The 57,671-nt window shown below is 68.1% G+C and carries 50 protein-coding genes, 2 tRNA genes and 1 pseudogene (2 of these 53 cut by a window edge); 32 read left to right on the forward strand and 21 right to left on the reverse strand.

Features of this window, described 5'->3' with window-relative positions; translation table 11 throughout:
• Together BJ964_RS10210 and BJ964_RS10215 are read right to left on the reverse strand one after the other, a co-directional pair.
• A protein-coding gene (locus BJ964_RS10210; protein ID WP_229807300.1) for a transglycosylase domain-containing protein crosses the window boundary here: on the reverse strand, nt 1-1,548 show its 5' portion. The gene continues 900 nt to the left of window position 1, outside the view; only the first 1,548 of its 2,448 coding nucleotides appear in the window; the start codon lies at nt 1,546-1,548; the stop codon falls past the left edge of the window.
• Between the two features lie 343 nt (nt 1,549-1,891).
• Complete coding sequence (locus BJ964_RS10215) at nt 1,892-2,359, reverse strand: DUF5318 domain-containing protein (RefSeq protein ID WP_188120458.1); 468 nt, start codon at nt 2,357-2,359, stop codon at nt 1,892-1,894.
• A 159-nt stretch (nt 2,360-2,518) separates the two neighbouring features.
• Here BJ964_RS10215 and BJ964_RS10220 point away from each other — a divergent pair, with 159 nt between their 5' ends.
• Both BJ964_RS10220 and BJ964_RS10225 read left to right on the forward strand, forming a co-directional pair.
• Complete coding sequence (locus tag BJ964_RS10220; protein WP_188120459.1) at nt 2,519-3,145, forward strand: PadR family transcriptional regulator; 627 nt, start codon at nt 2,519-2,521, stop codon at nt 3,143-3,145.
• 23 nt (nt 3,146-3,168) lie between these two features.
• The gene (locus BJ964_RS10225; RefSeq protein ID WP_188120460.1) at nt 3,169-4,248 is read left to right on the forward strand and encodes an inositol-3-phosphate synthase; all 1,080 of its coding nucleotides are present in this window, start codon (nt 3,169-3,171) and stop codon (nt 4,246-4,248) included.
• A gap of 90 nt (nt 4,249-4,338) precedes the next feature.
• Here BJ964_RS10225 and BJ964_RS10230 read toward each other — a convergent pair whose 3' ends face one another.
• The 3 genes from BJ964_RS10230 to BJ964_RS10240 all read right to left on the reverse strand — a co-directional run bounded on the left by BJ964_RS10230 (nt 4,339) and on the right by BJ964_RS10240 (nt 7,199).
• Nucleotides 4,339-4,794, reverse strand: a complete 456-nt coding sequence (locus BJ964_RS10230; protein WP_188120461.1) for a methylated-DNA--[protein]-cysteine S-methyltransferase — start codon at nt 4,792-4,794, stop codon at nt 4,339-4,341.
• Nucleotides 4,795-4,825: 31 nt separating this feature from the next.
• The gene (locus tag BJ964_RS10235; protein WP_188120462.1) at nt 4,826-5,566 is read right to left on the reverse strand and encodes a hypothetical protein; all 741 of its coding nucleotides are present in this window, start codon (nt 5,564-5,566) and stop codon (nt 4,826-4,828) included.
• Nucleotides 5,567-5,768: 202 nt separating this feature from the next.
• Nucleotides 5,769-7,199 carry a CCA tRNA nucleotidyltransferase gene (locus BJ964_RS10240; protein ID WP_188120463.1) on the reverse strand — a complete coding sequence of 477 codons (1,431 nt, stop codon included), beginning with the start codon at nt 7,197-7,199 and terminating at the stop codon, nt 5,769-5,771.
• Nucleotides 7,200-7,302: 103 nt separating this feature from the next.
• Here BJ964_RS10240 and BJ964_RS10245 point away from each other — a divergent pair, with 103 nt between their 5' ends.
• From BJ964_RS10245 to BJ964_RS10280, 8 genes are all read left to right on the forward strand, one after another.
• Entirely contained in the window at nt 7,303-8,196 is an 894-nt protein-coding gene (locus BJ964_RS10245) for a hypothetical protein (protein WP_188120464.1), read from the forward strand.
• Between the two features lie 49 nt (nt 8,197-8,245).
• The gene (murJ, locus tag BJ964_RS10250) at nt 8,246-9,979 is read left to right on the forward strand and encodes a murein biosynthesis integral membrane protein MurJ (protein WP_188120465.1); all 1,734 of its coding nucleotides are present in this window, start codon (nt 8,246-8,248) and stop codon (nt 9,977-9,979) included.
• 140 nt (nt 9,980-10,119) lie between these two features.
• Nucleotides 10,120-11,763, forward strand: a complete 1,644-nt coding sequence (locus BJ964_RS10255) for a protein kinase family protein (protein WP_188120466.1) — start codon at nt 10,120-10,122, stop codon at nt 11,761-11,763.
• A 37-nt stretch (nt 11,764-11,800) separates the two neighbouring features.
• Nucleotides 11,801-12,460 carry an RNA polymerase sigma factor SigM gene (sigM, locus tag BJ964_RS10260; RefSeq protein WP_229807298.1) on the forward strand — a complete coding sequence of 220 codons (660 nt, stop codon included), beginning with the start codon at nt 11,801-11,803 and terminating at the stop codon, nt 12,458-12,460.
• On the forward strand, nt 12,457-13,308 hold the full coding sequence (locus BJ964_RS10265; RefSeq protein ID WP_188120467.1) for a hypothetical protein: 852 nt from the start codon (nt 12,457-12,459) through the stop codon (nt 13,306-13,308). Before sigM ends, BJ964_RS10265 begins: the two co-directional genes overlap by 4 nt.
• A gap of 128 nt (nt 13,309-13,436) precedes the next feature.
• Nucleotides 13,437-14,396, forward strand: a complete 960-nt coding sequence (gene trxB / locus BJ964_RS10270) for a thioredoxin-disulfide reductase (RefSeq protein ID WP_188120468.1) — start codon at nt 13,437-13,439, stop codon at nt 14,394-14,396.
• A 16-nt stretch (nt 14,397-14,412) separates the two neighbouring features.
• Nucleotides 14,413-14,736: a thioredoxin gene (trxA, locus tag BJ964_RS10275; RefSeq protein WP_183226537.1), complete on the forward strand. Its 324-nt coding sequence runs from the start codon at nt 14,413-14,415 to the stop codon at nt 14,734-14,736.
• Between the two features lie 87 nt (nt 14,737-14,823).
• Entirely contained in the window at nt 14,824-15,975 is a 1,152-nt protein-coding gene (locus BJ964_RS10280; protein WP_188120469.1) for an N-acetylmuramoyl-L-alanine amidase, read from the forward strand.
• Here BJ964_RS10280 and BJ964_RS10285 read toward each other — a convergent pair.
• Nucleotides 15,972-16,628: a GNAT family protein gene (locus BJ964_RS10285; RefSeq protein ID WP_183226539.1), complete on the reverse strand. Its 657-nt coding sequence runs from the start codon at nt 16,626-16,628 to the stop codon at nt 15,972-15,974. The genes BJ964_RS10280 and BJ964_RS10285 overlap by 4 nt on opposite strands.
• A 155-nt stretch (nt 16,629-16,783) precedes the next feature.
• On the opposite strand from BJ964_RS10285, the gene BJ964_RS10290 reads away from it, so the two are divergent.
• Together BJ964_RS10290 and BJ964_RS10295 are read left to right on the forward strand one after the other, a co-directional pair.
• Nucleotides 16,784-18,097 (forward strand): aminotransferase-like domain-containing protein, encoded by a 1,314-nt coding sequence (locus tag BJ964_RS10290; RefSeq protein WP_188120470.1) that lies wholly within the window; start codon nt 16,784-16,786, stop codon nt 18,095-18,097.
• Nucleotides 18,094-19,053 (forward strand): D-alanine--D-alanine ligase family protein, encoded by a 960-nt coding sequence (locus BJ964_RS10295; protein WP_188120471.1) that lies wholly within the window; start codon nt 18,094-18,096, stop codon nt 19,051-19,053. The genes BJ964_RS10290 and BJ964_RS10295 overlap by 4 nt, the downstream gene beginning before the upstream one ends.
• A 397-nt stretch (nt 19,054-19,450) precedes the next feature.
• On the opposite strand, the pseudogene BJ964_RS10300 reads toward BJ964_RS10295, so the two are convergent.
• Nucleotides 19,451-20,101, reverse strand: a pseudogene (locus BJ964_RS10300) (hypothetical protein); the annotation flags it as partial.
• A 2,115-nt stretch (nt 20,102-22,216) separates the two neighbouring features.
• On the opposite strand from BJ964_RS10300, the gene BJ964_RS10305 reads away from it, so the two are divergent.
• The gene (locus BJ964_RS10305) at nt 22,217-23,461 is read left to right on the forward strand and encodes an IS256 family transposase (protein WP_188120472.1); all 1,245 of its coding nucleotides are present in this window, start codon (nt 22,217-22,219) and stop codon (nt 23,459-23,461) included.
• A gap of 5,168 nt (nt 23,462-28,629) precedes the next feature.
• Here the strand turns inward: BJ964_RS10305 and BJ964_RS10310 are convergent.
• From BJ964_RS10310 to rpmH, 8 genes are all read right to left on the reverse strand, one after another.
• Nucleotides 28,630-29,679 carry a ParB/RepB/Spo0J family partition protein gene (locus BJ964_RS10310; protein ID WP_188120473.1) on the reverse strand — a complete coding sequence of 350 codons (1,050 nt, stop codon included), beginning with the start codon at nt 29,677-29,679 and terminating at the stop codon, nt 28,630-28,632.
• Complete coding sequence (locus BJ964_RS10315) at nt 29,676-30,779, reverse strand: ParA family protein (protein ID WP_407650840.1); 1,104 nt, start codon at nt 30,777-30,779, stop codon at nt 29,676-29,678. Before BJ964_RS10315 ends, BJ964_RS10310 begins: the two co-directional genes overlap by 4 nt.
• Nucleotides 30,780-31,887: 1,108 nt before the next feature.
• Complete coding sequence (gene rsmG, locus BJ964_RS10320; protein WP_229807128.1) at nt 31,888-32,598, reverse strand: 16S rRNA (guanine(527)-N(7))-methyltransferase RsmG; 711 nt, start codon at nt 32,596-32,598, stop codon at nt 31,888-31,890.
• Between the two features lie 74 nt (nt 32,599-32,672).
• Nucleotides 32,673-33,239: a Jag family protein gene (locus BJ964_RS10325; RefSeq protein ID WP_407650799.1), complete on the reverse strand. Its 567-nt coding sequence runs from the start codon at nt 33,237-33,239 to the stop codon at nt 32,673-32,675.
• Between the two features lie 119 nt (nt 33,240-33,358).
• Entirely contained in the window at nt 33,359-34,381 is a 1,023-nt protein-coding gene (gene yidC / locus BJ964_RS10330; RefSeq protein WP_188120476.1) for a membrane protein insertase YidC, read from the reverse strand.
• A 1-nt stretch (nt 34,382) separates the two neighbouring features.
• Entirely contained in the window at nt 34,383-34,640 is a 258-nt protein-coding gene (gene yidD / locus BJ964_RS10335; RefSeq protein ID WP_188120477.1) for a membrane protein insertion efficiency factor YidD, read from the reverse strand.
• Nucleotides 34,637-34,993 (reverse strand): ribonuclease P protein component, encoded by a 357-nt coding sequence (gene rnpA, locus BJ964_RS10340; RefSeq protein ID WP_188120478.1) that lies wholly within the window; start codon nt 34,991-34,993, stop codon nt 34,637-34,639. Before rnpA ends, yidD begins: the two co-directional genes overlap by 4 nt.
• Before the next feature lie 36 nt (nt 34,994-35,029).
• Complete coding sequence (rpmH, locus tag BJ964_RS10345) at nt 35,030-35,167, reverse strand: 50S ribosomal protein L34 (RefSeq protein ID WP_093620811.1); 138 nt, start codon at nt 35,165-35,167, stop codon at nt 35,030-35,032.
• A gap of 594 nt (nt 35,168-35,761) precedes the next feature.
• Between rpmH and dnaA the strand changes: the two genes are divergently transcribed.
• The 6 genes from dnaA to BJ964_RS10375 all read left to right on the forward strand — a co-directional run bounded on the left by dnaA (nt 35,762) and on the right by BJ964_RS10375 (nt 43,066).
• Entirely contained in the window at nt 35,762-37,600 is a 1,839-nt protein-coding gene (gene dnaA, locus BJ964_RS10350) for a chromosomal replication initiator protein DnaA (RefSeq protein WP_188120479.1), read from the forward strand.
• A 1,076-nt stretch (nt 37,601-38,676) separates the two neighbouring features.
• Nucleotides 38,677-39,810: a DNA polymerase III subunit beta gene (gene dnaN / locus BJ964_RS10355; RefSeq protein ID WP_188120480.1), complete on the forward strand. Its 1,134-nt coding sequence runs from the start codon at nt 38,677-38,679 to the stop codon at nt 39,808-39,810.
• A 39-nt stretch (nt 39,811-39,849) separates the two neighbouring features.
• Nucleotides 39,850-40,722: a phosphogluconate dehydrogenase (NAD(+)-dependent, decarboxylating) gene (gene gnd, locus BJ964_RS10360; protein WP_188120481.1), complete on the forward strand. Its 873-nt coding sequence runs from the start codon at nt 39,850-39,852 to the stop codon at nt 40,720-40,722.
• A gap of 3 nt (nt 40,723-40,725) precedes the next feature.
• A complete protein-coding gene (gene recF, locus BJ964_RS10365) occupies nt 40,726-41,856 on the forward strand; it encodes a DNA replication/repair protein RecF (RefSeq protein ID WP_188120482.1) in 1,131 nt (376 codons plus the stop codon).
• Nucleotides 41,857-42,040: 184 nt separating this feature from the next.
• Entirely contained in the window at nt 42,041-42,556 is a 516-nt protein-coding gene (locus BJ964_RS10370) for a DciA family protein (protein WP_188120483.1), read from the forward strand.
• A 45-nt stretch (nt 42,557-42,601) separates the two neighbouring features.
• Nucleotides 42,602-43,066 (forward strand): hypothetical protein, encoded by a 465-nt coding sequence (locus BJ964_RS10375; protein WP_188120484.1) that lies wholly within the window; start codon nt 42,602-42,604, stop codon nt 43,064-43,066.
• A gap of 53 nt (nt 43,067-43,119) precedes the next feature.
• Here BJ964_RS10375 and BJ964_RS10380 read toward each other — a convergent pair whose 3' ends face one another.
• A complete protein-coding gene (locus BJ964_RS10380) occupies nt 43,120-43,686 on the reverse strand; it encodes a hypothetical protein (RefSeq protein ID WP_183225828.1) in 567 nt (188 codons plus the stop codon).
• 543 nt (nt 43,687-44,229) lie between these two features.
• Between BJ964_RS10380 and gyrB the strand changes: the two genes are divergently transcribed.
• From gyrB to BJ964_RS10425, 10 genes are all read left to right on the forward strand, one after another.
• Nucleotides 44,230-46,182, forward strand: coding sequence for a DNA topoisomerase (ATP-hydrolyzing) subunit B (gyrB, locus tag BJ964_RS10385; RefSeq protein WP_188120485.1), 1,953 nt, complete (start codon nt 44,230-44,232; stop codon nt 46,180-46,182).
• A gap of 109 nt (nt 46,183-46,291) precedes the next feature.
• The gene (gene gyrA, locus BJ964_RS10390) at nt 46,292-48,805 is read left to right on the forward strand and encodes a DNA gyrase subunit A (protein ID WP_188120486.1); all 2,514 of its coding nucleotides are present in this window, start codon (nt 46,292-46,294) and stop codon (nt 48,803-48,805) included.
• A gap of 3 nt (nt 48,806-48,808) precedes the next feature.
• Entirely contained in the window at nt 48,809-49,723 is a 915-nt protein-coding gene (locus BJ964_RS10395) for a DUF3566 domain-containing protein (protein ID WP_188120487.1), read from the forward strand.
• Between the two features lie 74 nt (nt 49,724-49,797).
• A tRNA-Ile gene (locus BJ964_RS10400) sits at nt 49,798-49,871 on the forward strand.
• 97 nt (nt 49,872-49,968) lie between these two features.
• A complete protein-coding gene (locus tag BJ964_RS47320; protein ID WP_211304171.1) occupies nt 49,969-50,097 on the forward strand; it encodes a DLW-39 family protein in 129 nt (42 codons plus the stop codon).
• 8 nt (nt 50,098-50,105) lie between these two features.
• Nucleotides 50,106-50,178 (forward strand) — tRNA-Ala (locus tag BJ964_RS10405).
• A 113-nt stretch (nt 50,179-50,291) separates the two neighbouring features.
• Nucleotides 50,292-50,801, forward strand: a complete 510-nt coding sequence (locus BJ964_RS10410; protein ID WP_188120488.1) for an RNA polymerase sigma factor — start codon at nt 50,292-50,294, stop codon at nt 50,799-50,801.
• The gene (locus tag BJ964_RS10415) at nt 50,801-51,613 is read left to right on the forward strand and encodes a hypothetical protein (RefSeq protein WP_188120489.1); all 813 of its coding nucleotides are present in this window, start codon (nt 50,801-50,803) and stop codon (nt 51,611-51,613) included. The genes BJ964_RS10410 and BJ964_RS10415 overlap by 1 nt, the downstream gene beginning before the upstream one ends.
• Nucleotides 51,614-51,660: 47 nt before the next feature.
• Complete coding sequence (locus BJ964_RS10420) at nt 51,661-52,332, forward strand: DUF6461 domain-containing protein (protein ID WP_188120490.1); 672 nt, start codon at nt 51,661-51,663, stop codon at nt 52,330-52,332.
• Nucleotides 52,333-52,425: 93 nt separating this feature from the next.
• Nucleotides 52,426-52,938 carry an NUDIX domain-containing protein gene (locus BJ964_RS10425; protein WP_229807122.1) on the forward strand — a complete coding sequence of 171 codons (513 nt, stop codon included), beginning with the start codon at nt 52,426-52,428 and terminating at the stop codon, nt 52,936-52,938.
• Here the strand turns inward: BJ964_RS10425 and BJ964_RS10430 are convergent.
• Nucleotides 52,827-53,255, reverse strand: coding sequence for a hypothetical protein (locus BJ964_RS10430; protein WP_229807121.1), 429 nt, complete (start codon nt 53,253-53,255; stop codon nt 52,827-52,829). The genes BJ964_RS10425 and BJ964_RS10430 overlap by 112 nt on opposite strands.
• Nucleotides 53,256-53,455: 200 nt before the next feature.
• On the opposite strand from BJ964_RS10430, the gene BJ964_RS10435 reads away from it, so the two are divergent.
• Genes BJ964_RS10435 through BJ964_RS10445 form a run of 3 tightly spaced genes read left to right on the forward strand, consistent with a single transcriptional unit; the run spans nt 53,456 to nt 55,286 of the window.
• A complete protein-coding gene (locus BJ964_RS10435) occupies nt 53,456-54,229 on the forward strand; it encodes an SDR family oxidoreductase (protein ID WP_188120492.1) in 774 nt (257 codons plus the stop codon).
• A 1-nt stretch (nt 54,230) separates the two neighbouring features.
• On the forward strand, nt 54,231-54,683 hold the full coding sequence (locus BJ964_RS10440; protein WP_188120493.1) for a hypothetical protein: 453 nt from the start codon (nt 54,231-54,233) through the stop codon (nt 54,681-54,683).
• Nucleotides 54,684-54,734: 51 nt separating this feature from the next.
• The gene (locus BJ964_RS10445) at nt 54,735-55,286 is read left to right on the forward strand and encodes a YbaK/EbsC family protein (protein WP_188126882.1); all 552 of its coding nucleotides are present in this window, start codon (nt 54,735-54,737) and stop codon (nt 55,284-55,286) included.
• Between the two features lie 29 nt (nt 55,287-55,315).
• On the opposite strand, the gene BJ964_RS10450 is transcribed toward BJ964_RS10445, so the two are convergent.
• The 4 genes from BJ964_RS10450 to BJ964_RS10465 form a co-directional block, all read right to left on the reverse strand.
• Complete coding sequence (locus BJ964_RS10450; protein WP_188120494.1) at nt 55,316-55,957, reverse strand: DsbA family oxidoreductase; 642 nt, start codon at nt 55,955-55,957, stop codon at nt 55,316-55,318.
• A gap of 1 nt (nt 55,958) precedes the next feature.
• Nucleotides 55,959-56,402 (reverse strand): SufE family protein, encoded by a 444-nt coding sequence (locus BJ964_RS10455; RefSeq protein WP_188120495.1) that lies wholly within the window; start codon nt 56,400-56,402, stop codon nt 55,959-55,961.
• A 116-nt stretch (nt 56,403-56,518) separates the two neighbouring features.
• Entirely contained in the window at nt 56,519-56,908 is a 390-nt protein-coding gene (locus BJ964_RS10460; RefSeq protein WP_188120496.1) for a CBS domain-containing protein, read from the reverse strand.
• Nucleotides 56,909-56,940: 32 nt separating this feature from the next.
• Nucleotides 56,941-57,671, reverse strand: partial view of a proline--tRNA ligase gene (locus BJ964_RS10465; protein WP_188120497.1) — the final stretch only. Its footprint extends 1,003 nt past the window's final position; 731 of the gene's 1,734 nt are visible here — the last part of the coding sequence; its start codon lies off the right edge, out of view — the gene reads right to left on this strand; it ends in the stop codon at nt 56,941-56,943.

Consider the following 57,671-nt stretch of genomic DNA (forward strand, 5'->3'; position numbering starts at 1 on the left):
CTCCAGGTCACAGTGCGTGATCTTGCCGCCACAGACACTGTTGTCGTCCGCACCGGCGTTGCTGATCTTGCCGCCGCCGACCTTCTCCTTGGTGCCGTCCCAGATCGTCTTGAAGGAGATGTCCTCCTTCAGGCCGGCCGCCAAGGTGTAGATCTTGAAGGTCGAGCCCGGGGACTGGCCACCGTTCGCCGGAACACCACTGCCGTCACCGGACATGTAGCCGGCGTAGTCGATGCCGTTCGGGTCGTCACCGCCGTAGTACCCGAGCACCTCGCCGTTCGTCGGGTCGATACCGATCACCGCGGCCTGGTACTTCCGCGAGCGCAGCGCGTACATCGGCGAGGTCTTGCTCAGCTTCGACCCGGCCTTCTCCGCCGCCGCCTGCACCTTCGGGTTGATCGTGGTGGTGATCGTGAAGCCGCCCTGCTTGAGCGCCTCCTCCGAGATGCCGAGCTGCTTCAGCTCGTACTGCACGTGCCGCAGAACCATGCCGACCGGCTTCTGATCGGGGCTCTTCTTGTTACTGGCCTTGGCGATCGGCTTGACCGCCGGGTACTTCCGGGCCTCGTACTCGGCCTTCGGGATCCAGCCCATCTCGTACATGTTCCGCATGGTGTACTCCCAGCGGTCCATGGCGTCTTTTTTGTTGTAGTTGGGGTCGTAGCCCGCGTGCGTGTCGGTCGGGTAGGGCTGCTTGATGATCGAAGCGAGCACCGCCGCCTCGTACGCGTTGATCGCGTTCTTGGCGTTCGTCTTCACCGACTTGCCGAAGTAACCCTGAGCCGCCGCCTCGACGCCGTAACGTCCCTCACCGAGGTCGATGTAGTTCAGGTACATGCCCATGATCTCGGGCTTCTCGTACTCCGACTCGAGCTTCCGGGCGATCACCGCCTCGCGCAGCTTGCGGCTGTAGCTGATCTCCTTCTCGTCAGCCACGTGCCGGGCGTACTGCTGGGTGATGGTCGAGGCGCCCTGCCGGTCGCCGCCGGTGAAGTTGTTCCACGCGGCGCGGGCGATGCCCTTCATGTCGATGCCGTTGTGCGTGTAGAAGTTCTTGTCCTCGGCGGCCGCGACAGCTTTCTGCATGACGTCGCTGATCTGCTGGTACGGCACGTTGATCCGGGGTTCGCCCTCTTTCGCGAGGACGTTCTTGCCGGTGGCGTCGTAGATGATGTTCATCTGCGCCTCCGCCTCCGGCGTGGGCAGCTTGACGTCGTCGAAGAAGTAGGTGCCACCGACGATGCCGACGCCGAGCATGATGACCAGCACGGCGGCGGCCGCGGTCAGGATGTTGGCGCGCCGGTACTTCTTGTCGGCCTTGCTACGGGGCCTCTTGCCGCCGGACCCACCGGAGCCGCCGGATCCACCACCGCCGCCGCCGGGAGGCCCACCGCCGCCCGGTGGCACGGAGGCGCGGCCACCGATGGACGCGCCGCCCACCGAGGCACGGCCGCCGACCGGGGCGGCGCCCACCGAGGCACGGCCGCCGACCGGGGCACGGCCGGGGGCGGAGCCGACGGATGCCCGGCCGGCACCGGCGGAGCCCACCGACGCCCGTCCCGGCTGACCGCCTACCGAGGCGGCACCGGATGGACGCCGGTAAGCGTCCGGGCCGGGCCTGGCCTCGTCGGCTGGCTGGTCGTCAGGCGTGGAAGCAGCGGACGGCCCGGGCACTCGTACCCGGGCTCGTGCGGACTGCGGATCGCCGTACGCGTTCATTCCCTCACACCTACCGGTCGCGGGGGCGCGGTCGGGAGGCCCGGACGAGCCGTCCCCACACTGCGCCTCGAGCGGGCGTTATGGGCTGCGGTCCCGGCAGCCCCCTTGTCATGTGCCTGCGCGGACCGTACGCCGGTCCCAAACCCGTACACGTTAACCAGTTCGGTCCGGTTCATCTCCGGACCTCCCCGTTGTGTGACGAGTCACCTGTCCGGTGGGATCCCCCACCACCGGACGAGACCATAGCGCCGGAGTGCAACGTCTCCTCAGCGGCGAGGCCGTCGCGACCGAGCACGAACCTCTCGACCAGGTGATTCCACGCACAAGCGCGGCACACCTCCACGACGAAGACCTGAAACTCACGCAGCGTCATCGCCATGACGGGCAGTTCGGCCAGTTTGCGGGCCTGCCCGGCGGACTGCTTGAGCTCGTCGCCATAGACGTAGTGCACGAGCGTCAGGTTTTCCCGGCGGCAGATCGGGCAACGCTCGTCGATGGGCTCACCATGGTACGTAGCCGCGTTTCTCAAGTAAGGAGACGCATCGCAGACTTCGAGCGTGCCGATTCGGCCGCTCCGTACGTCACGCAGGACTGCTCGCTTCTGTAGCGAGTAGTCGACGACCTGCCGCTGCGTGCGCATGGCGAAGAGAGTACGCGGTCGTCGCTTTCCCGGCGAACGCCATCACGCTGCGTGGCGCGGCGACTGCACACGATGCCCGAGTTGCGCCCTCGCCCGTCCCGATCTACGGTGACGATGTATCGGGCCGATACATCGGAGCACACTTGTGAGGAGGGGCCAATGCTGGACATGGCGATCCTCGGCCTCTTGCAGGAGGCTCCGATGCATGGGTACGAGCTCCGCAAGGAACTCGCCACCAAGCTCGGCACACTCCGCGCCGCGATCAGTTACGGCACTCTTTACCCCACGTTGAAGCGGCTGAAGCTCGCCGGCTGGATCGGTGAGGCAGAGGCCAACAACGACATCATCCCCCCGATGACCAGCAAGCGGGGGCGGGTTGTCTACAAGATCACGGCCGAGGGCAAGGAGCATTTCGCCGATCTCCTCACCCAGGCCGGCCCGGAGACGTACGACGACGCGGGTTTCGGGGTCCACTTCACCTTCTTCTCCAGGACCGATCGCGCCACCCGGCTGCGCATCCTGGAGGGCCGCCGGCGCCGCATCGAGGAGCGCCGCGAGGGGCTGCGCGAGGTGCTCGCCCGCGCCGCCGACCGCCTCGACGCGTACACGCTCGAGTTGCAGCGGCACGGGCTGGACGCGTGCGAGCGCGAGGTCCGCTGGCTGGAGGAGCTGATCACCAACGAGCGCTCCGGCCGTACCCCCGCTTTTCGAAATCGTGCCGGTCTCGCCGGCGCTCTCAACCCCGATCCCCCGGAAACACCGAGTCCGCAACCGGACCGGCCGTGATGAACAACAAGGAGGCAAACGCGATGGGTTCCGTCCGCGTCGCCATCGTCGGTGTGGGTAACTGCGCCTCGTCCCTCGTGCAGGGCGTGGAGTACTACAAGAACGCCGACCCCAACGACCGCGTCCCGGGTCTCATGCACGTGACCTTCGGCGACTATCACGTATCGGACGTGAAGTTCGTCGCGGCGTTCGATGTGGACGCCAAGAAGGTCGGCATGGACCTCAGCGAGGCGATCGTCGCCAGCGAGAACAACACCATCAAGCTGACCGACGTGCCGCCGAGCGGCGTGTCCGTTCAGCGTGGTCCGACCTTCGACGGTCTCGGCACCTACTACCGCGAGATCATCGAGGAGTCCTCGGCCGAGCCGGTCGACGTCGTGCAGGCGCTGCGCGACGCCGAGGTCGACGTCGTCGTCTCCTACCTGCCGGTGGGCTCCGAGGAGGCCGACAAGTTCTACGCGCAGGCCGCGATCGACGCCGGTTGCGCGTTCGTGAACGCTCTGCCCGTCTTCATCGCCTCCGACCCGGTCTGGGCGAAGAAGTTCGAGGACGCGGGCCTGCCGATCGTCGGTGACGACATCAAGAGCCAGGTCGGCGCCACCATCGTGCACCGCGCGCTGGCGAAGCTGTTCGAAGACCGCGGCGTCGAGCTGCTGCGCACGTACCAGCTCAACTTCGGCGGCAACATGGACTTCATGAACATGCTGGAGCGCAACCGCCTGGTCTCGAAGAAGATCTCGAAGACCCAGTCGGTGACCTCGCAGATCCCGCACGAGATGTCGAAGAGCGACGTGCACATCGGCCCGTCCGACCACGTGCCGTGGCTCGACGACCGGAAGTGGGCCTACATCCGCCTGGAGGGCCGCTCCTTCGGTGACACCCCGCTGAACGCCGAGCTCAAGCTCGAGGTGTGGGACTCGCCGAACTCGGCCGGTGTGATCATCGACGCGGTCCGCGCTGCGAAGATCGCCAAGGACCGCGGCGTCGGTGGCCCGATCCTCTCGGCGTCCTCCTACTTCATGAAGTCCCCGCCGGTGCAGTACAGCGACCACGACGCCCACGCGGCCGTCGAGGCCTTCATCAAGGGCGACATCGAGCGCTGAAAAGCATCACCTGAGCGAAGCGCAAGCTGAGCGGCAAAGGCCGGCCCACGTCGTGGGCCGGCCTTTCGCACATCCCGATCCGGTACGGCGTCAGCTCCAAGCCTTCTGCAGCGCGACCCGGGCCTCGATCTCGAGCAGGATCCGTTTGCGGTCGAGGCCGCCGCCGAAGCCGACCATCTTGCCGCCGGCGCCGACCACCCGGTGGCAGGGGACGATCACCGGGATCGGATTGCGGTTGCAGGCCGTGCCGACCGCGCGGGCCGCACCCGGATCGCCCAGCGCCGTGGCGATCGCCCCATAGGTGATCATCTCGCCGTAGGGGATCTTCGCGATCTCGCCCCAGACGGCCCGCTCGAACTCCGACCCGCCGCGCAACTCGAACGGCACGGTGAAGTCGGTGAGCGCGCCGGAGAAATAGTCCCGCAGCTGCTCGACCGCCGGATGCTCCGTGGACGGCCCCGGCCGGGCGGCGAAACGCACACCCACCACGGCCGGGCCGTCGACGGTCACACCGAGCGGGCCGATCGGCGTCTCGATGACGAACATGCCCCCAAGTCTGCCCCGGGGGTACGACAGGTTACTTGACCTTGACGCCGTCGACGGCCGTCGCGGCGTTGCGAGCGGCGCCACCGGCGTAGACGACCTGCCACACGCCGGTCTTGGTGGCGGTGAACTTCTTGCTGTAGACGCCCTTGCCGTTGGTGGTGGCGGTGCCCTTGTAGGTGAAGGTGGTAGCGCCGGCCGGCTTGAAGTAGACCTTGACCTTGGCGCCGCCGAGCACCTTGCCGTTGACCTTGAGGACGCCCTTGGCGGTCAGCTTCTTGCCCTTGACGACCGGCTCGGGAGCGGCGTTCAGGGTCAGCTTGGAGGGCCGCTTCAGGTAGATGCTCTTGCTCACGAGGTTGGTGAGCTCGGGCTCGTCGTCGCCCGCCGCCAACTGGGCGCCGTAGACCTCGATGGTCCAGCGGCCGGCCGTGTCCTTGCCGCACATCTTGAACGTGCCCTTGTAGGTGGCCGTCGAGCCGACCTGCGCGAACTGGCCGCCCTTGACGGTCTTGCCGCCCGGGGCGTTGATGTCGGCGCCCACGCCGGCGATCTCGTAACCGGCGGTCGGGATCGGCTCGCTGGTGACGGCGGTGATGGTGAAACTCTGGCAGCCGGCCTTGGAGCCGAGCACGAAGACGCTCTTGCTGACCGCGACCGACTTGACGGTGATGTCGAGGGTGGCGGCCTGCGCGGGTGACGCGACGGCCATCAGACCCGCGGTGGGGACGACGGCCAGCAGGGCGGCGAAGGCGCGGGAGCGTACGGAAGTCATGTTTTGTCCCTGGGGTTCGGAGGGGCCGTTCAGGGGGATGATCACTGCAGTTTAGAACGCTACCGTTTCGACGCAACCCGGTTTCCACAGGACATGCAAAGATTCCGATCCTTCCCGCGTCTGTCCTGGTGGAGGTGACCGGTGAAGCAGTCACTGGAAGACGAGTTCACCGGCCGGGACCTGAGCATCGGCGTGCCGTAGGTCAGGAGATGTGGCCCTGCTCCCGGGCCCACTTGAAGAGCTCCGCCTCGGCTTCGTCCCGGTCGAGCGGCCCGTGGTCGAGACGGAGCTCCTTCAGGAAGCGCCACGCCTGACCCACGATCGGGCCCGGCGGCACGCCGAGCAGCTCCATGATCGCGTTGCCGTCCAGGTCGGGGCGGACCTTGGCGAGGTCCTCCTCGGCCGCGATCCGGTCGATCCGCACCTCCAGCGCGTCGTAGTCCGCGGCCAGCTGGGCGGCCTTGCGCCGGTTTCGGGTGGTGACGTCGGAACGGGTCAGCTTGTGCAGCCGGGACAGCAGCGGGCCGGCGTCGGTCACATACCGCCGGACGGCCGAGTCGGTCCACTCGCCCCGCCCGTACCCGTAGAAACGAAGGTGGAGGGCGACCAGCCCGACCACCTCGCCGGTCACGTCCTTGGGGTATTTCATGGCTTTCATCCGCTGCTTGGTGAGCCGCGCGCCGACCACCTCGTGGTGGTGGAAGCTGACCCGGCCGTCGCGCCCGACCGCCTTGGTGGCGGGCTTGCCGATGTCGTGCATGAGCGCGGCCATCCGGAGCACGAAGTCCGGGCTCTCGTCGCCTTCGAGCCGCATCGCGTTGCTCACCACGATCAGCGTGTGCTCGTAGACGTCCTTGTGCTGTGCGTGCTCGTCGATCTCCAGTTTCAGGCCGGAGATCTCGGGCAGGAAGCGGTCGGCCAGCCCGGTGTCGACGAGCAGCCGCAGCCCGGCGAGCGGGTCGGCGCTGGACATCAGCTTGGTGAACTCGTCCCGGATCCGTTCCGCGGTGATCCGGTCGAGATCAGTGGCCATGTCCGACATGGTGGTCACCACCGCCGGGTCCACCGTGAACCGGAGCTTCGCCGCGAACCGCGCCGCCCGCAGCATCCGGAGTGGATCGTCGCCGAACGAGACCTGCGGCGCCGCCGGCGTACGGATCACCCGCGCCGCGAGGTCCCGCAGCCCACCGAACGGGTCGGTGAACTCGTGCCCCGGCACCGACACGGCCATCGCGTTGATCGTGAAGTCACGCCGCGACAGATCGTCCAGCAGCGACGTCCCGTAGGACACCACCGGATTGCGCGTCACCCCGTCGTAGGCCTCGGCCCGGAACGTGGTGATCTCGATCCGCAGCCCGTTCTTCTGGATGCCGATCGTGCCGAACTCGCGCCCGGTCTCCCAGATCGCGTCGGCCCACCCGTTCACCACGGTGAGGGTCTGCTCGGGATGGGCGTCGGTGCAGAAATCGAGGTCGTCGCCGAGGCTGCCGAGCAGCGCGTCGCGGACCGAACCGCCGACCAGATGCAGCTCGTGACCTGCGGCGGCGAACCGCCGCCCGAGCTCGTCGGCGACGGGGGACACGCGGAGCAGCTCGGCTACCGCTTTCTGCTGGGCGGAATTCAGAACAGACATGGGGGTACCAGGGTATCTGCCCGGAGGTCCGCTTCAGGGTGGTGGGTGGGGCGGTTGGATGGCGGCCGTGGCCGTGGGGAGTGTCGCCGGGCAGGATGACAGGATGCCCGTTTCCGAGGCGCTGCGACGCCTGGCCGTGACACCTGCCTTCTGGACGGGTGAGCCGTTCGACACCGAGGGTCTGCCCGCCGAGGTGCACCTCTCGTTCCCGGTGGTGGGCGGCTACGCGCTGGTGCTCGACATCGAGCTGCCCTCCGGCGACCGCGCGCTCGGGCTGCGCCGGCCGTCGGCCAGCGAGCCGGTGCAACTGGGCTGGGCGCCGCCGTCGGGTCCGTACCCGGCGGCTCTGCGCTGGTGGGAGCTGGAGCGCTTCGCCCGGGTGATCGCCCTGTCCGACCCGCTGCTGCCGCATCCTGGCCTGGTGGTGGCCTTGCTGTCGCCGTTCGCGCCGGCCGCCGACGGCGACGATCCGGCGGAGATCGCGGCGGTGCGCGAGGCCGCGTACCGGTCGCTGCACCGGGAGATCCCCTTCGACGAGCAACTGGCGGCCCTGACAGGCGGTCCGGAGCAGGCCCCGCTGCCGCTCTTCACGAGCGAGCGCTGGTGGCCGATGCCGCGGGTGCCGTCGCCGCAGGTCCTGGACGAGGCCGCGATCGCGTCCCTGAGCACCCCGGCCCAGGCGCGGCTCCAGGTCCGTGCCGGGCATCGCTTCCCGCACGAGGACCTTTCCGATCTGGTACGCCACGCGAGCGCTCTGCTGACCGAGTTGCCGAATCAGGACTGGTACGCCGCGACGCGCTCGCTGGCCGGGCGGATCGTCGGCTCGGGCGACCTGACGGCGGTGCCGGACCTGCTCGGCGCGCTGACCGGGGCGGGCTGCGACCACCCGACCGTGCTCGATGCGTTGAGTGAGCCTCTCGTTCCGCTGGAGGCGTGCTGGGTGGTGGAGACCTTGGCCGGGGCCGAGCCCGGCACCCTCCTCCGTCACCACGTGTGATGTCTGCCTTTATGGTGGCTCCATCATCGGTAGGGCTCGGGAGGCTCGGGTGAACGGCGGCCTGTACCGCAGCACGCATGCGACACCGGACGGACAACCGCCGGCGCAGGAGGGCGTCACCGTCGTCTCGGTGGACGCCCCGGACCCGGAGCAACAGCGGCCCGCCGCACCCGAGGGGGGCAGCACCACCGGGCAGAGCGCGATCATGGCGATCGGCAGCCTGGTGAGCCGTTTGATCGGCTTCGTCCGCAACGCGATGATCGGCATGGCCCTGGGCGGCTACGTGGGCAGCGCCTTCACCAGCGCCCAGTTCCTGCCCGGCCAGATCTACGAGCTGCTGCTCGGCGGGATCCTCTCCAGCGTGCTGATCCCGCTGCTGGTGCGGCGCCGCAAGGCGGATCCGGACGGCGGCCAGGAGTTCACCCAGAAGCTGCTGACCTTCGCGGTGGTCATGCTCGGCATCGCGACGCTCCTGGTGGTGGCCGGGGCGCCGTTGATCACCGCGATCCAGGCCAGCGCCAAGACCCCGGACGCCTACCGCGACCTGGTCACCAACTTCGCGTACCTGATCCTGCCGATCATCTTCTTCACCGGTGTGTCCGCGCTGATCGGCGCGGTGCTGAACGTACGCGGGCACTTCGCCGCGCCGATGTGGGCGCCGATCCTCAACAACATCGTGGTCATCGCGGTGTGCGGGGTCTTCCTCATGGCCTTCGGCTCGGAGCAGGAGCTGACGCCGGAGAACATCAGCCCCGGCGCGATCGCGCTGATGGGCGGCGGCATGCTGCTCGGCATGGTGGTGCAGGCGATCGGCCTGCTGCCGGCGCTGCGCAAGGTCGGCTTCCACTGGAAGTGGCGCTGGGACCCGCGGTCGCTCGGGATGCGCGAGATCGGCAACCTGGCCGGCTGGATGCTCTGCTACGTCGCGGCCAACCAGGTGGCGGTCTTCGCGGTGGCCCGCATCCTGAACGACGTCGCCGGCGAGAAGAGCCCCAGCACCATCGGCTACAACAACGTCTTCCTGCTCATCATGATGGCGCACGGCATCATCGGCGTCTCGGTGATGACCGCGCTGCTGCCGAAGATGAGCGCGGCCGCCGCCGACGGCCGGTACGCCGAGGTCAGCGCCGACCTGACCCGCGGCATCAAGCTGGTCTCCGCGGCTCTCGCCCCGATCGTGGTCGCCTACGCCGTGCTCGGCGCGCCGATCGCGGTCGTGCTCTTCGAGGGCGGGCGGATCACCAACGACGACGCGCTGGCCATGGGCACGGTCCTGACCGTGGCCGCGTTCGCCGTGCTGCCGCTGTCGATCAGCTTCCTCTGCACGAACGCCTTCTACGCGCTCCAGGCCAACAAGTCGGCCGCGCTGATCAACCTGCCGGTGGTGGCGGTCCGGATCCTCGGGTACTTCGTACTGGCCGGGCTCCTCGAGGCCTCGCTGGTCGCGGCGGGCATGACCGCCGCCAACGCGATCTCCTACCTGCTGTCGGCGCTGATCTCGCTGGCCGTCCTGCGGCGCCGGATCGGCCGGCTGGACCTGGGTTCGGTGGCCGGCTCGCTGCTGCGGGTGGTGCTCGCCGCCGGTGTCGCGGCGGCCGTGGGCCTGCTGGTGGTCAGCCTGCTGCCCGGCTCGGGCGAGCCGGACGGCCGGGTCGAGGCGATCGTGCAGATCGCCGTCGGCGGTGCGGTGATCCTGATCGCCTACCTGGGTACGGCCCTGCTGCTGCGTGTTCACGAGGTGAGCCAGGTGGTCGGGATGGTTCGCCGGAAGATCGGTCGCTGATCCCCCGATAAACGTCCTGAACAGGTGATTCTCGACTGATCAGACACTGATTCAGCCGATTCGTGTCGCCTGGCGCCGATGCCGCGCCGGGGGGACGACCTGCCAGACCATGGCCGAGTACGGGTATGGTCGGTGTCGGCATGTGCGCCGGAGCCTCGTGTTGTTCAGCGCCCGAGTCTGCAGCACCCGAGAAGCACACCGAGGAATGCACCACCGAGGGAGGACTGGTGACCCAGGTCGGCGAAGGCCACGAGACCGCGGCCGACGGAGCCGGGCCGGTCATGACCTTCGGTGCCCCCACCGTCGGTGAGATCCTGGCCGAGCGCTACCAGCTGGAACAGCACGTCAACAACGACAGTGCGGGCCGGCAGGTCTGGCGGGGCATCGACGTCATCCTGCGCCGGGCGGTCGCCGTCGTTCTCCGGCATCCGGGCGGTGACTCGGCCACCGAGATGCTCCAGGCCGCCGTCGCGGCGAGCCGGGTGATCCACCCCAACCTGGTCGGCGTCTATGACGCGATCGACGAGCAGCAGCGGGCCTACGTGGTCCGGGAGTGGGTGGACGGCGAGTCGCTGCGCGATCTGATCGGCGCCGAGGGTCCCCTGGACCCGGCGCGGGCGATCGCCATCGCGCACTCGGTGGCCGACGCGCTCACCGCGGTGCATGCCACCGGCATGGTGCACGGCAATGTGCATCCCGGCAGCACCCTGATCGCCGACGACGGCCGGGTCGTGCTGGCGGACGCGCGGGCCGACGCGGCCGGCAGCAACGAGACGGACGTCCGCGCGGTCGGCGGCATCCTGTATTTCGCTCTCACCGGTCACTGGCCGCACGCCGAGGTGGGCCAGTCCGGCCTGCCGGATGCGAATCGCGACAGTTCCGGCAACCCGGCGGCTCCGCGTCAGATCCGGGCCGGTGTCCCGGCGTACCTCGACGATCTGACCATGGACCTGCTGGACCGTCGCGTCGCCGCCCCGGCGTCCGACGCGCTCACCGCGGAGCTCGGCCGGCTGGACGCCGCCTCCGAGGACGACGAGTACGAGGACGTCGGTCCCCTGCGCTTCGTGCAGGGCGGCGGTTCGGGCTCCAGCGAGCCGGTCCGTAGCGCGCCGAAGATCCTGCTCGGGGTCGGCGCCCTGGTGGTCATCGCGATCATCGGCCTGATCTTCGGCATCAACGCGATCAACGACACCAGCTCCAACGCCGACAACGGCCAGTCGACGACGGCCGGCGGCGCCACGGGGCAGGACGGCACCCCCGACGTGACGCAGACCCAGGCGCCCGTGCCGAAGCAGATCAAGCTGACCGCCGACATGGTGCGCATCGTCGACCCGCCGCCCGGCGACCGTGACGACGCCTCCGAGGCGAAGCTGACCGTCGACGGCAACCAGGAGACCGCGTGGAAGCTGGCGTGGTATTCGCAGCCCAAGTTCGGTAACAGCAAGAAGGGCATGGGCCTGCTGATCGACCTGGGCGAGGCACGGTCGCTGTCCGAGGTGCAGGTCACCACGTCGGCGCCGGGTGTGGTGATGGACCTGCGGGTCGGCACCAGCGACCCGGGCGACAGCTCCAACGGTGACAAGAAGGTGCTCGAGCAGTTCACGTCGCTCAGCGACGCCGAGGGCGGCCCGACCAAGAGCACCGGCACCAAGCACGTGCTCTCCGTTGCCGACCCGACCCAGAAGTACCAGTACGTCATGGTCTTCCTGAGCGAGCTGCCGCGTAACGAGGACACCCCGGGCTACCAGGTCAACGTCAACGAGATCGAGCTGTACGGATACTGAGACCTCACGGCGTGTTCCCCTGCACTAGATTGCTGACGTGACTTTCCGGGACGGATCAGGCGCGACGCCGAGCGACGCCGAGCTGGTCCGTGCCCACGTGGCCGGCGATCGGGAGGCGTTCGCCGAGCTGGTCCGCCGCCATCGGGACCGGCTCTGGGCGGTGGCGCTGCGGACCGTCGGCGACCGCGAGGAGGCCGCCGACGCGGTTCAGGACGCCCTGCTCAACGCACATCGCAACGCGGCCCGGTTCCGCGGCGAGGCGGCCGTCACGACGTGGCTGCACCGGATCGTGGTGAACGCCTGCCTCGACCGGATCCGCCGGCGGCAGGCGCACCCGACCGTGCCGCTGCCGGAGGGCAACCGTGACGACGACCGCCCCTCCGGTCCGGAGCCGGCCGCACCCGCCCCCGACCAGGACACGGTTCTCGTGGTGCGGGAGGCGCTGGCCGCCCTGCCGGTCGAGCAGCGGGCCGCGATCGTGCTGGTCGACGTTCAGGGGTACGGCGTGGCCGAGGCCGCGGCGATGCTCGGCGTGGCGGAGGGCACGGTGAAGAGCCGGTGCGCCCGCGGCCGCGCCAGAATGGCGGTGACCCTGGGGTATCTCCGGGGGAACCGGACCGGCGGTGGGACCGTCCCATCCAGGTCGGAGTCGGCGGGACCGCTGCCGACCGGACCGGAACGGAGGGAGCCACGGTGACGGGCGCCGAGTTCGACGGGGTCGACCTCGACCTTCTCGCCGACTATGTCGGTGGCGCCCTGGACGGCACCCCGGACCAGGAGCGAGTGGCCACCCTGGTGTCCGGGGACCCGGCCTGGCGCAGGGCTTTCGAGATGCTGGAGCCGGGCATGATCGCGGTCGAGGCGGCGCTGCGGGAGTTCGAGCCCGAGCCGATGCCCGGCGATCTGGCGGCCCGCCTGGACGCGATGTTCCGGGTTCCGGAGGAGATTCCGGGCGGTGCGGACGCCGTACCCGCGAAGATTGTTGATCTTGATGGGGTGCGGCGTGCGCGGGCACGACGGTGGGCCGCGCCGATCGGAGTGGCGGCCGCCGTGCTCGCGTTCGCCGGATTCGGCGTGAGCCAGCTCTCCGACGTGGGCGTGACCAACGACAGCGCGGAAAGCACCGCGGCCGGAGGAGCCGCCGACCAGAGCGCCCCGCTGATGGCCAGCATCCCGGCGGACAACGTGATCTTCAGCGACACCGACTACACCGCCGGCACGCTCGTCGGGACGAGCGCGAAACGGTCCCAGGCCGGTGTCCTGTCGGACAGCTCCGAGCCGGCGACCGCGCAGGCCAGCGGATTCAGTCCACTCGCCCGGCTGATCGACCCGTCCGGGCTGATCAGCTGCCTCGATGCGATCACGCGGAGCAACGGGGACGGCCAGATCGCGGTGGAATTGGTCGACTACGCCAGGTTCGACGGGGAACCGGCGATGATCGTCCGGTTCAGCGCGGCCAACGGCGTCTGGGTGTGGGCGGTGGGTCCGGAGTGCGGCGCACCCGGTGCTGGCGCGGACACCGTCGAGCAACTCCCGGTACGCTGACCGAACCCCCCTTCGCGTGAGGTCCGACACGGGCCCGGCCGGGGAATGGCGAATGCCTAGCATGACGTTTTAGCGTGCAGTGTCGCCGACTAAAACGCGTGCGACGAAAACAGACTGAGGAGTCGGCAGTGGACGAGGTCCGCAATCTGATCATCATCGGTTCCGGACCGTCGGGCTACACCGCGGCGTTGTACGCGGCCCGCGCCAACCTGAACCCCCTGGTGATCGAGGGTGTGAACTCCGGCGGCGCCCTGATGACCACCACCGAGGTGGAGAACTTCCCGGGACACCGGGACGGGATCATGGGCCCGGCGCTGATGGACAACATGCGCGCCCAGGCGGAGAAGTTCGGCGCCGAGTTCCTGACCGACGACGTCACCCGGGTCGAGCTGACCGACAAGCCGACCGAGGCCGGCACCGAGGGCCTCAAGACGGTCTGGGTCGGTGACCAGCAGTTCTTCGCCCGTGCCGTGATCCTGGCGACCGGCTCCGCGTGGCGGCCGATCGGCGTGCCCGGCGAGCAGGAGCTGCTCGGCCACGGCGTCTCGTCCTGTGCCACCTGTGACGGCTTCTTCTTCCGCGGCCACGACATCGTGGTGGTCGGCGGCGGCGACTCGGCGATGGAGGAGGCCACCTTCCTCACCCGGTTCGCCGAGACCGTGACCATCGTGCACCGCCGTGACTCGTTCCGGGCCAGCAAGGTCATGCAGAAGCGGGCGCTGGACAACCCGAAGATCAAGATCGAGTGGAACTCGGTGGTCGAGGAGATCCTCGGCGAGGACGGCAAGGTCACCGGCGTCCGCCTGAAGAACGTGCAGTCCGGCGAGGCCAAGGTCCTCGACGTCACCGGTGTCTTCGTGGCGATCGGCCACGACCCGCGCAGCGAGCTCTTCAAGGGCCAGATCGAGCTGGACGACGAGGGCTATGTGAAGGTGCAGTCGCCCAGCACCCGGACCAACGTCCAAGGCGTGTTCGCCGCGGGTGACCTGGTCGACCACACCTACCGGCAGGCCATCACCGCCTCCGGCACCGGCTGTGCCGCAGCGCTCGACGCCGAGCGCTTCATCGCTTCATTCGTAGAGCTGTAAGACCCGGGAGGTCCTCGTGGGAGCAACCAAGGTGGTCACCGACGCCACCTTCGCCGATGACGTGCTGCGTTCCGACAAGCCGGTGCTGGTGGACTTCTGGGCCGAGTGGTGCGTGCCCTGCAAGAAGGTCGACCCGCTGCTCGCCGAGATCGCCGCCGAGATGGGCGACAAGGTGGAGATCGTCAAGGTGAACATCGACGAGAATCCGCAGACCGCCATGGCGTACCAGGTCATGTCGGTGCCGACGCTGACCATCTTCAAGGATGGTGAGCGGATCAACTCGGTGGCCGGCGCCAAGCCCAAGAGCTTCCTGGTCAACTTCATCGAGTCGGCGCTCTGACGCTTTCGAGCACAACGCCCCGCGCCCGTCCGGGTCGCGGGGCGTACTCTCCGGAGGGTCGTCCTTTCTCGTCCTAGGGAGTCGTGAGTGCGGTCCATCCGACGCGGAGACACCGGCCCAGCTGTTTCCGAGATTCGGTCGATCCTGGTCGGCCTGGAATTGCTCGACGAGGCTGAACCCGACGTCTTCGACGAGGCGCTGGAGACCGCGGTCCGCGCCTTCCAGCAGAACCGTGGTCTCGGCGTGGACGGGATGGTCGGCGACGAGACATGGGGCGCGCTGGACGCGGCCCGCTGGCGGCTCGGCTCCCGGACCCTGTTCCATTCGGTGCCCGACGCGCTCGTCGGCGAGGACGTCCGGGCGCTCCAGGAGCGGCTGCTCGAGATGGGGTACGACACCGGTCGCCCCGACGCCGTCTACGGCGCCCGGACAGCCCGCGCGGTGGCCCAGTTCCAGCGCGAGATCGGCCTCGTCCAGGACGGCTCCTGCGGCCCGCAGACCATGAAGGCGCTGCGCCGGCTGGGCCGCAAGGTGGTCGGCGGCCGCCCGCAGTGGCTGCGCGAGGCCGAGGCGTTCCGGCAGTCCGGTCCCAACCTGGTCGGCAAGACGATCGTCATCGACCCGGGCCACGGCGGTGGCGACGACACCGGCGTCCTGGTGCCGGACGGGCCACTCCGGTGGAACGAGGCCGACCTGGTGTTCGACCTGGCCTCCCGGCTGGAGGGCCGGCTCTCCGCGGCCGGCATGCGGGTGCACCTGACCCGCGGTCCGTCACCGGCCGCCCCGATGAGCGGCGCCGAACGGGCCGCCCTGGCCAACAGCCTCGGCGCCGATCTGCTGATCTCGCTGCATCTGGACGGGCACACGTCCGACGCGGCCGAGGGCGTGGCGACCTACCACTACGGCACCGGAAACGGGCTCAGCTCCACCGTGGGCGAGCGGCTCGCGGCCCTGGTCCAGCGGGAGATCGTCGTGCGCGCCGGGATGCACGACTGCCGGACCCACGCGAAGACCTGGGACCTGCTGCGCCTCACCCGGATGCCGACGGTCCGGGTCGACCTCGGTTACCTGACCTCGCCGACGGACCGGGAGCGGCTGATCGACCCGATGTTCCGGGAGCAGATCGTCGAGGCGCTGCTCGCCGCGGTCCAGCGGATGTACTTCCCGGTGGAACGGGACGTGCCGACCGGGTCGATCGACGTACGCCAGCTTCGTTTGGCTTTGGCTGACAAGAACTAGTTGTCGGCGGACCGCGTTGCGGTCACCGGCCGGACCGGGCGCAGCAGCGTCTCCGGGCTCATCGAGCCGAGCAGCTTCTCCAGCGCGTACTCGACGTCGGACTTCCAGGACAGGGCCGTCCGCAGCTCCAGCCGCAACCGCGGGAACCGGGGGTGCGGGCGGACCGTCTTGAAGCCCACCGACAGGAAGAAATCGACCGGGGCCACACACGTCGCGTCGGCCTCGTCCGGTTTGGCGTCACCGAAGGCCTCCACGGCCTTCACACCGCGCTTGGTGAGGTCACGGGCGACCCCCTGCACCAACATCCGGCCCAGCCCGCCACCGGCAAAGGCGGGCACCACCTTGGCCGTGGTGAGCAGAGCGGCGTCGGCGCTCACCGGGGACGTCGGGAAGGCCATCGAGCGGGGCACGTAGGCGGGTGGCGCGTACATGACGAACCCGGCCGGCATGCCGTCCACATAGGCGAGCTTGCCGCAGGAACCCCACTCCAGGAGCGTCTGGGAGACCCACGCCTCCTTCTCCAGACCGGGGTCGCCGGTGGCGCAGGCCCGCTCCGCGGAGACCGGATCCAGCTCCCAGTAGACGCACTCACGGCACGGCCGGGGCAGGTCCTCGAGCGTGTCGAGGGTGAGATTGACCAGGCGTCGCGACATGGCGGCCCCCTTGCAGCTCGCTCACGGGACAGGACCGGACGCCGCCGCGCCCCCGCCGAATCCTACGTCGGAACCACCATGAACGGGAGCAGGTCGGGCAAGAGCCAGCCCCGACTAGGATCGCTGTCAGTCCCGTTTATGAAGAGGTGATTCGCATGACCGGTACCACCCAGGACGATTACACCGATCGGTACGCGCGACGCGTCCGCGGAATGACGACGTCCGAGATCCGTGCCCTGTTCGCCACGGCGAGCCGCCCCGAAGTGGTGTCGCTGGCCGGCGGCTCACCCTACATCGCCGCGCTGCCGCTCGACGCGGTCGGGGAAATGCTCGGCGACCTGGCCTCCAAACAGGGCGCCACCAGCCTTCAGTACAGCATCGGCCAGGGCACCGTCGAGCTGCGCGAGCGCATCTGCGAGGTGATGACCCTCTCCGGCATCCACAACGCCTCGCCGGACGACGTGGTGGTCACCGTCGGCGGCCAGCAGGCCCTCGACCTCCTGGCCCGGTTGTTCCTCGACCCGGGCGACGTGGTGCTCGCCGAGGGGCCGACCTACGTCGGCGCACTCGGCGTCTTCCAGGCCGCCCAGGCACAGGTCCGGCACGTGGCAATGGACGCCGAGGGCCTCATCCCGGAAGCACTCGAGGAGGCCATCGAGGCCACCGCACGGGCCGGCCGCAAAGCGAAGTTCCTCTACACGATCCCGACCTTCCAGAACCCGGCCGGTGTCACCCTCTCGGAGGACCGACGGGAACGCGTCCTCGACATCTGCGAGCGCGCCGGACTGCTGGTGGTGGAGGACGACCCGTACGGAATGCTCGCCTTCGAGGGTGAGGCGCCGCTGCCGTTGCGGGCCCGCCGCCGTGAGGGCGTCTTCTACTGCTCCACCTTCTCCAAGACGTTCGCGCCCGGCCTGCGCGTCGGCTGGATCCTGGCGCCGCACGCCGTCCGGGAGAAGCTGGTCATGATGAGCGAGGCCAACGTGCTGTGCCCGAGCGCGTTCGCCCAGGGCGCCGTCAGTCAGTACCTGTCGACCATGCCGTGGCGCGAACAGCTCAAGGTGTACCGGGAGATCTACCGCGAACGCCGGGACGCCCTGCTCGGCGCCCTCGATGACCTGATGCCGGCCGGCACCACATGGACCCGCCCGACCGGCGGCCTGTTCGTCTGGGCGACCCTGCCCGAGGGCCTCGACTCCAAGGCGATGATGCCGCGCGCCATAGCCGCCCGGGTCGCCTACGTGCCCGGCACCGGCTTCTACGCCGACGGCACCGGCCGCAACAACATGCGCCTCAACTTCAGCTTCTCCGCGCCGGACCGGCTCCGGGAAGGCGTCCGCCGCCTCTCCGGCGTCATGGAGCAGGAACTGGCCATGCGCGCCGTCTTCGGCGGGGGCGCACTGCAACAGAGCCACCAGCGCCGTCGCGGCCCGGCCGCTGCCGACGCTCCCGGCCCCGACTTGGCATGATCTCAACCATGGATGTACGAGTTCTCGTCCTTGCCGGTGGACTGTCCTACGAGCGGGACGTGTCGTTGCGGTCCGGTCGCCGGGTGCTGGACGCGCTCCGTGCCTCCGGCCTGACCGCCGACATGCACGACGCGGACGTCTCACTGCTTCCCACGTTGCAGGCCGACCCGCCGGACGCCGTCGTCATCGCACTGCACGGCGCCACCGGTGAGGACGGTTCGCTGCGCGGGGTGCTCGACCTGTGTGAAGTGCCGTACGTCGGTGCCGACGCCCGGACCGCCCGCCTCGCGTGGGACAAGCCGTCCGCCAAGTCGATGCTGCGTGAGGCCGGGATCCCGACGCCGGACTGGGTGGCGCTGCCGCACGACCGGTTCTCCGAGCTGGGTGCGGTGGCGGTGCTCGACCGGATCGTGTCCCGGCTGGGGCTGCCGCTCATGGTCAAGCCCGCGCAGGGCGGGTCCGGGCTGGGCGCCGCGGTGGTCCGGGACGCCGCGGACCTGCCGGCGGCAATGGTGGGCTGTTTCGCGTACGACTCGACCGCGCTGGTCGAGCAATATGTGACCGGCACCAACGTCGCCGTCTCGATCATCGACCTGGGGACGGGGCCGGAGGCGCTACCGATCGTCGAGATCGTGCCGCGGGACGGGGTGTACGACTACGCGGCCCGCTATACGGCCGGCCTGACCACCTGGCACGTGCCGGCACGACTGTCGCCGGAGGTGGCGGCGAAGGTGTCCGAGACAGCGCTGTCGGCGTACAAGGCTCTCGGTCTGCGCGACCTGTCCCGAATCGACGTGATCGTCGGGGAGGACGGGGAGCCGCGGGTCCTGGGATGCAACGTGTCGCCGGGGATGACGGAGACGTCGTTGCTGCCGCTGGCCGTTCAGGCTGCCGGCGTCGACCTGGGTGCGGTGCTCAGTGCGCTGGTGGAGAGGGCGGTCGCCCGCAAGGGTTAGGCGTTAACCCTTTGTCGTAGCCGGGGCGGTGGGCCATACGGGCCCGCCGCCCCTTGCCGTTCCGGGCGGCGTGTCGTTGCCCTTTGTCGTTGCCGGGGCGGTGGGCCGTGCAGGCCCGCCGCCCCTTGCCGTTCCGGGCGGCGTGTCGCCGCCCTTCCCTATGTCGTTGTCCTTTGTCGTTGCCGGGCCGGTGGGCCGTGCAGGCCCGCCGCCCCTTGCCGTACCGGGGCGGTGTGCCGCCGCCCTATGTCGTTGCCGGGGCGGTGGGTGGCCCGCCGCCCCTTTTGCTGTACTCGGGACGGTGGCTCGCCGCCCTTGGCGTTGCCCCATGTCGTTGTCGGGGCGGTGGGTCGTACTGATCCACCGCTCCTTGTCCTACCCGGGATTCTCAGTAGCCGTTGTTCGCATTGTGGATACCGGAGCTGCCGGCCGGGTTCCCGCCGGTTTCCACATCCCCGAGGGTGACCGGCCGCCGGTCGGCTTCCTCGGTCGCGTCGACATCGGTCGGGACCGGCACGTTGAGAGTGGCCGGCGACTCCCACTCGATGTGCGCCGGCTCCGCGTTGGCCTTGCCACCGAAGTCGGCGAGCCAGGCGGCAACCAGGGCGAGATTCTCCCGCCACTGCGACTCGGGAACGACCGGCAATATGTCGTCCCAGAGCGACAGGAACGTCCCACGAAGCTGGAGCCGGCCGTAGGGGCGAGCCAGGAACCACATGTGCAGGTGCGCTGAGCCGTCGCCCCACCGATTCACGTGAACCCGTGCGACACCGTCCAACGACCGAATCGCTCGCTCCAGGCGCACGGTCATCACACCGAGCTCCGCTGCCAGCAGGTTCGGAAGGTCACCGAGATCCAGGTGGGATCGGCATTCCAGGATGAGGACCATCGGCAAACCGGTCGGACGGTCCATGGCGCGAACCCGCCACCGCTCACTGACCCAGATGTAGGCGTCATCGGACGTGCCGCACGCCACACAATCCGAGGCGTCTTCGCCGCTGCGTGGCGGCTCGATCTCTACCGGTGGTGCGAGTTTCTTCACCCGCATATCGCCTTCGAAGGGAAATGACGGCCAGCGTGTGAAGTCAGGAAGCGGGGTGGTGTTCTCAGACACGTCGTGACCTTAGCCCAGCGCAGGACGGGCTGTCCCGGGTCAATTTCGCACGACGGGGGGATGTCTTTATACCCACCGGAGCCGGGCACGTGACGTAGACAACGGTGACGCTCCGTCTCTCCACACAACCGTCCCCAAGTTATCCACAGGAGTTATCCACAGGCACTCCCGTTTCACGTGAAACACGACGTAGAAGGCTTGCACGCCCTGTGGATAGACCGGTGGACGACCGACGCGACATCGGCGTCGTTTCACGTGAAACACCGGTGGCCACACCATCAACAGGTGCAACACACAGCCTGTGGATAGTGGTATCCACGCATGTCCGTCCCTCATACGGGGGCCGTCGTGAATTCTCACCTTGGTGGCGCCCGCAGGCCCGTGAGCTGCTCCTGAAGGCACGTGCGAAATCGACGATCCGGTAGATGGTCATCGAACTGACACCTCGCCGGTCCAGGGCATGCGGCGGGGTCGCTACCCACGTGGCCTTGCACGGCTCATGCCGCAGCGGCTAGGCCGGCCGCTTGTGTCCAATCAGGACGACCGTTGGGTACCGACCGCCTGTGCATAACTACTAAAGGTAGGGGTTCGATCTCTCAGTGCATCCGGCGTCCAAGGCAGACGCTGCATCCCGAGCCTGCTTCATGGCACGGTGGCTCTGGGCCGTGGTGTGTTGCCTGGATCCGTCAACGCTCAAGGAGTAGGTACGACGGCTGCATCTCGATTCACCAACACGACCCTGACTCGGACCCAACTCATCGGTCCGTGCTTGAGCCGGCCCCACTTGCCGACAACTGCCTTCCCAGCGGCGGGGCTACCAGCTCAACCGTCGTCGTAGAAATCCTGTGATGGCTGGAGCCATTTCAGGCCCGTCTTGGTAGGACCGTTTCAACACCGTCATAGCCACATGGGCAACGACAGCCCATGGGTGCTGTCCTCCCCTGCCTGTCGTTGCGGCGGCAGAGACGTCACCGTTCAGGACCGGGATCGCCCTAAGGCGATCAGCGGCATCGTCACCGGGGTAGGCCTCGCGTGTGAGACTCGCTCGTTCGGAGATGAGGGCCGTCCCCACTTGGACGGCGTCTGACATCGGTTGGTAGGTGCTCTACCCGCTCTGAGCCTGAATTCCTTCAGGCGACATCGTGGGCAATGCTGATGGCCGATCCAAGCTCGAACGTCCTACGGCAACCGCGGCGAGGCCAGCGACCAGGCCAAGCGGTACAGCAGTAGCGATTCGGTGAGCCCGTCCACTGGTTGCTGAAATCAGCGTTGCCGCAATGGCGAAGGCCAACCCCACCGACAGCCAGCCGTCGAAGCGTCCCCCGTCCGAGACGGTGCCGCACTACAGAACGCCGGAGCTCCCGGCGTTCTCCGCCAAGTCCTGCCGCGGTCCCACCACACCCGCATTCGGCACTCGGCCGCCCGTCCCAAAATCCCGTCCTTCTCTGCTCTACTCCGCTCTCTCTGTCCTTCGCCCAGCCCTGCTCTGTGCTCTCCCCGCCCTTTGCACTCCTCTGCTCGCCCCACTCTCGTTCCCCTTCCCATCCCTGGCCGTCCGCGCTTCACCGTCCGCGCTCTGCATCTACTTCCCGCCAGCCATTTCCGTCGGCCATACGCTTCCCATCGGCCACCCCCGTCGGCCATTTCCCGCCACCCACATCCCGGCAACCCACATCCCGCCGACCGCTTCTCGGCCGTCCACCCCCATCGCCTGTGCTACCGGCGATGTACTCCGTACCGCCCCTGTACCGCTTCCGTCCTTCGCTGTCCGTTCCTAGCTCTCGTCGTGCGTCGTGCGCCGTGTTCGCACTCCGGGGTCTCGCTCGAACGACTCGACAGCCGACAAGACCGCTCTTGCCTCCTCACACGGCAACCTCTCCTGAGTTGCGGCACTGTGAGTCGACGGCGAATAGTCAGTGGCGGCCATTCGTCATCCCAGGCGAGGGTCACGTCCACCGAAGTGGTGTATGACTCGGACTTCCCGGGACGAAAGAGGCGGCCACCGCAGATCCTTCGGATTGCTTGAAGATCACGAAGGAGAGACCTGCGATGGCCGCAACAGAGAGTTTGAACGTCGCTGACCTGCTGGGCCAGCACCTGGAATCGGCGAGCCCTGATGTACTGCGGGCGATGGTGAAAACCTTCGCTGACGCGTTGATGTCCGCCGAGGCCGTGGCTCTCTGCGGCGCCGGCTACGGCGAACGCAGTGCCGAGCGGGCCAACTCGCGCAACGGTTACCGGCAGCGCGAGTGGGACACCCGGGCCGGCACGATCGAGCTGGCGATCCCGAAGCTGCGTTCCGGTTCGTACTTCCCGGACTGGCTGCTGCAACACCGGCGCCGGGCCGAGCAGGCCCTGGTCAGCGTGGTCGCGACGTCGTACCTGCTCGGGGTGTCGACGCGGCGGATGGAGAAGCTGGTCGAGCAACTCGGCGTGAAGCAGCTGTCGAAGTCGCAGGTGTCGGAGATGGCCCGGCATCTCGACGCCCAGGTCGAGGCGTTCCGCAACCGGCCGCTGGACGCCGGCCCGTACACGTTCGTCTGGACCGACGCCCTGGTCATCAAGGTCCGCGAACACGGCCGCACGGTCAACGTGCACGCCCTAGTCGCGGTCGGCGTCAACGCCGACGGCGGCCGCGAGGTCCTCGGCCTCGACGTCGCGTCCGACGAGGACGGCGCCGGCTGGCTCGCCTTCCTACGCAGCCTGACCGCCCGCGGACTGTCCGGCGTCCGCCTGATCATCTCCGACGCCCACCGCGGCCTCGTCGGCGCGATCGGCGCCGCGCTGCCCGGCGCCCAGTGGCAGCGCTGTCGCACCCACTACCTGCGCAACCTCTTGTCACGCGTCCCGAAGAGTGCGCAGCCGTGGGTGGCCACCCTGGTCCGCACCATCTTCGACCAACCCGACGCCATCGCCGTCAGCCAGCAGTTCGACCGCGTCCTCGGCACCATCGCCGAGAAGTTCCCGGCCGCGGCCGAACACCTCGACGACGCCCGCGCCGACCTGCTCGCGTTCACCGCGTTCCCGCGGGAGCTGTGGCGTCAGATCTGGTCGAACAACCCGCAGGAACGGCTGAACAAGGAGATCCGCCGCCGCACCGACGTCGTCGGGATCTTCCCCAACCGCGACGCGATCATCCGGCTCGTCGGCGCGGTCCTGGCCGAACAGACCGACGAATGGGTCGAAGGCCGCCGCTACATGGGCCTGGAGATCCTCGGCAAAGCACGGCTGACCAGTATCAATACCGACGGACACGACAACGAAATCATCGAAACGACCGCAATCGCCGCATAAGATCAACACACACGGATCAGCGCTGGCCGCCTCTTACACCACGCCAGCGGACGTGACCCAGGCGAGCGACCTCGCGTTGGTCGGGCTGAACCCGAATCCGCACAACAGCGCATACCCGGCCTTTGAGCACACCCGAGCCGAGCAAGGTTGGCTCGACGACGCCCTACCAGCGATATGTGACAGCAGGCAGATCGTCACCTCACGGAGAACCGATCACACGCGGCCACCAATAGCCACATGATCCTCGTTGATCAGCGTCGGATCAGCCCGCTGAACAGAGGCATCCTGGCGCGATGCCCGCATGCACATACCCGTCCCTGCCCAGGACTGTGATCAACGACGAGGCGGGGATCCGCAGCTCCGGGACTGACCACTTAAAGGTCGAGTCATCGGCTCACAAAGCAAGTCGTGCGAACTCCGGCAAGTACGACGCCAGACGCAGACCTTCAGTCCCCCCCCCCAGGACTCTCGCATCCCCTGCCTTTCGATCACCGCTCTGTCGAGGTGGGGTATCGAGAACCGGACGGCCAGCCGCCCTCACGCCCTTGCGATCGTCGACTACGGAATCCTGGCCGGCATCACGGCGAGCCCGCCTCGACTTCTACTGCAGCTGGTTCTCCAGCTGCCGGCCGCCTCCGCTTCTCCCGAGTCACAAACCCACCGCGGAAAGCCGGCCGCCGCGAACGGCGCGGTCAACACGAGCGACCCGACCGGCACGGATGACACGGACCGGCACGGGCACCACAGGCGGCATGGGCGGCACAGACCGACGCGGGCGGCACGGGCGGCACGGGCGGCACGGGCGGCACGGGCGGCACGGGCGGCACGGGCGGCACGGGCGGCACGGGCGGCACGGGCAGCACGGGGCCGCGGACAACACGACCAACGCAAGCAACACTGGCGACGAGCCAGCATCCACGGTTTACCTGGACCACCCGGAATGGCAGGCGCGACCCTCCCCCCAGGCCGTAGCAAGTGTTCCCCCAGAACCTCAACCAGGGCAGCCACCCGCACCGCAACAAGGGTCCGCCGCGCACCGAAACACGATCTCTCGGCAGCCAAACCGCATCCACAACCCCGGTCCGGTCATTCTCGGCCGGAACAGCCAATGCTGCCCAGCCTGTCACGACCCTCAACAGAGGCGACCACGCCGCCGGATGGCATGTTGTGCTTCCTCGCCGGTGTGCCCATCACCCTGATCCGCTGGCACACCGTGTCGGCGCCGACCGATCAGGCCCCGGTATACGAGATCCGAGAGCTGATCGGCGGAGTGCCGAGACCTCGACCCCGGACACAGCAGCAATCTGCTCCACATCGGGATAACTCCTAAGCCCTCGGCTCACCAACCTCGCCCGGACTGTGCTCTGTCCCGCCGGCTACGACATGCACGGCCGCCTGCCCCGCCACGACAACGACGGCGTCGATTTCTGACGCGGCCTGTCTGTGTTTCACGTGAAACGGCGGGCGCTGCTGAGGCCCACTCGGTACTGGCTGAAGCTCAAAAGGCGATCACTCTTCGACGTGGTGGCCCAGAACGCCACAGCCTCGCCAGGTACGGCGACGATGGCCAGCATCTGGCGCATTTGCAATCTCAGCCGATCGCCTACTTAGGCAGCCGAGTCCGGCGTCTTGCACCGATCCACAATCACAAGAAGCCAAGAGGACGCGCCGGGCACCGGGCACCGGGCACCGGGCACCGGGCACCGGGCACCGGGCACCGGGCACCGGGCACCGGGCACCGGGCACCGGGCACCGGGCACCGGGCACCGGGCACCGGGCACCGGGCACCGGGCACCGGGCACCGGGCACCGGGCACCGGGCACCGGGCACCGGGCACCGGGCACCGGGCACCGGGCACCGGGCACCGGGCACAACTTCTATCAAGGACTCTGGTTTCACGTGAAACGGCCACGATTTGATTGCACCCATCGGGCTCTGTCCTGGCCGGCTCGGCAACATGCTTCAGTCACCAATACTCGGGCTCGCAGCATGTACAACGCCTTGCAGGAACACCTGTCTCGCGACACTCCAGTGCCGGCAGGCCGAAGGTGGCTAACTGGCGAACGGGATGGACCTAGAAGGAGGGCACGGCCGTGGCTCCACCGCCCTGCTCGACTGTTGGCACCCATGGCTCCGTTACAGCTCAAGGAAGCCGTTCCATCCGCGCGGGAAGCCGCGCTGAGTACTCCTGCCGTTTGAGCCGCTCCGAATGGGTCGGGCGACATCGGCTACTGCCGCTCCTTCCGGCCTGAGTTCCGGCAGCCAACGTGGGCATAGGTTCGCCGCCGAGCTGCGCATCGGACACACCGGCCAACAGCTGCGTTAGTTGACAGAGGGTTCAGGCGGCGATGTTTCACGTGAAACGAATCCGTAGGCGGCACACCCCGATCACATGGTTACGCCTGAACAGGGCACCTTCCTTCAAAGACTGAACGGTCCTGTCCGACCGCGACCGAACAACCCGCTGACGAAACGCGACTTCGGATGTCCATACCTTCGTCGCGGCAAGCCGCTAGGGGCGTCGAGCAGCAATCTGCGAAAGCAGTACTCAGCGAGTCCGGCAGATCATGCTTCGCTTCGGCTCGCCCTGGCCCGGAACACCGCCCAGCGCTACGCACTTACAAACACCTAGCCGCTGGCCGACGTTACGAGGAGCAGCCTCGAGCCCTACAAAACTCAACTGCTGGCCGGGGTCAACAACCTCCACGACAACGGACAAACGCTGCACCGGCAAAAGCTTCAGGCAAGGATTCGTCGGCAGCTGCTCCATCCGAGACTCAGGCTTGCACTTCTCCAGAGCTGCTTCGCCGTAGAGCGCCGCCATCGTCGATCCGGCGGGTCACCGGCTGGATCTACCCGCGTCCGGACACCGTGACCGACGACCGCTCTACTCAGCCCTGCCCCGATCTACGTTCGGCCAAGCGACAGGTCCGGGACTCCGCCACAATGATGGCCCATTACACGGCGATAGTGGTTTCACCGACTGGACCGCCGTCGCCACCCGGACCACCTGACATCAGCACGCCGTCCAGCACCTCACCGCCGGCGCGAGGGGTCACCACCGACCTAACCTTGCGGTGGAACTCAAGTTCCGTCGCAGACACCGTCAACCTGATCGTTCCGTGAGATCAGTTGATCGAGTCCTGGTCTGCTCGTTCCAGTCGAGCGCTTGGCGAGGGGCGGGAATCTTGCCAGGCGCTGGTCGAGGTGTCATCGTCCCAGGACCGTTCTCGGGGCAGCTTCGCCGACACGGCAATGCCGATGAGCTTCAAGTACTGATGGTGCACGAGCGCCGCCGGCGATCCGGTGGCGGCGAGCGGTGGACCTTTCCCGACGGCTGGTCGACCTCGTCCTCTTGACCGGTGGCGCACTGAAAGGCACTTGAGCGAAACGCAGTTGAGCGGTACCCACTGAGGCCGCTCGCCGTCGGACCACTTGCTTGCCGCATGGCTGGCAAACGGACTTGCGCAAGCCCGGCTAGGGCTTCGGGATGTGCTGGTACCCGATCGAACGCGTCACGGCACTTGCCTATCAGTCACGGCGGGGAACCAGAACCTGTCAGTCGAGCACCAGCCTCGCATGAGGTTCCAGGCGGTGCCTCACATAAATCGGGCCGTCGACGCTGGGCCCGTCCGGTGCGAGGTGAACTCGATGATCTGCTCCACGGGCAGCTCCGTGCAAGGTGCTCGGGTACGCCGCAAATCTCCGGAGATCGTCAAGGCCACCGAGGAACTGGTGCGCTAGGTACGTTCGTGCTCGCTCGCCGCGGTTGCGTACTGGGACATGAGGTCCAAAAATCGTTGCTTGGCACGGCGGGACCTACCGGCACTGTGCCGTAGATCAGGTTCGGCGCAGCGCTGCCGAAGGTACGCCGTTGAACTGCCATGAAACGGTCCGGCTGGGGCGGCAACTCGGCAACGCATTACACAAGGAGGCGTTCGACGGCAGCATCGTCGTTGTCGGCCACCACGCATTCGTCGTCGATAACCGGGATGCCGACAGACGTACGCTGACGGCTTTGTCTTCGCCTCGAGAGCTGTACCGAACTGAAAGCGACCGCCGCCAACGTGCTGTGCCTGGCCATCGGTACGTTCACTGTCGCGTTCCGATGCGGAGGCTTCGAGGTGTAGGGGTCGCAGCAGGCGCCGGCCCGCCAATGCTGGCATTCTCTCGAAACGGCTAGCTCAGTAGCCCTAGTGCTGCCAGTTTCGTTACCGGCGGCGCCCAAGGCGACTGCCTCGCGGTTGACGAAGACGCTGCGCACGCTCCGGGCGAATAGCTGGCGTCCTGGTAGGCGCCGGTCAGCGTGGCTCGGGTGAACCTCGCGTAGTACTGGTTCGGTCGCGGGAACCGGCAATCGAACCAGCCAGCTTTGCAACCCGAACAGGGTCAGCGGTTCCTTGGCGTTGGGTGAGCCCGTTGAGTAGGCAGACGCATGCTGGCGAGGGGCAACTGTGGGAGTCGCCCGGGATCGGGGTGCCGTGGTGTCGCCGGCAGAAGGACAGACGCGCAGCCGGCGAACCCCAACACCACGCCAGCCGAAGTACAGCCAAGGGTCAGGACAGCGCACGAACCACAAGTACTGGCCAGACTGTGTGATCGGTAGCCAGCCCAGAAAGGCCCTCCCCGATGTCATCGACGATCACACCGGGCTCGGACGGGCATGGCGGAAGTACTGCGCGGACCGGCCAGCGCGCATTGCGAGTCCGAAGCGGGAGTCGCCCCATTCCTGATGGTGGCCGTCCCGGAGAACCTCCGGATCACGTTCAAGCGGCTCTCGACCGAGCTGGTCGCTACGGAGCCGAGACGAGGGGCCATCAGGTGAGGCGCGCTCAAAAGTCGATCAGCCCGCCTGGGACCGGGGGAGCTCATGGCAGCTGACGTCGAAAGCCGGTCGAGGTTGCTTTCAACCGTGCGTCTCCACGCGACCAACGCCACGGCCACTTAATAGGGCATACAAGAACTTCAACATGAATCATTTTGAAGCTTCCATAAACCAGATTAGGAACAAAAACGGACTTTTAGCCTCGTCGGAATGCGGCCATCACCGACTTTGCCCGCGCCGCGAAATCTCAGGAGAATCCGTCTGACAGAACCGAATCAAGCCTCGAACAGAGAGGGCGCGTGATCACTCACGCGCCCTCTCTGTTCGACTCACCGAGAAAGTCTCACTCCTCGGATTGTTCACCGTCCCGAGGAGCGCCTTCCTCCTCCACACCGATCATGCCGACGATCCGCTCAAGGTCGTCCACCGTGGCGAACTCGATCGTGATACGGCCCTTGTTTCGCCCGATGTCCACCTTCACCCGGGTGTCGAACCGATCCGAGAGCCGCTCGGCCAGATCGTTCAACGCCGGCGCGTGCACCTTGGCCCGGCGCGCGGGAGCCGCCTTCTTCGCCGGCGCCTCGGAAGCCGTCAGCTGAACGATCTCCTCGGTCGCCCGGACCGAAAGCCCTTCCTGAACGATCCGCGTGGCCAGCTTCTCCTGGGCGTCACTGTCCTCCAGGCCGAGCAACGCTCGCGCATGCCCGGCGGAGAGAATCCCGGCCGCCACCCGGCGCTGTACCGGTGCCGGCAGGTTCATCAACCGAATCGTGTTGGAAATCTGTGGACGGCTACGGCCGATCCGGCGCGCGAGTTCCTCGTGCGTCGCGCCGAACTCCTCCAGCAGCTGCTGGTATGCGGCCGCCTCTTCCAACGGGTTCAGGTTCGCCCGGTGGATGTTCTCGAGCAGGGCATCACGCAACATCGCGTCGTCAGGCGTATACCGGACGATCGCGGGAATCGTCTCCCTACCGACAGCCTGCGCGGCACGCCACCGCCGCTCGCCCATGACGAGCTCATACCGGCCGTCGCCGAGTTCACGGACCACGATCGGTTGGAGGAAGCCGACCTCCTGGATGGAGGTCTTCAGCTCCTCCAGCGCCTCCTCATCGAAGACGTGCCGCGGCTGCTTGGCGTTCGGCTCGATCGCGGACACCGGAAGTTCGGCGAAACGCGCGCCAGGGACCGGTGCGAGGTCACCGTCGACCGGGGCGGCCGGGGCAGGAACCGGCGGCGGGGTGACCGGTGTGGGCTGAACGGTCGGAGCAGCGGCCGACTCGACGACGACCGGCTCAGGAAGCGCCTCTACGGGAGCTGCCGCCTCCGCGACAGGAGCTGTGGGAATCAGCGCGCCCAGGCCGCGGCCCAAACCACCCCGTGGACGGTTCTTCATACCGCGCCTCCCGTGTTGACCCCGCGCATCGCGATCTCCAAGGCCGCCTCGAAATAGCTGGTAGCCCCTCGTGATCCCGGATCGTAGGTCATCACCGACTGGCCGTAGCTGGGTGCCTCCGAAACACGCACGTTCCGGGGGATCACCGCGTTCAGCACTTTGGTACCAAAATGATTCCGTACATCCTGTTCCACCGCATCTGCCAGACGGGTACGCCGGTCGTACATCGTCAGCAAGATCGTAGAGACATCGAGGGTGGGATTCAGGTGCTGACGCACCAGGTTGATGTTGTTGATCAGCTGATTGAGACCTTCCAGCGCGTAGTACTCGCACTGAATGGGAATCAGCACCTCCTGCGCAGCGCAGAGGGCATTTACGGTCAGCAGCCCGAGAGAAGGCGGGCAGTCGATGAAGACGTAATCGAACTTCTCGGGATGCCCCGCAATGGCCCGGGCCAGCCGGGACTCACGAGCCACCACCGAAACCAGCTCGATCTCGGCGCCGGCTAGGTCGATGGTGGCCGGCACACAGAAGAGGTTCGGGATGCCTTCGACCAGTTGCGCGACCTCGGCCAACGGCACGTTGTCGATCAGGCAGTCGTAGACATCAGGTACGCCCGCGTGGTGCGGGACGTTCAGACCGGTCGAGGCATTGCCCTGGGGGTCGAGGTCCACTACCAGCACACGGTTACCGTGGAGCGCCAGCGCCACGGCCAGGTTGACCGTCGTGGTCGTCTTCCCGACGCCGCCCTTCTGGTTGGCGACGCAAATCACCCGCGGGTGGTCTGGGCGCGGCATGATGATCTCGCCGCTCGGGTTGAGGATCTGCACAGCTCGCAACGCTTCCATGGCTAGGGGCGGATCGTCCTCATCCGCTACCGGCGTTTCACGTGAAACATGCTCGGTGGACTGAACGGGCTCCCCTGAAGAAGGAGCGGCCGCCATCTGACGCCCCGACGACACGGACGCACGCCCTCGAGCCTCGTCCGAGGAGTGGCCTGGCATCGGGGCTCCGTACTCGTACGCCGGTGGGGGCCCATAGGCGCTCGCCCGAGGCTGCGGAACGTCCTGTTCGCCCGCGCGCAGCCCGCCCACGTTCATTCCCGACGGCCTGTCGAGAGGCGACTCGGTTTCACGTGAAACACCGTACTCATGCACCGCTTCATCCCTGATGGCTAGGAAGGGGTTGACCGGCAGAACGTGCGCCCGGCAGGGGAGATCCGGTCCACACTATCGACATCCGGCCAGCCTACGGGTGTCGGGCATGTGTCGCCATGGTCCTAAGTTCCGATGAGTCGAGCACAACGCTGCTCCATCGTCCGTCAGTAGCAACTCGAACACCATGACGCTCGGCACAGACATCCAGGCTTCACCCATTCATGCCGTCGGTCGAGCCAAACCCCAAAGATCAACACCCCCACGGTGTACGCCCAAAGGCTCGCCACCATGACAAGTCTCTGCCGCCGGCCTTCCCAGGCCCCGCAGCCGCACGCCACGCGACGTACCGCCAAGCCGAAACCGCGCCATGTGGCATACCTCCGAGCCACAACCACACCAGGCGGTTTCAGCCGAGCACCAATCACACCCCGCGGTGTGCTGCTGAACACCAATCACACCCCACGGTGCACTACTGCCGGAAAGCAACCACACCTAGCGGCATAGAGAGTGGCGGCGTCGAACCTCGGGCACCGCGCAACTGTCGCCGCCAAGTCAGACGGCACGGATCCGAGGTCCAGCCGCCCAAGAGCCGAGCCCAGCCGCCCAAGGGACTGGCGATGCGGACAGCTGTGTAACCGAACAAGCCGAGCCGCTCATGGCCGCCGAGACGCGTCCACGACACAGGATGCACCCGCGGTGCATGGAAGATCCCGAAACCCCGCCAACGGCCGAATGAGGTCCATCCCCAGGCCGATGTAGTCACCTTCACGCACCACTTGCTCCAACTACCGAACGAACATGGGACCGGGACCAGAAAACCACAATCGGCAAACCGAACCGGCCGATGTCCACAGCGCGCCCCAGCCCCATCCAGGGACCTGTGGACGAACGTGCCAGACCCTTGCCAGGTCGTGGTCGAGAGAGCGTCCCCCGTTGCACGTGAAACAAGCGCCACCCGACAAACCGGCGAGCGAGCGCGCGACCCCCGTACCCCAAAAAGGATGGTCCCGGCCCGAAGGAGATCGGACCGGGACCGAAGGTCGCGGAATGACTAACCCCGGCGACCCCGCCGGGATGCGGACCCGCGGCTCGAACGAACCGGAGCGGCCTTCTTCCGGCCGGGCACCACATGTGCCTCCTTGACGATCTCCACCACCGTCGTCGGAGGCTCGATCAGTCCGGTCCCGCAGAGGTGGATGACCGGCTTGCCACCACCGAGAGCAGCGATCGCCGCCCCGTGTTCAGCGATCTCCTCGGCGGCGGACGAACCCTTCATCGCGAGGAGACGGCCACCGACGGCGGCGAGCGGCAGGCACCACCCGGAGAGCTTGTCGAGGGCGGCCACGGCCCGGGCGGTGACCACATCGGCTCCGGGCAGCGCGTCGACGATCTCCTCGGCCCGCCCGCGGAGCACGGTCACGTTGTCCAGGCCCAGGTCCTCGACGGTCTCGGTGAGGAACGCGGTCCGGCGGGCGAGCGGCTCGACCAGGGTGACCCGCAGGTCCGGCCGGGCGATCGCCAGCACCAGGCCGGGCAGCCCGGCACCGGAGCCCACATCGACCACGGTGGCGCCGGGTGCGATGAGCTGCGCCATGACACCGCAGTTGAGCAGATGCCGCTCCCACAGGCGGGGCGCCTCCCGCGGGCCGATCAGGCCCCGGACCACGCCTTCGGTGGCGAGCAGTTCGGTGTAGCGGGCGGCCAGCGCGAGCCGTTCACCGAAGACCTCGGCGGCAGTGGCAGGTGGGTGAAGGTCAGGCACCGGGAACGACGACGGCCCGGGCGTTTCGACGCCCGGGCCGGAGTCACCCGCGCCGTGGCGGGAGGTGGTCACGATCAGTCCGCCGCGCGCACCACGATGCGGCGGTTGGGCTCGACACCCTCGGACTCGCTCTGCACACCGGAGATCGCGTTGACCACGTCGTGGACGCACTTGCGCTCGAACGCCGACATGGCCTCCAGGCGGACCGGGTCGCCGTGCTCCTTGACCTTCTCGACGGCGTTGCGGGCGACGGCGGCGAGTTCCTTGCGCCGGGCGGCACGGTAGCCACCGATGTCGAGCAGCAGGCGGCTGGGCGAGCCGGTGGCCCGGAAGATGGCGAGGCGGGTCAGTTCCTGAAGGGCCTCGAGGGTGGCACCCCGCTGGCCGACCAGCGGCTGGAGACGGCCGCCGACCACCTCGACCATCGGCCGGCCCGCGGAGACGAGCTCGTCGATGTCGCCGTCGTAGTCGAGGATGTCCAGCAGACCCTCGACGTAGTCGGCGGCGATCTCGCTCTGGCGGAACAGGTCGCTGTCCGAGGCGACAGTCTCCGACTTCTTGGCCTCTTCGGTGCCGGCCGGCTCGGCAGCGGTGGCTTCGGCTGACGAGTCGGCGGAAGGGGGAGTGCTGGTGTCGGTCACGGTCTCATCTCCGTATGTCATTCGGGCCGGACCGAGGTCGGTCCGATGTTTCCCGCGCGCGGCGCGGGGAGGTCTCGAGGGGCGCGCTCAGGCCCTGCCGGGCGGGGCCTGAGCCGCGATCATCCCTTGGGTTTGTTCGCCGGCCGGGCGCCCTTCTTGGGATTCACCGGTTTGGCGCCAGGCTTGGGAGCGAGTGCCTTGGTGTCGACCACCGGGCTCGCCGGCTCGGGCGCGCTCTTACGACCGAACAACCCTCCGGTACGGGCGGGCTGCACCGGGTTCTTGTCACCGGAGCTCTTGGTACCGGTCGCCGGGCGGGCCGCCGAGCCACCCTTGCCGGACATCTGCGGCGGCGGGAACTTACGAAGCACCCACTGCTGCTGGGCCAGCGTGAACAGGTTGTTGGTGACCCAGTAGATGACCACACCGATGGGGAAGAGCGAACCGGAGATGAGCAGCGAGAACGGGATGCCGTAGAGCATCAGCCGCTGGATCATCAGCTGCTGCGGGTCCTCGGCCCAGCCGGTCTTGAGGATCATCTGGCGCTGCGTGAGGAACGTGGTGGCCATCATGACCAGGACCAGGATGCCGGCCACCACCTTGACGGTGGTGCTGTCCGCGCCGAGGACGGACAGCTCAGCGGCGGAGGAACCGAACTTGGCGCTGATCGGAGCGTTGAACAGGTGCGCGTGGGCGGCGCTGTTGAACTGATCGAGCGGCCAGCCGTACAGCTGCTTGTTCTCGTCCGAGATGTTCGGGTCCAGGTGCTGGAGCACGTGGAAGAGACCGAAGAAGACCGGGATCTGCAGGAACATCGGAAGGCAGCCCATGAGCGGGTTCGCCTTCTCCGTCCGGTACAGCTCCATCATTTCTTTCTGGAGCGTCTCGCGGTCACCCTTGTGCTTCTCCTGCAGCGCCTTGACCTTGGGCTGCAGCGCCTGCATCGCACGCTGGCTCTTGATCTGCTTGACGAAGACCGGGAAGAGGATGACCCGCAGCGTCACCACCAGGCAGAAGATCGCCAGGATCCAGGCCCAGTTGGTGCCGATGACGCGCTCTTCAGGTATGCCGATCGCATCCCAGAAGGAATGCCAGCGCAGAAGAATCCACGAGATGGCGTAGTAGATCGGGTCGAGACTCAATCTAATCTCCAGTCACATCGGCAGAACGGTGACGGATCGGGTCAGGCACCGGGTCGTACCCGCCAGGGTGGAAGGGATGGCATCGGAGGAGCCGCCAGATCGCCAGGCCCGTACCCCGGATCGCGCCGTGACGCGCCAACGCCTCCAGGGCATAAGCGCTGCACGAGGGGTAGAACCGACAGCGGGCCGGCAGCACCGGACTCAAGTATCGACGGTACGCGACGACCGCTGCGGTCAGGACCCGGGCGGCCAGGGTCATCGCGGCCGCCGGGGTCTGCGGGCGGCCGCGAGCGCACCTTCCAGGTCGGTGGCCAACGTGGCGTACATTGCCGCGGCGGCCGGTGGCAGTGCCCTGACGACCAGGGTCGCGCCCGAGGGAAGCTCGCTGAGCAGTGGCCGGACCAGATGACGCAGTCGGCGGCGCACCCGGTTGCGGACGACCGCGTTGCCCACCGCTTTGGACACGACGAAGCCGGCGCGCGCCGTGGAGGCACACGCCGGCTCATCGATAAGCAGGTGAACGACCAGGGTGCCGCGACCAGCACGGCGGCCGCCGCGAATTGCTGCGGCGAAGTCCGCGCTACGCCGCAATCGTTGCGCTGCGGACAGCACGACTACCTGGGCATTCCGACCGGACTAGCGGTCGGCTCAGGCCGACAGCTCGCCGCGGCCCTTGGCCCGGCGGGCCGACAGGATGGCACGGCCGGCGCGGGTGCGCATGCGCAGCCGGAAGCCGTGGGTCTTGGCACGCCGGCGGTTGTTCGGCTGGTAGGTGCGCTTGCTCACGTCAAAACTCCGTCTTCGTACTACGACTCTGGGGGCATCATGCGCTGCAAGACGCCACTTTAGCAGAGTGCGGCGGAGCAACCGCCCAACCCTACGCAGGGCCCCCGGGGCGGTCAACCATATCCTGGGTCGGCACGCCGACATGGCGGGCAGCGATCGCCTGGCAGGTCTTTCCGTGCACAAAGTGAATCTTTTCCCGCGCGCGTGCGGTGGATGGCCCGGACGGCGGTTGAAGTCCACCTGTCGCCGCTGTTAGCGTGCGCGGTTGCTGGTCTCATCCGGCCGTTCGCAGCCCGCGAAGCGGCGGCCAAAACCGGACAAGCAGGTGGATCGTTCGCCACGGTGAGCCTGTTTACCGCCCGCGCCAACTACAGGCTCCGGTAAATCTGCCGACCATCCGGCCGGGAGCGGCCACCGGCACTGACCCCGGTTGTGGATAACCTGTGGATAGCTGGTGGCGCCGTGCGTGTTCAGCACGTTAACTGTGCTGGGTTGGGGGACGCCGGCCGGTTGCCCGTCACGGGGCGCCGAAAGGCACAGGCGAAAGGCCGGACAAGGCCCACCGGGGTCGGTGGCGATGGGGGTGGCGCGTCGGTGGCCGAGCAGGTCGACCTGGGCAAGTTGTGGCGTGAGACGTTGGACGAGCTGTCCGACGAGATCGCGTCACGGCAGCAGCGCGCCTATCTACAGTTCACCCGGTTGCGGGCGATAGTCGAGGACACCGCCCTCCTATCGGTTCCGGACACGTACACCCGCGACATCATCGAGTCACGGCTGCGCCCGGCGATCACCGAGGCACTCAGCCGCCGGCTCAGCCGGCCCATACAGGTGGCGGTCACGGTCCGGCCCCCGGAGGACGGGTCCGGCATGCCGGGCACCGTCTACGGCACCCCGGCCGAGCCGTCCGCCGGTCCGATGGTGGACCCGCAGCCGCGGCACTACGCCGAGAACGGACCCTTTCAGCCGGAGCTGCCGGGCTATCCGGGCTCGGCACGGATGCCCGAACCGCCGCCCTACCAGGGACCTGCCTTCGGTCCGGCCGAGCACGCGCCGGAGCCGTACCCGACCGGGTCGGCGCAGCACTCCGCACCGCAGGCGCCGTTCCCCCGTGGGGTTCCAACCGCCCACGACGGCCAAGAGGCACTCTTCGCCGACCCGATGCCGCCGGTGTCGCCGCCGGTGAACCGGTCCCCGGTCGCGCCGCCGGCCGAGAAGGAACAGCCCAACGACGCGGTCGCGCACCGGATGGCGGCCGACGCCGCCCAGTTGCGGCAGAACGACCGGCCGATGCCCGGTCCGGACCGCCGCGACGACGTGCCGAGCCGGGCCGGCGACAACGGGCCGGGCCGTCCGCCGATCGACCTGCGGGGTCCCGGCACCACGCCGCGGCCCGGTGGGCAGGACGGCAACCGGCTCAACCCGAAGTACATGTTCGAGACGTTCGTCATCGGCTCGTCCAACCGGTTCGCGCACGCCGCGGCGGTCGCGGTCGCGGAGTCACCGGCGAAGGCGTACAACCCGCTCTTCATCTACGGCAGCTCCGGGCTGGGCAAGACCCACCTCCTGCACGCGATCGGCCACTACGCCACCACCCTGGGACACGCGCGCTCGGTGCGCTACGTGTCGACCGAGGAGTTCACCAACGATTTCATCAACAGCCTGCGAGACGACAAGACGCAGGCGTTCCAGCGCCGTTACCGCGACGTCGACATCCTGCTGATCGACGACATCCAGTTCCTGGAGAACCGCGAACGGACGCAGGAGGAGTTCTTCCACACCTTCAACACGCTCCACAACGCCAACAAGCAGATCGTGATCAGCTCGGACCGCTCGCCGCGCCAGCTGGCCACCCTCGAGGACCGGATGCGCACCCGCTTCGAGTGGGGCCTGCTGGCCGACATCCAGCCGCCCGACCTCGAAACGCGTATCGCGATCCTCCAGAAGAAGGCCGCGCAGGAGCGGATGTACGCCCCCGACGACGTGCTGGAGTTCATCGCGTCCCGGGTCTCCAACTCGATCCGCGAGCTCGAGGGCGCCCTCATCCGGGTGACCGCGTTCGCCAGCCTCACCCGCTCGCCGGTGCAGCTCTCCCTGGCCGAGGAGGTGCTGCGCGACTTCATGCCGGACGGCGCCGGCCCGGAGATCACCGCCGACCAGATCATGGTGTCGACCGCCGACTACTTCGGCGTCTCCCTGGAGGACCTGCGCGGGCACTCGCGCAGCCGGGTGCTGGTCAACGCCCGGCAGGTGGCCATGTACCTCTGCCGGGAACTGACCGATCTCTCGCTGCCCCGCATCGGGCAGGCGTTCGGCGGCCGCGACCACACCACGGTGATGCACGCCGACCGCAAGATCCGCCAGCACATGGCCGAGCGCCGGTCGCTCTACAACCAGATCGCCGAGCTGACCAACAGGATCAAACAGAACACCTGAGGGGTACGGCCTACGCGCGCTCGACCGCACCACGCGGCCGGCGCCTCGCGATGCCCGGCAAGCTGCCGGGGCACGCCCTCACGCACCCGCCGGGCGGTGCTGCCCACTCGCCCCGTGACCCCACCACGCCCTCGCACGGGACGGTGTGGATTCGTCGTACCCGATGGATCTTTGTCTGAGCCGGACCGGCTCGCTCACCGGGACCGTCACGGGTTATCCCCAGCCCCATCGGGCTGTGCGGGCCTCAAAAGGCAGTTACCCACAGGGTCGCACAGAATGTGCGACGCATAACGCACAGCCTCTGAGCTGCTGTTTCTCTACTTACCCACAGTTTTCCGCGAGTTCTGCACGGGGTTTTCCACAAGTTATACCCAGATCATTAGTGAAACCTGAAGACATTGAAGCCAATGACTGTCTTCTCGCGAGGGCGCTGAAGGACGAGTTGTCAACGTCGCGACGTGCCAGTTTCGTGCCAACGTTATCCACACTCATCCACAGGCATCCACAGGCTGGCTCCCCAGGCGGTGGATAACTCCTGACACCTCAATCCACAGAAGTGGACAACTCCTGTGGAAATCGATGTGGACAGTCACGAACAGTAGTTGTTGATCTCACAGGCTGTGGACGCCTGTGGATTACCTGTTGAAGGTTCTGGGGACAACGTGTCGGTAGCGTCCCCGCGTTATGCACAGGGCGGGGGATAAACCCGGTGGATAACCTGGGGATAGCCTGGGGACAGCGGTGGACAACTCCCGCTGAGTCGGCGACTGTGGACAACGACCCGGGTTTATACCCCGGTTACCCACATGTGAATCACCGGTGGATAACCCCGTCACCAGCACAAACGTCGGTTATCCACAGAATCCACAGCACCTATGAAGACGATGAAGTTATCTCTTCTAAGAAAACAAAAACCAATCATCAGCGTTGTGGAAGGTGTGGATGGGCTGGTTCCGGCTCGCCACGTCTCGGGCTCGACTGCACAGCACCGGGGTCGGGCACACGGGGATACCGCCGGAGCCATAGAGTTCAGTGGGGTCCAAGCCCCCTGTATGAGGACGCATCGCGGAGGAAGCATGAAGTTCCGGGTGGAGCGAGACGCACTCGCCGACGCCGTGGCCTGGACAGCCAAGAGCCTGCCCAGCCGGCCCTCGGTGCCGGTGCTCGCCGGCGTCCTGCTGCGGGTCACCGACGGCCGCCTGCAGGTGTCGGGCTTCGACTACGAGGTCTCCAGTCAGGTGACCGTCGAGGTGCAGGCCGACGCGGAGGGGGCCGCCCTGGTCTCCGGCCGCCTGCTCGCCGAGATCACCAAGGCACTGCCGGGCAAGCCGGTGGACATCGCCGCCGTCGGCGCACATCTGGAGCTGGTGTGCGGCAGCGCCCGGTTCACCCTGCCGACCATGCCGGTCGAGGACTACCCGACCCTGCCGGACATGCCGTCGAGCGCGGGCACCGTCGACGCGGGCGTTTTCGCCTCCGCCGTCTCGCAGGTCGCGATCGCCGCCGGCCGGGACGAGACCCTGCCGATGATGACCGGTGTGCGGCTGGAGCTGAACGGTTCGACCATGGCGTTGTTGGCGACCGACCGCTACCGGCTGGCCATGCGGGAGATCGAGTGGACCCCCGACGACCCGGAGATCAGCCACAACGCGCTGGTGCCGGCCAAGACGCTGAACGACACCGCGAAGGCCCTCGGCCCGGCCGGTGGCGCCGTCACCCTGGCCCTGACCCAGGGCAAAGCCGGTGAGGGCATGATCGGGTTTGCCGGTGGCACCCGGCGCACCACCAGCCGCCTGCTCGACGGGGCGAACTATCCGCCGGTGCGCTCGCTCTTCCCGGCCTCGCACAACGCCGAGGCCCGGGTCGGTGTGGCCGCCCTGGTCGAGGTCGTCCGCCGGGTGGCCCTGGTCGCCGAGCGGCAGACTCCGGTGCTGCTGAGCTTCAGCGAGGACGGGCTGGTGGTCGAGGCCGGTGGGACCGAGGAGGCCCGCGCCAGCGAGGCGATGGAGGCCGAGTTCACCGGTGAGGCGCTGACGATCGGGTTCAACCCGCAGTACCTGATCGACGGCCTGCAGAATCTCGGAGCCCCGACCGCGGTGTTCGCCTTCGTCGACGCGTTCAAGCCCGCTGTGATCTCGCCCGCTGGCGAAAGTGGCGAAATCATCCCGGGTTACCGCTATCTGATCATGCCGATTCGAGTGACTCGCTGATACTGAGCTTGAACCAATCGCTCATCTAGGGAGATCACCATGCAACTCGGCCTGATCGGTCTCGGCCGCATGGGTGGCAACATGCGGGAACGACTGCGTGCAGCGGGGCACGAGGTCATCGGTTTCGACCACAACGCGGACAAGAGCGACGCAGCAAACCTGGCTGAGCTGGTGGAAAAGCTGGCGGCTCCACGTGTCGTATGGACCATGGTGCCAGCCGGCAAGATCACCGAAGACACCATCGACGCGCTCTCGGAGCTGCTTTCCGAGGGCGACATCGTCATCGACGGCGGGAACTCGAAGTTCACCGACGACGCCCCGCGTGCCGCACGCCTCCGGGCGAAGGGCATCCACTATCTCGACGTCGGCGTCTCCGGCGGCGTCTGGGGCATCACCAACGGCTACGCGCTGATGGTCGGTGGCGAGGCCGCTCAGGTGGAGCACTGCAAGCCGATCTTCGAGGCGCTCAAGCCGGCCGGCGAGTTCGGTTTCGCGCACGCCGGCACGCACGGCGCCGGCCACTACGCCAAGATGATCCACAACGGCATCGAGTACGGCATGATGCAGGCGTACGGCGAGGGCTACGAGATCCTCATGGCGTCCGAGCTCGTCGACGACGTGCCGGCCGTCATCAAGAGCTGGCGTGAGGGCAGCGTCGTCAAGTCGTGGCTGCTGGATCTGCTCGACCGGGCGCTCGACGAGGACCCGACCCTGGCCAACCTCAAGGGCTACGTCGAGGACACCGGTGAGGGCCGCTGGACGGTCGACGAGGCCGTGCGTCTCGCCGTTCCGGCCCACGTCCTGGCCGCGTCGATCTTCACCCGTTTCGAGTCCCGCCAGGACGACTCGCCCGCCATGAAGGCCGTTGCCGCGCTGCGCCAGCAGTTCGGCGGCCACGCCGTCAAGCGCTGATCCATGCACGTACGCCGGGTCGAGCTCACCGACTTCCGTTCCTACGAGCGGGTGGCGGTCGATCTCGATCCCGGTGTGTCCGTGCTCGTCGGCCAGAACGGCATGGGCAAGACCAACCTGGTCGAGGCGCTCGGCTACGTGGCCACTCTGGACAGTCACCGGGTGGCCACCGACGCCCCGCTGGTCCGGGCCGGCGCCTCCTCGGCGGTGATCCGCTGCGCGATCGCCCACGACGGCCGCGAGCTGCTTGTCGAGCTGGAGATCGTGCCGGGCCGGGCGAACCGCGCCCGGCTCAACCGTTCACCGGTGCGGCGGCCACGGGAGGTGCTCGGCGCCCTGCGGATGGTGCTGTTCGCCCCGGAGGACCTGGAACTGGTCCGTGGCGACCCGTCCGAGCGCCGTCGGTACCTCGACGATCTGCTGGTCGCCCGGCAGCCCCGTTACGCCGGGGTGCGGGCCGACTACGACCGGGTGGTGAAGCAGCGCAACGCCCTGCTGCGGACCGCCTACCTGACCCGCAAGGTGGGCGGCAACCGGGGACAGGACCTGTCCACCCTGGCGGTCTGGGATCAGCATCTGGCGTACCACGGCGCCGAGCTGCTGGCCGGGCGGCTGGAGCTGGCGGCCGCACTGGGACCGCACCTGACGAAGGCGTACGACGCGGTCGCCGCCGGGCGGTCGGCGGCGGTGATCGGGTATTCGTCCCGGCTCGGTGAGTCGCTGCCCACCGACCGGTCGGCGCTGGAGGCGATGATCCTGGAGTCGCTGGCCGAACGCCGGACGGCCGAGATCGAGCGCGGGACGACGCTGGTCGGCCCACATCGTGACGACCTCTCGTTGCAGCTGGGCGAGCTGCCCACCAAGGGGTACGCGAGCCACGGTGAATCCTGGTCGTTCGCGCTGGCGTTGCGGCTCGCGGCGTACGACCTGCTGCGCTCGGACGGGATCGAGCCGGTGCTGGCCCTCGACGACGTCTTCGCCGAGCTGGACACCGATCGCCGGGAAAGGCTGGCGGCCCTGGTCTCCGACGCGGCACAGTTGCTGGTGACCTGTGCGGTTCCCGAGGATGTGCCGACCGGCCTGCGGGGCGCGCGCTACGACGTCGGGACGGGAGCGGTGACCCGTGTTTCCTGACCCTGACCGGGAACGGTCAGCCGGACGCAAGCCTGCCCGGCCCGAAGAGCCCCCTCAGCGCCTCGAGGACGCCCTCGGGGACCTCTGGGCGGGGGTGGATGAGGTCAAGGAGCTTCGGGGCGCTGTAGGAGGCGCTGAGCGCGCCGACCGTACCCCGGAAAAAGGCCCGGACGACCCACAGGCTGTGGATAACGACGGCCTTGCCGGACCGGAACTGGCCCGGGCCGTGCTGGATGCCGCGCTCGCGCGGCGACGCGAGGCCGCGCGCACCCCGCGCAAACGGACCGGGACCGGGCAGGGCAGCGGGCGGCGGTTGCGCGGCTACTCCGGACCGGGCCCGGATCCGCGCGATCCACAGCCGTTCGGGGCGATGCTGGAACGCCTCATGCGGGCCCGCGGCTGGGAGAAGCCGAAGGCCGAGGCCACCGTCTTCGGCTCGTGGGAGAAGGTCGTCGGGCCGGACATCGCGGAGCACAGCCGTCCGGTGCGGCTGGAGGGCGGGGTGCTGACCGTCGAGGCCGAATCCACCGCCTGGGCCACCCAGCTGCGGTTATTGGCCGCCACGCTGTTGCGGAAGATCGCCGGCGAGGTCGGGAACAACGTGGTGACCCGGCTCAACATCCACGGGCCGGCGGCGCCGTCGTGGAGCCGGGGGCCGCGCCGGGTGCAGGGCCGTGGACCGCGGGACACCTACGGCTGAAACCGGAACGGCGTCTTGTGCGTCTGAACCCACATGATCACGCATGTGCGCCGGGCCCTGGTCCTGATGTTGCTGGTTCTCGCCCCGGTTCCGGTGGCCGCGCGACCGGCCTGGGCATGTTCCTGTGCGTCCGGGTTCGACCCGCTGGATCAGGCCGAGACCGCGTTCGTCGGGGTGGTCCAGGAGGTCGACGGCGAGCTGTGGGACTCACGGGTCGACGTCCGGTTCGCGGTCGAAGCGGTGCTCAAGGGTGACGTGGACGACTCGGTGACGTTGGCTACCGAGAAGGACGAGGCGTCCTGTGGATACAAGTTCGTCGAGGGCGGCCGGTACCGGGTGTACGCCACCGACGACCGGACCAACTCGTGCGACGGCAACGAGCTGCTGGCGACCGGTGTGGAGATCGAGGACACCGATCGTTCGCAGATCTTCTGGGCCGGATCGGTGCTGGTCGTCATGTTGGTGGCGAGTGGCGTGACCTGGTTGATCCGCCACCCACGTGCCCGGTGACCGGCTTCTCGGTAGCCGAGCTCTCGGTGGCCAGGTTCTCAGTAGCCGGGCTCTCAGTAGTCGGCGAAAACCGCGAAGCCGCGGTCGGCGCAGCGGCGGTAGAAGCCGGCCAGCACGGCCAGCTCGGTGCGCGCGAAGCTCCAGTGCGGCGAGTTGCCGGCGTCGTCGCGCAGGGCCGCGAGCCGCTGGTCCAGCCAGCGCAGCTGCTGCTCGGCGAGCCGGCCGGCGGAGATCGCGGTGCGCATCACGTCCGTGACGGTGTCGAAGGTGACCAGGTCGCCGTGCTTCTCGTGACCCTCGACGAACCGCTCCAGGCCACCGGCGATCCAGGCGCAGCCGTCCGGGTCGATGACCGGGTCCTCGTCCTCGGCGGCCGCCTCGGTGGCGTAGAGCACGCCCTCCAGGCCCAGGAGAAGATCGATGAGCTCGGTGTACGCCGTGGCGCGTACCGTGCCGGTCTTGGCGATGTGCAGCGCCAGCGCGCCGGTGGGCGCGGCGATCTCGGGCCGGTCGGCGATCGCTCCGAAGTCGACGAACTCGGCGGGAGCCACCGGATCGTAGTACTGGTTCGTCCGCGGCCAGTGCACCGCGACGTTGTCCAGGCCCTTGTCGTGCGCCATCCGGGGCCACCCCTCCTCGACCTGCCCTGCGACCACCCGGCCGTCTCCGGCCCGCGCGGGCGAGGTTACGACACGGCCGCGGGACGTTGTCGAGCAGTGTGGCAGTGAGTGCGGGCCGGGCATCGCAGGCGCGCCCGAGCGGGGAAACTGCCGCAGCGTTTGCCATTGCGCGGGGCACCAGTGGCGTGTAGGGGATTACGTGGGTAGCGCCTCAAATCGCGCTACGGCACTCTCAGGCACCCTGAAGGGGTGCCGGACCCTCGCCGATTCGCTTCGGCGGAGTAGAATCGACAGCGACCGGGAAAACTGTGCTTGACGGTCGGGCCGGCCCCCCTGCCAGCCTGCATCGTCACGCTATGCGGTTTTTCCAGCCGATCACGATCCGCGGGCGGTCCGCGGCGACCGGCGCGCATGGTTACACCGGTGGTCCGCTACTCCCCGCGGGGTCATCTCCGGTCCCCCGTGCGTGCTCACGTCGTCGCCGGCCCGGCCCGTCAACCCCGTAGCGGGGCCTTCCGGCCCGGCGCGAGAAAGTGGCCGAGGGTGTCAGAGAATCAGCAGGAATACGGTGCCGGCTCGATCACCGTGCTCGAAGGCCTTGAAGCGGTCCGCAAGCGTCCCGGTATGTACATCGGCTCCACCGGTGAGCGCGGTCTGCACCACCTGGTCTGGGAGGTTGTGGACAACGCCGTCGACGAGGCGCTGGCCGGTTACTGCGACACCATCGACGTGGTCCTGCTCGCCGACGGCGGCGTCTCGGTCACCGACAACGGCCGTGGCTTCCCGGTCGATCTGCACCCGAAGCTGAAGAAGCCGGGTGTCGAGGTCGCGCTGACCGTGCTGCACGCCGGTGGCAAGTTCGACGGACAGGCCTACAAGGTGTCCGGTGGTCTGCACGGTGTGGGCGTCTCGGTGGTGAACGCGCTGTCCATGCGGATGGCCGTGGAGATCCAGAAAGACGGCTACTTCTGGCGGCAGAAGTACACGCACTCCCTGCCCGGCCCGCTGGACAAGGGCGAGCCCACCGACAAGACCGGCTCGACCGTGCAGTTCTGGCCCGACCCGGACGTCTTCGAGACCGTCGAGTTCGACTTCCAGACCATCTATCGCCGGCTGCAGGAGATGGCGTTCCTCAACCGGGGCCTGACCATCAACTTCACCGACCAGCGGACCGAGTTCGCCGACGAGAACGGTGAACCCCGCAAGGTCACCTTCATGTACGCGGGCGGCATCTCCGACTTCGTCCGGCACCTGAACGCCACGAAGAGCGCCATCCACAAGAGCGTCATCGAGTTCGGCATCGAGGACAACGACGCCGGCATGGGCGTCGAGATCGCGATGCAGTGGAACGAGTCGTACGGCGAGTCGGTCTACACCTTCGCCAACCGCATCAACACCCACGAAGGCGGTACCCACGAGGAGGGTTTCCGCGCCGCGCTGACCACCATCGTGAACAAGTACGGCACCGAGAAGAAGCTGCTCAAGGGCGATCAGAAACTGTCCGGTGAGGACATTCGCGAGGGTCTCGCCGCGATCATCTCGGTGACCCTGCGGGAGCCGCAGTTCGAGGGCCAGACCAAGACGAAGCTCGGCAACACCGACATGAAGAGCTTCGTGCAGAAGGTCGCCAACGAGCAGCTCGCCGACTGGTTCGACCGCAACCCGGCGGACGCCAAGCTGATCATCACGAAGGCGGACCAGGCGGCCCGCGCCCGGATCGCCGCGCAGCAGGCCCGCAAGCTGGCCCGGCGCAAGTCGCTGCTGGAGTCCGGCTCGATGCCGGGCAAGCTGGCCGACTGCCAGTCCACCGACCCGCGCGAGACCGAGCTGTTCATCGTCGAGGGCGACTCGGCCGGTGGCTCGGCCAAGTCCGGCCGGGAGAGCCGCATCCAGGCGATCCTGCCGATCCGCGGCAAGATCCTCAACGTGGAGAAGGCCCGGATCGACCGGGTGCTCAAGAACAACGAGGTCCAGGCGCTGATCACGGCCATGGGCACCGGCATCCACGACGAGTTCGACATCTCGAAGCTGCGGTACCACAAGATCATCTTGATGGCCGACGCCGACGTCGACGGCCAGCACATTCAGACCCTACTGCTCACTCTGATTTTCCGCTTCATGCGGCCGATGGTCGAGCAGGGGCACGTCTACCTGGCCTCGCCGCCGCTCTACAAGCTGAAGTGGAACAAGCGGGGCGACGACGCGCAGTACGCGTACTCCGACCGCGAGCGGGACGGCCTGATCGCGCTGCGTCAGCAGAAGAAGCCGAACGCCAAGCCGGATGACATCCAGCGGTTCAAGGGTCTCGGCGAGATGAACTTCCACGAACTGTGGGACACCACGATGAACCCGGACACCCGCACCCTGCGCCAGGTGACGCTCGACGACGCCGCGGTGGCGGACGAGCTGTTCAGCGTGCTGATGGGTGAGGACGTGGAGGCGCGGAGGTCGTTCATCCAACGCAATGCCAAGGACGTCAGGTTCCTGGACATCTGAGTCCGGCGAGCCGTATCCACAGCTTGCACCGCATTTCCACAACGTTATCCACAGCTATATGCCCGTTCTGGTCGTATTTGCGTGGCATCACCTTGAGTAAGGGTTAAAAGTGACTGACACTCCCGAGCCCCCCGACGGCGACGAGATCCAGGACGACACCGGCGGCGGTGTGACCCAGCGGGTCGAGCCGGTCGGCCTCGAGGTCGAGATGCAGCGTTCGTACCTCGACTACGCGATGAGCGTGATCGTCGGTCGCGCGCTGCCCGACGTCCGTGACGGCCTCAAGCCGGTGCACCGCAAGATCCTTTACGCGATGTACGACGCCGGCTTCCGTCCGGACCGCGGGTACGTGAAGTGCGCCCGCGTCGTCGGCGATGTGATGGGCAACTACCACCCGCACGGTGACTCGTCGATCTACGACGCCCTGGTCCGGATGGGTCAGATCTGGTCACTGCGGTACCCGCTGATCGACGGCAACGGCAACTTCGGCTCGCCGGGTAACGACCCGCCGGCCGCCATGCGGTACACCGAGTCGAAGCTGTCCCCGCTTGCCATGGAGATGCTGCGGGACATCGACGAGGACACCGTCGACATGCAGGACAACTACGACGGGCGGACCAAGGAGCCGACGATCCTGCCGGCTCGGTTCCCGAACCTGCTGGTCAACGGGTCCGAGGGCATCGCGGTCGGCATGGCCACCAAGATCCCGCCGCACAACCTGCGCGAGATCGCGGCGGCCGTGCAGTGGCAGCTCGACAACCCCGAGTCGGACGAGGCGACCGCGCTCGAGGCGATGCTCGAGATCGTGAAGGGCCCGGACTTCCCGACGTATGGCCTGATCGTCGGGCAGACGGCGATCACCGAGGCGTACCGGACCGGCCGGGGTTCCATCCGGATGCGCGCGGTGGTCGAGGTCGAGGAGGACCAGCGCGGCCGGCCCTGCCTCGTGGTGACCGAGTTGCCGTACCAGGTGAATCCGGACAACCTGGCCGAGCGGATCGCGGAACTGGTCAAGGAGGGCAAGCTCACCGGAATCGCGGACATCCGGGACGAGTCCTCCGGCCGTACCGGTATGCGCCTGATCCTCGTGCTCAAGCGCGATGCGGTCGCCAAGGTGGTGCTGAACAACCTCTACAAGCACACCCAGCTCCAGGAGACGTTCGGCGCCAACATGCTGGCGCTGGTCGACGGCGTCCCCCGCACGCTGAACCTCGCCCAGTTCATCCGCTACTACGTCGACCACCAGATCGAGGTCATCCAGCGGCGGACCGCGTTCCGGCTGCGCAAGGCCGAGGAGCGCGCGCACATCCTGCGCGGTCTGGCCAAGGCGCTGGACATGCTGGACGAGGTCATCGCCCTGATCCGGCGCTCGCCCACGGTGGAGGACTCCCGCCAGGGCCTGATGCAGTTGCTCGACGTCGACGAGGTCCAGGCGACCGCGATCCTCGACATGCAGCTGCGCCGCTTGGCCGCCCTGGAGCGGCAGCGGATCGTCGACGAGCTGGCGAAGATCGAGATCGAGATCGCCGACTTCAAGGACATCCTGGCGAAGCCGGAGCGGCAGCGGGCGATCATTTCGGATGAGCTGGCCGAGATCGTCCAGAAGTTCGGGGATGACCGGCGTACCCAGATCATCCCGTTCGACGGCGAGGTCTCCATGGAGGACCTCATCGCCCGGGAAGACGTTGTGGTGACCATCACACGTACCGGTTACGCCAAGCGCACCAAGGTCGACATGTACCGGTCGCAGAAGCGTGGCGGCAAGGGCGTGAGCGGCGCATCCCTGCGGCAGGACGACATCGTCTCGCACTTCTTCGTCATCTCGACCCACGACTGGATGCTGTTCTTCACGAACAAGGGCCGGGTCTACCGGGCGAAGGCGTACGAGCTGCCCGAGGCCAACCGGGTGGCCAAGGGTCAGCACGTCGCGAACCTGCTGGCCTTCCAGCCGGACGAGCACATCGCGCAGGTCATCCAGATCCCGAACTACCAGGTGGCGCCACACCTTGTGCTCGCCACTAAGAATGGGCTCGTGAAGAAGACCCGCCTGGAGGAATTTGACTCCAACCGCAGCGGTGGCATCATCGCCATCAACCTGCGGGAGGATGACGAATTGGTGGGCGCGGCCCTGGTGGCTTCGGAGGACGACCTGTTGCTGGTCTCCAAGAAGGCGCAGGCCATCCGGTTCAACGCCACCGACGAGGCGCTGCGCCCGATGGGGCGGGCCACGTCCGGTGTGATCGGCATGCGGTTCGGCGAGAACGACGAGCTCCTCGCGATGGAAGTCGTCCGCGAGGGTATGGATGTGTTGGTCGCCACCGATGGTGGGTATGCGAAACGCACGCCCATCGAGGAGTATCCGGTGCAGGGGCGTGGCGGTAAGGGGGTGCTGACCGCCAAGATCACGGAGCGTCGTGGTGGACTTGTCGGCGCTCTGGTGATCAGCCCGGAGGATGAACTGTTTGCCATCACCAGCAATGGTGGTGTCATCCGGACTCCCGTGAAGCCTGTACGGCGCACACGGGATCGGAACACAATGGGGGTCAAGCTGATGGACCTCCCTGAAGGTGTAACCATCGTGGCGCTTGCTCGCAATGCCGACGAGCCTGACGAACAGGACTAGTTGATGCCGGAGACACAGGCGAAGTCGGGGGGCCCGGGGAGCTCAGCGACTCCGGACGATGCGGCCAAGAAGGACGGCGCCGCCTCGAACGGTCGCGAGACCGCAGGGCGCGCCGCTGTCCCCGCCGATGCCCCGTCCGCGCCCAAGTTCACCCGCGCGCCGGGCATGGCCCCGCCGCCGGGCGAACCAGCCGCCGGCAGCAGCGACGGCGCGGACAAACGGCCGGGCGCGCAGTCCGGGGTGAAGGGGTCGGCCTCGGTGCCGGTCGTCACCAAGGGCAAGGGCGCCGCTCCTGGGACGCCCGCCGGGCGTACCCCGGGGACTGCTCCCGGCGCGAGTCCGAGCACCCCGCCGCGACCCACCACCGTGCCCGCGTCCGCGGCGCCGGTCGCTCCCGGTGCCGCTTCCGGTGCCGCGAAACAGCGGACCGGCACCGCTCCGGCCGGGCCTGCCGCCGGCGGTGCGGCAGCGGTCGGGGCCGCCCGTGTCTCGGAAGCGGTCCGTTCGGCCCGTTCGACGGTGTCGTCGGCGGCGGCGCGCGGCCCCCGTCGTGCCCGGCTGAACCTGAAGCGGATCGACCCCTGGTCGGTGATGAAGTTCTCGTTCGCCGTGTCGATCGTGCTCTTCATCGTCGTGGTGGTCGCCACCTCGGTGCTCTACCTCGCCCTGGACACCATGGGCGTGTGGAGCTCGGTCAACGGCAACCTGCAGGACCTGGTCACGGCCAGCGGCGGCAGCGAGACGTCGTCCAGTGGCACCTTCAAGATCACCGCCTGGGGCGTCATCGGAACGTCGATGCTGATCGGCGCGGTCAATGTGGTGCTCTTCACCGCGCTGGCCACGCTGAGCGCGTTCATCTACAACGTCTGCGCCGATCTGGTCGGCGGCATCGAGCTGACACTGGCCGAGCGGGACTGACGAACGCATCGGGTTGCGGGCACCCCGCTTTGGAAGCCCGCAACCCGATGCGGTAACGTTCAGTCCGCAGGTGAGGGGCTATAGCTCAGTCGGTTAGAGCGCAGAGCTGATAACTCTGAGGTCGCTGGTTCGATTCCAGCTAGCCCCACGGGTGACTGAGAGGCCCCACTCACGAAATGACGTGAGTCGGGGCCACTTGTCATTCACCGTCCTTTTCCGAGCGGTGCCTAGGGGGTAGCAGTTCAGTGCTGAAGAAGCTCCTCATCATTGCCGGTGTTGTCGGGGTCGCGGCCCTGGTGGTCAAGAAGGTCAAGGCCTCCAGTGACGAGCGTGCTCTGTGGCACGAGGCGACCACCGCTCCCGACCTGCGATAGCGGGTCACGGGGCCCTAGCTCAACTGGCAGAGCACCGCCTTTGCAAGGCGGGGGTTAGGGGTTCAAGTCCCCTGGGCTCCACACCTTTCGCGCGCCGTCCGGAACTCCGGGCGGCGTTCTTCGTTCGTGCCGCAACCGGTCGATGAGCCCGGGCGTAAACGATGTGACGGTGTCACTTCACAGGCGGGAACGGGATGCGCGACACCCAAGGATTCGATCTGTTCTACCGGGAGACCCTCACCCGGGTGATGCGGTACGCGTACGCGCTCGTCGGCGACGCGGCGGACACGCAGGACGTGGTGCAGGAGGCGTACGCCCGGGCCTGGCGCCACTGGCGCAAAGTGGCCGATCATCCGGCGCCCGAGGCCTGGGTACGGCTCACGGTCTCCCGGCTGGCCACCGACCGTTGGCGGCGCAGCGCGAAGTGGCTGAACATCCTCGCCCGCACCAGCGGACCGCCGCCGACGGTGCGGCCCCCGAACGAGGACACCGTGCTCCTCACCGCGGCGCTGAAGACCCTCCCGGTCAAGCAGCGGCAGGCGGTCGCCCTCTACTACCTGTACGACATGCCCGTCTCCCGGATCGCCGCGGAGATGGGGGTTCCCGAGAACACCGTCAAATCGTGGTTGTCGCGTGCCCGTACCACGCTGGCCGGCCTGCTGGCCGGAAGCGGTGTGGCGGCCGAGATGGTGGAGGTGCAGTGATGCCGGCCCGATTGGACGAGATGTTCACGGCGTTGAGCGTGGACGCCGACGGCACACCGATGCCGCTGGCCGCCGAGGTGCGTGGCCGGGAGAACCGGCGGGGACGGACCCGGGCCGTGGTGGCCGGCGTCGCGCTCGCGGCGGCCTTCGCCGGGGGAGCGTTCCTGGTGCAGAGGCCTGCCTCTCCGCCCGCACCGCTGCCGGTGGCCACGATGCCGCTCGCGATCCCGGATTCGGTCTTCCTACAGCCCGAGGAGATTCGGGAATCGCGTTATCCGAAGGATTCCGAGGTCGCGATGCTGCCGTCACTGTGTGGCGCGGACCTCGACGCGGCCGGGCGGATCGGGCTACGCCGTCAGGAACACATCGTGTACCGGAACCTGACCACCCCGATGAATCGCAGCTTCGACGCCTATGTCGAGCAGACGGTGACCGTTTTCGAGGGTGACGGTGCGGAGCGTTACATGGAGGCACTACGTAGCGCGGTCGCGTCGTGTCCCGGAGAGACGATCACCGATCATCTGCCGCGTGGTCCGCGCAGCACTCCGGTGCCGTCCGCCGAGCTGCGCTACCGGATGCTCGCCCCGGTCGGAGTCGGTGACGATGCCCTGCTGATCGAACAGATCGAGCCGCTCATCGCGCAGTCGACGAACCGTGAGATCAAGGCCACCGACCGGATCGCCGCGTTCCGGGTCGGCGACACCGTGGTCACTATGGACTTCAACGCGACGCAGATCACTCCGGTGGTCGATGAGGCGAACATGGAACGCCTGATCCGCGCCGCTCATCGACGGTTGGTCGATTGGCGTTAACCGGTAGGCGGGCGCGAGACTTACACAACCTTTGATCTACTGGCGCGGTGAATCGCCGCTCCGCCCTTCTCCTGTTCGCACTCTCCGGCCTGTCCGGCTGTGGTAGCCCCGGTTTCGCCGACCCTCTTCCGTCGGCCGGTCCGGACGTCGACCTCGGCTGGCCGGCCCGGAGCGCCGACCTCACCCACGGGTTCTGCTTCACCCTGGTTCGGGGCATCAAGCCGTACGCCCTGATCGAGCGGCTCGGTGGTGACGAACTGGAGCGGGTCGAGTGGCACCGGGTCGTCGGCCCCGGGGACGGGGAGACGGGCGACCCGAAGCGGTTCTTCGTCGGGATCGCCAGCGCCGGCGACTGGTCGATCCTGGTGGAGGACAACGGGTCGCTCGGTGTCACCTCGCAGATCGTGGAGCCGCTGTCGGCGGACGGCGGGGAGGTCGTCGCCTACCGGGGAGGTGGGGGCGGGCCCGGCCGGCTCATGGTCTTCCGGGACGGGAACCTCGCTCTGGACCTCGACACGGCGGTACCGGAACGGGCCGGGGGCGGTGGGCTGGACGAGTTCCGGCCCGAGCTGACCACGGCCGGGCTTCTCGGAGGTGGCGGCGTGACGGATCCCACGGGTGCGGCGCTCGGCTTCATGGCCCGGCACACCGGCATCGCGTTGACCTCGCAGCTTCTGCGGGACCGTACATATCTGCTGGTCACCGTTCCGAAGCCGTAGGTGTGCATTTGCCCGGTCTTGGGCTGTGCCGGTTATCCACAGAGGAATGAATGAGCCCTGCGGCGCACAGGCCCGGCGGTTAGCCTGCATGGCGTGGACGAACGAAGACGGGCCGCCGCCGTGATCGTGCGGGACGGCCGTGTGCTGATGGTGCACGAGCGCAGCCGGCGATCCGGTGGCGGCGAGTGGTGGACCCTTCCCGGCGGCGGCCTGCGTCCAGGGGAGACAGCCGAGGAGGCGGTGCGGCGCGAGGTGTTCGAGGAGACCGGCCTCGTCGTCAGCGACGCCCGCTATGTGCTGGAGATGCCCTACCCGTCCGGCATGACCTCGGTCTTCGCGGTCAGTGTCGCGGACGGCGAGCCACGTGTCGGGCGCGATGACGGCTCCGGCCCGGAGCAGCTCGGTGTCGACTGGCTGCCAGTTCCCGAGTTGCCGATCGAGACCAACGGGGTGCCGGTTCCGCCGTTGATGGTGGTGCTGCCGACGCTCGCCGGTCAGACCGTGGGGGTCGAGTCCGCCACCGGGGCGTCCTCCGGCTCCGCCGACGGTGCGGGCACCGGGAAGAACAGGGCCGTCACGGCGCGGCGCCGCTCCACCACGAAGTAGACGCAGGCGGCGGTGTAGCCCACGGCCAGGAAGCTGCCGAGTATGCGTACCGGCAGGGACATGAACGGGGCACAGCTCGCGGCGACGGCGGTCAGTGCCCAGATCGCCAGCAGTACGGCGTTGACCGTGTCCGTCCAGTACCAGGCGACCTGGGACCGGCGACGAGCTTGACGTCGGAGCTCCACCACCAGGGCGTGCGCCATCATCGCCGCCAGCAGACCCAGCAGCAGGGTGGCGAAGAGCGAATGATGGCCGCCGCCGATGGAAACGGACGCGGTGGCGCCGGTCAGTAGGGCGAGCCCACTGACAGTCCCCACGCGGGCCTTTCGGCGGTCCTCCACAATCCTTGTGGTCGGCATGATCCGGCCGGAACTGAGGGCATCCCGGAAAACAGGCCTTCGTGGTCCGCGAATCCGCGTACGTCTGAAGTGGTTTGGGTCTATTGTCCGTCCGCATCGTGTTCGAGGGCACGTCACGATGCCGGGCGATGGTTCGTCCCTCCCACATGAGTGACTCGATGACAGTGCTGGTGACCGGGGCGAGCGGCACACTCGGAACGGTGGTGGTGCCCGCCCTGACGGCCGCCGGCCACCGGGTGCGGCCGATGAGCCGGCGGGCGCGGCCGGGATGGGTGGCCGCCGACCTGGCGAGCGGAGGCGGCCTCGGCGACGCCGTGCGCGGTGCCGACGCGATCGTGCACCTGGCCTCGGCGCCGGGCCGCCGGCAGCGGGAGACGGACGTGGAGGGCACGCGACGGCTTCTCGCCGCGGCGGCCGGGGCGGGGGTGCGGCACGCGCTGTACGTGTCGATCGTCGGGATCGACCGGGTGCCACTCGGCTACTACCGCACCAAGCTCGCCACCGAGGCCGTGGTCCGCGACTCCGGCGTGCCGTTCACGATCCTGCGGGCCACCCAGTTCCCCTCGCTGGTCGACACCCTCTTCACCACGTCGAGCCGGCTGGGCCCGCTCGTCGTCGACCCGGGGCTTCGGGTGCAGCCGGTGCACGTCCAGGACGTGGCGGCGCGGATCGTGGGTCTCCTCGGTGAACCGGCCATCGGACAGGCCGCCGAAGTGGCGGGGCCCCAGGTGCTGACCTTCGGGGAGATGGCCCGTCCCTGGCTCGCGGCGCGTGGCAGTAGGCGGCCGGTCTGGCCGGTACGGCTGCCGGGTGCTCTGGCCCGGACGGTTCGGGAGGGCGGCCTGGTCGGGACAGGCGGATCCACGGGTACGCGTACCTGGGACGACTACCTGGCCGAGCGCTACGGGAACACCGGATGCGAACCTGTGTGACGTGGACGAGGCGATGGAACGGATCGATGCGGCCTGGGAGTGGTGGGCGGCCGCGATCGACGAATCCCAGGAGGGGCGCTGGGTCCGCGACACCGTGGAGAGGCGGGTGCTGGCGGACATCACGGTCGCTACCCAATGTCTGCACGGCGGCCGGTTACCGCCGTTTACCGACGACCCGTTGGGCGTACGGGTGGGGCGTATAGCGACCTGGGCCGGCGTCCTTCGCTTGGCTGCCCGGGCCGGCGGCTGGACCCTGTCGCCTGTGCTCGGGCACCGTCCACCGCATCCGGCGCGTATGCCGGAACTGTTGTCCGGCATCTATGCGGTCGCTGAGTGGGGTGAGGTCTGGCTGGGGCGGCCAGACACTCCTTCGGAGCGGGCCGTCGCGGCTGTCGAGCACTTTCTGGCCGGGCCCGGGTCGATGGAGGACCTCGAGTCGTTCTTCTACGACTGAGGCGCACCCCGCCGCGTTGTGATCGATTGACTGGGCAAGGATGGCGTCATGATGGGAAGCCTGCGGACCGAAATCGCTCAGACCCGGCCGGATCTGCTCGCGTCGGCTGTGGCCGAGGCGCTGACGGTCTGGCCGGCTGAGGCGCCGATCGACGCCGATCAGGTGCTGGTCGCGCCGATCGACCCGGGGCTGGCGGACACGGCGGCTTTCTGCGAGGCGTACGGGGTGCGGCTGGCCGAGTCCGCCAACTGCGTGATCGTGGCCGGGCGCCGGGGCGAGGTCACCCGCTATGCGGCCTGCATCATCCTCGCGACCACGCGCGCCGACGTGAACGGCGTGGTCCGGCGGCACCTGGATGTACGGAAGGCCAGCTTCGCGCCGATGGACGACGCCGTGGCGCTGACCGGGATGGAGTACGGCGGGATCACCCCGATCGGGCTGCCCGCCTCGTGGCCGATTCTGGTCGACGCCCGTGTGGCCGCCACTCCGCACGTGATCATCGGCTCCGGTGTCCGGCACAGCAAGATCGCCATTGCCGGCCCAGCCCTCGGCGCCCTACCAGGCGCCGAGGTGATCGATGGCCTGGCCCGCGAGGCGATGTGACCGTTATCGATATTGTTTCACGTGAAACGTCATAGACCGGTGTTGACGTCTGCCCGGCGGGCGATCTCCGCGAAGGCGGCGACCAGCGTCTCTGTCTCCTGAGCGCCCTGCACCTGGTATTTGCCGTCGATCACGAAGTTCGGGACGCTGCTGATGCGAAGCGCGCGCGCCTCTTCGATGTCGATCCGTACCGCCTTGGAGCCGGCGTCCGACTCCAGGTAGGTGAGCGCGGCGGTGCCGTCCAGGCCGATCAAGCCGGCGACCGCGGCCAGAGCGGGAAGCGAGCCGATGTCGATGCCGTCGGTGAAGTGCGCCCGCTGGAGCGCGTCCAGCATGTCCGCTTGGCGGTCCTGTGTCTGCGCCCAGGCGATCAGCCGGTGCGCCGCGAAGGTGTTGGCCGCGATCGCCCGGTCGAAGTCCAGGTTCAGGCCCTCACTGGCACCGATCGCGGTGACCTGCGCGAAAATCTGCTCGGCGCGGGCCGGTCCGCCGAACTTCTCCGTCATCACCTGCTTGATCGGCAGGGGAGCCGGCACCGGGGCGGGGTCCAGTTGATAGGCCCGATAGGTGACCGTGGCGGGGCCGTCGAATGCGTCCAGGGCGTTCTCCAGCCGCCGCTTCCCGATGTAGCACCACGGGCAGACCACATCGGACCAAACCTGAATATCCACGTCACTCCGTTTCGACCGGGGTCGCCTGGGCGGCGACCTGGCGCTTGAGACGGGCCAGAATGGCGGTCCCGCCGCGGACCCGCAACGGGCTGATCGCTTGGGCCAGCCCCATCCGGCCATAGAGATCATCGGGTACGGCGAGGATCTCCCCGGTGCTCGCCCCCGCCAGACCCTCGGCCAGGATGCCGGCGAACGCCCGGGTGGTCGGTGCCTCCGGTGGGCAGTCGAAGTGGGCCACCACGGTGTCGTCCGGCTGCACCACCGCCTTCAGGAAGAACGCGGTCTGGCACTCCGGAACCTGCTCCATGCCCTCGTGCCCGGCCAGGTCCGCGGGCAGTGGCGGAACGGCGTCGGCGAACTCCAGCAGCATCTCGAGCACGACCTCGCGTGGGGCCGAGGCGAACTCGTCGACGATCTCGGCCAGCTTCGGTGGCATGTCAGTCACGCCATCGACCCTAACGCGCTGATCAGAGTGACCCGCTGTCGTGCGCCCGGGCCTTGGCGCCGGCGGATCGGGAGCCGGTCAGGCGGCGGCCGAGGTGGGCAGCAGGGCGATGTCGCTCAGGCGGCGGCCGAGGTGGGCAGCAGGGCGATGTCGCTCAGGCTCAGGATCCCGACCAGATTGCGGTCGGCGTCACAGACCAGCAGGCGGCGGACGCCCCGCTCCCGCATGGCCTGCACCGCCTCCTCCACCGAGGCGTTCTGCTCGACCATGAGCAACTCCCGGGTGGCGATCGCACCGAGCGTCGTGGTGGCCGGTGGCAGGTTTTCCGCGATGGCGCGGATCACGATGTCCCGGTCGGTGACGATGCCCGTCATGGTCGGGCCGCTGGTCACCACCACATCGCCGATGCCCCGGTCGCGCATGGCCTGGGCGGCCTCGTCGAGCGGGGTGTCCTCTGGCAGATAGACCACCTCACGGGTCATCGCATCCGCGACCAGCCTGACCATGCCACCACCCTTCCGCTGCCGGTATCTCATGGTTACCCGGCCTCCGCCGTGATCACACCCGCCACATCCACAAGGGGCACTTCCTGCCGGTCCTGACTTCGCCGGTCGCGCACTTCCACGTACCCCTCCGAAAGACGGCGGCCGACCACGACGGACCGTGGGATGCCGATGAGCTCGGCATCGGTGAATTTGACGCCCGCCGACACGTTGGGCCGGTCGTCGACGAGCACCCGCAGGCCGGCCCGGGAAAGCGTGGCCCCGAGCGTGAGGGCCGCCTCGACCTGGCCGTCCTTGCCGGCCGCGACGATGTGCACGTCGGCCGGGGCGATCGCTGAGGGCCAGACCAGGCCCCGATCGTCGTGGTGCTGCTCGGCGATCGCCGCCACCGCCCGGGACAGGCCGATGCCGTAGCAGCCCATGGTGGGCCGCACCGGTTTGCCGTCGGCGCCGAGCACGTCGACCTTGAACGCGTCGGTGTAGCGCCGGCCGAGCTGGAAAATGTGCCCGATCTCGATGCCCCGGCGCATGGTCAGTCTGCCGTCGTCGCAGGCCGGGCAGGGATCGCCGGGCCGCACCACGGCCGCCTCGATGACGCCGTCCGGCGTGAAGTCGCGGCCCGCCACCACGTCGGTCGCGTGCTTGCCGGGCTCGTTGGCGCCGGTCAGCCAGGCCGTGCCGGTCGCGACACGGGGATCGGCCAGATACCGGATTTTGATGCCCTGCGGGCCGATGTAGCCCTTGACCAGGTCGGGCCGCGACGCGA

It is taken from the genome of Actinoplanes lobatus, assembly GCF_014205215.1.
GTDB classification, from domain to species: domain Bacteria; phylum Actinomycetota; class Actinomycetes; order Mycobacteriales; family Micromonosporaceae; genus Actinoplanes; species Actinoplanes lobatus.

What these genes read in the sequence shown, in the direction of transcription:
- BJ964_RS10215 (WP_188120458.1), bottom strand. Translation starts at nt 2,359, where the DNA reads ATGCGCACGCAGCGGCAGGTCGTCGACTACTCGCTACAGAAGCGAGCA.
- BJ964_RS10220 (WP_188120459.1), top strand. Translation starts at nt 2,519, where the DNA reads ATGCTGGACATGGCGATCCTCGGCCTCTTGCAGGAGGCTCCGATGCAT.
- BJ964_RS10225 (WP_188120460.1), top strand. Translation starts at nt 3,169, where the DNA reads ATGGGTTCCGTCCGCGTCGCCATCGTCGGTGTGGGTAACTGCGCCTCG.
- BJ964_RS10230 (WP_188120461.1), bottom strand. Translation starts at nt 4,794, where the DNA reads ATGTTCGTCATCGAGACGCCGATCGGCCCGCTCGGTGTGACCGTCGAC.
- BJ964_RS10235 (WP_188120462.1), bottom strand. Translation starts at nt 5,566, where the DNA reads ATGACTTCCGTACGCTCCCGCGCCTTCGCCGCCCTGCTGGCCGTCGTC.
- BJ964_RS10240 (WP_188120463.1), bottom strand. Translation starts at nt 7,199, where the DNA reads ATGTCTGTTCTGAATTCCGCCCAGCAGAAAGCGGTAGCCGAGCTGCTC.
- BJ964_RS10245 (WP_188120464.1), top strand. Translation starts at nt 7,303, where the DNA reads ATGCCCGTTTCCGAGGCGCTGCGACGCCTGGCCGTGACACCTGCCTTC.
- BJ964_RS10255 (WP_188120466.1), top strand. Translation starts at nt 10,120, where the DNA reads ATGTGCGCCGGAGCCTCGTGTTGTTCAGCGCCCGAGTCTGCAGCACCC.
- BJ964_RS10285 (WP_183226539.1), bottom strand. Translation starts at nt 16,628, where the DNA reads ATGTCGCGACGCCTGGTCAATCTCACCCTCGACACGCTCGAGGACCTG.
- BJ964_RS10290 (WP_188120470.1), top strand. Translation starts at nt 16,784, where the DNA reads ATGACCGGTACCACCCAGGACGATTACACCGATCGGTACGCGCGACGC.
- BJ964_RS10295 (WP_188120471.1), top strand. Translation starts at nt 18,094, where the DNA reads ATGATCTCAACCATGGATGTACGAGTTCTCGTCCTTGCCGGTGGACTG.
- BJ964_RS10305 (WP_188120472.1), top strand. Translation starts at nt 22,217, where the DNA reads ATGGCCGCAACAGAGAGTTTGAACGTCGCTGACCTGCTGGGCCAGCAC.
- BJ964_RS10310 (WP_188120473.1), bottom strand. Translation starts at nt 29,679, where the DNA reads ATGAAGAACCGTCCACGGGGTGGTTTGGGCCGCGGCCTGGGCGCGCTG.
- BJ964_RS10315 (WP_407650840.1), bottom strand. Translation starts at nt 30,779, where the DNA reads ATGAACGTGGGCGGGCTGCGCGCGGGCGAACAGGACGTTCCGCAGCCT.
- yidD (WP_188120477.1), bottom strand. Translation starts at nt 34,640, where the DNA reads ATGACCCTGGCCGCCCGGGTCCTGACCGCAGCGGTCGTCGCGTACCGT.
- dnaN (WP_188120480.1), top strand. Translation starts at nt 38,677, where the DNA reads ATGAAGTTCCGGGTGGAGCGAGACGCACTCGCCGACGCCGTGGCCTGG.
- gnd (WP_188120481.1), top strand. Translation starts at nt 39,850, where the DNA reads ATGCAACTCGGCCTGATCGGTCTCGGCCGCATGGGTGGCAACATGCGG.
- recF (WP_188120482.1), top strand. Translation starts at nt 40,726, where the DNA reads ATGCACGTACGCCGGGTCGAGCTCACCGACTTCCGTTCCTACGAGCGG.
- BJ964_RS10380 (WP_183225828.1), bottom strand. Translation starts at nt 43,686, where the DNA reads ATGGCGCACGACAAGGGCCTGGACAACGTCGCGGTGCACTGGCCGCGG.
- BJ964_RS10395 (WP_188120487.1), top strand. Translation starts at nt 48,809, where the DNA reads ATGCCGGAGACACAGGCGAAGTCGGGGGGCCCGGGGAGCTCAGCGACT.
- BJ964_RS10410 (WP_188120488.1), top strand. Translation starts at nt 50,292, where the DNA reads ATGCGCGACACCCAAGGATTCGATCTGTTCTACCGGGAGACCCTCACC.
- BJ964_RS10415 (WP_188120489.1), top strand. Translation starts at nt 50,801, where the DNA reads ATGCCGGCCCGATTGGACGAGATGTTCACGGCGTTGAGCGTGGACGCC.
- BJ964_RS10435 (WP_188120492.1), top strand. Translation starts at nt 53,456, where the DNA reads ATGACAGTGCTGGTGACCGGGGCGAGCGGCACACTCGGAACGGTGGTG.
- BJ964_RS10445 (WP_188126882.1), top strand. Translation starts at nt 54,735, where the DNA reads ATGGGAAGCCTGCGGACCGAAATCGCTCAGACCCGGCCGGATCTGCTC.
- BJ964_RS10460 (WP_188120496.1), bottom strand. Translation starts at nt 56,908, where the DNA reads ATGGTCAGGCTGGTCGCGGATGCGATGACCCGTGAGGTGGTCTATCTG.